This is a genomic window from Sphingomonas sp. R86520, from assembly GCF_042466285.1.
Lineage (GTDB): Bacteria > Pseudomonadota > Alphaproteobacteria > Sphingomonadales > Sphingomonadaceae > Sphingomonas.
Window position 1 is genome coordinate 2,330,103 of sequence record NZ_JAXHBZ010000001.1, and the last position, 57,028, is coordinate 2,387,130.

The 57,028-nt window shown below is 65.8% G+C and carries 53 protein-coding genes and 1 riboswitch (2 of these 54 only partly in view); of the genes, 13 read left to right on the plus strand and 40 right to left on the minus strand.

Features of this window, described 5'->3' with window-relative positions; all coding sequences use genetic code 11:
• The 15 genes from grxD to SJY41_RS10705 all read right to left on the minus strand — a co-directional run.
• Positions 1-155, minus strand: the 5' end (the start) of a protein-coding gene (gene grxD / locus SJY41_RS10635; protein WP_380781529.1) for a Grx4 family monothiol glutaredoxin. Its footprint begins 169 nt before the window's first position; only the first 155 of its 324 coding nucleotides appear in the window; it begins with the start codon at positions 153-155; its stop codon lies beyond the left edge, outside the window.
• 10 nt (positions 156-165) lie between these two features.
• Positions 166-396 carry a BolA/IbaG family iron-sulfur metabolism protein gene (locus SJY41_RS10640; RefSeq protein WP_380781531.1) on the minus strand — a complete coding sequence of 77 codons (231 nt, stop codon included), beginning with the start codon at positions 394-396 and terminating at the stop codon, positions 166-168.
• A gap of 1 nt (position 397) precedes the next feature.
• Entirely contained in the window at positions 398-721 is a 324-nt protein-coding gene (locus tag SJY41_RS10645) for a DUF1476 domain-containing protein (protein WP_380781533.1), read from the minus strand.
• 345 nt (positions 722-1,066) lie between these two features.
• On the minus strand, positions 1,067-2,065 hold the full coding sequence (locus SJY41_RS10650; protein ID WP_380781535.1) for an NADPH:quinone oxidoreductase family protein: 999 nt from the start codon (positions 2,063-2,065) through the stop codon (positions 1,067-1,069).
• Positions 2,028-2,657: a 3-isopropylmalate dehydratase small subunit gene (leuD, locus tag SJY41_RS10655; protein WP_380781537.1), complete on the minus strand. Its 630-nt coding sequence runs from the start codon at positions 2,655-2,657 to the stop codon at positions 2,028-2,030. The genes SJY41_RS10650 and leuD overlap by 38 nt, the downstream gene beginning before the upstream one ends.
• 112 nt (positions 2,658-2,769) lie before the next feature.
• The gene (leuC, locus tag SJY41_RS10660) at positions 2,770-4,209 is read right to left on the minus strand and encodes a 3-isopropylmalate dehydratase large subunit (protein ID WP_380784112.1); all 1,440 of its coding nucleotides are present in this window, start codon (positions 4,207-4,209) and stop codon (positions 2,770-2,772) included.
• Between the two features lie 89 nt (positions 4,210-4,298).
• The gene (locus SJY41_RS10665; protein WP_380781539.1) at positions 4,299-4,811 is read right to left on the minus strand and encodes a hypothetical protein; all 513 of its coding nucleotides are present in this window, start codon (positions 4,809-4,811) and stop codon (positions 4,299-4,301) included.
• 37 nt (positions 4,812-4,848) lie between these two features.
• Positions 4,849-5,250, minus strand: coding sequence for a hypothetical protein (locus SJY41_RS10670; protein WP_380781540.1), 402 nt, complete (start codon positions 5,248-5,250; stop codon positions 4,849-4,851).
• A 278-nt stretch (positions 5,251-5,528) separates the two neighbouring features.
• Entirely contained in the window at positions 5,529-6,413 is an 885-nt protein-coding gene (locus SJY41_RS10675) for an alpha/beta hydrolase (protein WP_380784113.1), read from the minus strand.
• Positions 6,413-7,096: a glutathione S-transferase family protein gene (locus SJY41_RS10680; protein ID WP_380781542.1), complete on the minus strand. Its 684-nt coding sequence runs from the start codon at positions 7,094-7,096 to the stop codon at positions 6,413-6,415. The genes SJY41_RS10675 and SJY41_RS10680 overlap by 1 nt, the downstream gene beginning before the upstream one ends.
• Positions 7,096-7,731, minus strand: a complete 636-nt coding sequence (locus tag SJY41_RS10685) for a 3-oxoacid CoA-transferase subunit B (RefSeq protein WP_380781544.1) — start codon at positions 7,729-7,731, stop codon at positions 7,096-7,098. The genes SJY41_RS10680 and SJY41_RS10685 overlap by 1 nt, the downstream gene beginning before the upstream one ends.
• Positions 7,731-8,042 carry a DUF5076 domain-containing protein gene (locus tag SJY41_RS10690; RefSeq protein ID WP_380781546.1) on the minus strand — a complete coding sequence of 104 codons (312 nt, stop codon included), beginning with the start codon at positions 8,040-8,042 and terminating at the stop codon, positions 7,731-7,733. Before SJY41_RS10690 ends, SJY41_RS10685 begins: the two co-directional genes overlap by 1 nt.
• Positions 8,042-8,863 (minus strand): HAD family acid phosphatase, encoded by an 822-nt coding sequence (locus SJY41_RS10695; RefSeq protein WP_380781547.1) that lies wholly within the window; start codon positions 8,861-8,863, stop codon positions 8,042-8,044. The genes SJY41_RS10690 and SJY41_RS10695 overlap by 1 nt, the downstream gene beginning before the upstream one ends.
• A 110-nt stretch (positions 8,864-8,973) precedes the next feature.
• Positions 8,974-9,684: a CoA transferase subunit A gene (locus SJY41_RS10700; protein ID WP_380781549.1), complete on the minus strand. Its 711-nt coding sequence runs from the start codon at positions 9,682-9,684 to the stop codon at positions 8,974-8,976.
• A 72-nt stretch (positions 9,685-9,756) separates the two neighbouring features.
• Positions 9,757-10,656, minus strand: coding sequence for an SMP-30/gluconolactonase/LRE family protein (locus SJY41_RS10705; protein WP_380781551.1), 900 nt, complete (start codon positions 10,654-10,656; stop codon positions 9,757-9,759).
• A gap of 113 nt (positions 10,657-10,769) precedes the next feature.
• On the opposite strand from SJY41_RS10705, the gene SJY41_RS10710 reads away from it, so the two are divergent.
• Entirely contained in the window at positions 10,770-12,413 is a 1,644-nt protein-coding gene (locus tag SJY41_RS10710; RefSeq protein WP_380781553.1) for a thiamine pyrophosphate-binding protein, read from the plus strand.
• Between the two features lie 292 nt (positions 12,414-12,705).
• On the opposite strand, the gene alaS is transcribed toward SJY41_RS10710, so the two are convergent.
• Positions 12,706-15,357, minus strand: a complete 2,652-nt coding sequence (alaS, locus tag SJY41_RS10715) for an alanine--tRNA ligase (protein WP_380781555.1) — start codon at positions 15,355-15,357, stop codon at positions 12,706-12,708.
• A gap of 358 nt (positions 15,358-15,715) precedes the next feature.
• Positions 15,716-16,996 carry a M24 family metallopeptidase gene (locus SJY41_RS10720; RefSeq protein ID WP_380781557.1) on the minus strand — a complete coding sequence of 427 codons (1,281 nt, stop codon included), beginning with the start codon at positions 16,994-16,996 and terminating at the stop codon, positions 15,716-15,718.
• Positions 16,997-17,067: 71 nt separating this feature from the next.
• On the opposite strand from SJY41_RS10720, the gene SJY41_RS10725 reads away from it, so the two are divergent.
• The gene (locus tag SJY41_RS10725; RefSeq protein WP_380781559.1) at positions 17,068-18,405 is read left to right on the plus strand and encodes a dicarboxylate/amino acid:cation symporter; all 1,338 of its coding nucleotides are present in this window, start codon (positions 17,068-17,070) and stop codon (positions 18,403-18,405) included.
• 178 nt (positions 18,406-18,583) lie between these two features.
• Here SJY41_RS10725 and SJY41_RS10730 read toward each other — a convergent pair whose 3' ends face one another.
• From SJY41_RS10730 to SJY41_RS10755, 6 genes are all read right to left on the minus strand, one after another.
• A complete protein-coding gene (locus SJY41_RS10730; RefSeq protein WP_380781561.1) occupies positions 18,584-19,207 on the minus strand; it encodes a glutathione S-transferase family protein in 624 nt (207 codons plus the stop codon).
• A 17-nt stretch (positions 19,208-19,224) separates the two neighbouring features.
• On the minus strand, positions 19,225-19,965 hold the full coding sequence (locus SJY41_RS10735; RefSeq protein ID WP_380781562.1) for a class I SAM-dependent methyltransferase: 741 nt from the start codon (positions 19,963-19,965) through the stop codon (positions 19,225-19,227).
• Positions 19,966-20,573: 608 nt separating this feature from the next.
• Complete coding sequence (recA, locus tag SJY41_RS10740; RefSeq protein WP_056047175.1) at positions 20,574-21,647, minus strand: recombinase RecA; 1,074 nt, start codon at positions 21,645-21,647, stop codon at positions 20,574-20,576.
• A 294-nt stretch (positions 21,648-21,941) separates the two neighbouring features.
• A complete protein-coding gene (locus tag SJY41_RS10745; protein WP_380781564.1) occupies positions 21,942-22,859 on the minus strand; it encodes a 4-(cytidine 5'-diphospho)-2-C-methyl-D-erythritol kinase in 918 nt (305 codons plus the stop codon).
• A 221-nt stretch (positions 22,860-23,080) separates the two neighbouring features.
• Entirely contained in the window at positions 23,081-24,358 is a 1,278-nt protein-coding gene (locus SJY41_RS10750; protein WP_380781566.1) for a tetratricopeptide repeat protein, read from the minus strand.
• Between the two features lie 136 nt (positions 24,359-24,494).
• A complete protein-coding gene (locus SJY41_RS10755; RefSeq protein ID WP_380781568.1) occupies positions 24,495-26,156 on the minus strand; it encodes an electron transfer flavoprotein-ubiquinone oxidoreductase in 1,662 nt (553 codons plus the stop codon).
• A 139-nt stretch (positions 26,157-26,295) separates the two neighbouring features.
• On the opposite strand from SJY41_RS10755, the gene SJY41_RS10760 reads away from it, so the two are divergent.
• From SJY41_RS10760 to SJY41_RS10775, 4 genes are all read left to right on the plus strand, one after another.
• Complete coding sequence (locus SJY41_RS10760; RefSeq protein WP_380781569.1) at positions 26,296-27,066, plus strand: uracil-DNA glycosylase; 771 nt, start codon at positions 26,296-26,298, stop codon at positions 27,064-27,066.
• Between the two features lie 32 nt (positions 27,067-27,098).
• Positions 27,099-28,949 (plus strand): lytic transglycosylase domain-containing protein, encoded by a 1,851-nt coding sequence (locus tag SJY41_RS10765; protein ID WP_380784114.1) that lies wholly within the window; start codon positions 27,099-27,101, stop codon positions 28,947-28,949.
• Positions 28,950-28,954: 5 nt separating this feature from the next.
• Positions 28,955-29,482: a molybdenum cofactor biosynthesis protein B gene (moaB, locus tag SJY41_RS10770; RefSeq protein ID WP_380781571.1), complete on the plus strand. Its 528-nt coding sequence runs from the start codon at positions 28,955-28,957 to the stop codon at positions 29,480-29,482.
• Positions 29,483-29,766: 284 nt separating this feature from the next.
• Positions 29,767-30,018, plus strand: a complete 252-nt coding sequence (locus SJY41_RS10775; RefSeq protein WP_380781573.1) for a hypothetical protein — start codon at positions 29,767-29,769, stop codon at positions 30,016-30,018.
• A gap of 48 nt (positions 30,019-30,066) precedes the next feature.
• Here the strand turns inward: SJY41_RS10775 and SJY41_RS10780 are convergent, their stop codons facing one another.
• Entirely contained in the window at positions 30,067-30,249 is a 183-nt protein-coding gene (locus SJY41_RS10780) for a hypothetical protein (protein WP_353463974.1), read from the minus strand.
• Between the two features lie 171 nt (positions 30,250-30,420).
• Between SJY41_RS10780 and SJY41_RS10785 the strand changes: the two genes are divergently transcribed.
• Both SJY41_RS10785 and SJY41_RS10790 read left to right on the plus strand, forming a co-directional pair.
• Positions 30,421-31,104 carry an outer membrane protein gene (locus SJY41_RS10785; RefSeq protein ID WP_380781575.1) on the plus strand — a complete coding sequence of 228 codons (684 nt, stop codon included), beginning with the start codon at positions 30,421-30,423 and terminating at the stop codon, positions 31,102-31,104.
• A gap of 43 nt (positions 31,105-31,147) precedes the next feature.
• On the plus strand, positions 31,148-32,218 hold the full coding sequence (locus SJY41_RS10790; RefSeq protein ID WP_380781577.1) for a PA0069 family radical SAM protein: 1,071 nt from the start codon (positions 31,148-31,150) through the stop codon (positions 32,216-32,218).
• A 154-nt stretch (positions 32,219-32,372) separates the two neighbouring features.
• Here SJY41_RS10790 and SJY41_RS10795 read toward each other — a convergent pair whose 3' ends face one another.
• Both SJY41_RS10795 and SJY41_RS10800 read right to left on the minus strand, forming a co-directional pair.
• Entirely contained in the window at positions 32,373-32,729 is a 357-nt protein-coding gene (locus tag SJY41_RS10795; protein ID WP_380781579.1) for a VOC family protein, read from the minus strand.
• A 171-nt stretch (positions 32,730-32,900) separates the two neighbouring features.
• Positions 32,901-34,436, minus strand: coding sequence for an aminoacyl--tRNA ligase-related protein (locus SJY41_RS10800; protein ID WP_380781580.1), 1,536 nt, complete (start codon positions 34,434-34,436; stop codon positions 32,901-32,903).
• 400 nt (positions 34,437-34,836) lie between these two features.
• Here SJY41_RS10800 and SJY41_RS10805 point away from each other — a divergent pair, with 400 nt between their 5' ends.
• Entirely contained in the window at positions 34,837-35,730 is an 894-nt protein-coding gene (locus SJY41_RS10805; protein ID WP_380781582.1) for a DMT family transporter, read from the plus strand.
• A 157-nt stretch (positions 35,731-35,887) separates the two neighbouring features.
• On the opposite strand, the gene SJY41_RS10810 is transcribed toward SJY41_RS10805, so the two are convergent.
• From SJY41_RS10810 to glmU, 10 genes are all read right to left on the minus strand, one after another.
• The gene (locus SJY41_RS10810; RefSeq protein WP_380781583.1) at positions 35,888-36,400 is read right to left on the minus strand and encodes a CcdC protein domain-containing protein; all 513 of its coding nucleotides are present in this window, start codon (positions 36,398-36,400) and stop codon (positions 35,888-35,890) included.
• A 232-nt stretch (positions 36,401-36,632) separates the two neighbouring features.
• Positions 36,633-38,207: an aminomethyl-transferring glycine dehydrogenase subunit GcvPB gene (gcvPB, locus tag SJY41_RS10815; protein ID WP_380781585.1), complete on the minus strand. Its 1,575-nt coding sequence runs from the start codon at positions 38,205-38,207 to the stop codon at positions 36,633-36,635.
• Entirely contained in the window at positions 38,204-39,562 is a 1,359-nt protein-coding gene (gene gcvPA, locus SJY41_RS10820; RefSeq protein WP_380781587.1) for an aminomethyl-transferring glycine dehydrogenase subunit GcvPA, read from the minus strand. The genes gcvPB and gcvPA overlap by 4 nt, the downstream gene beginning before the upstream one ends.
• 132 nt (positions 39,563-39,694) lie before the next feature.
• Positions 39,695-40,066: a glycine cleavage system protein GcvH gene (gcvH, locus tag SJY41_RS10825; RefSeq protein ID WP_380781589.1), complete on the minus strand. Its 372-nt coding sequence runs from the start codon at positions 40,064-40,066 to the stop codon at positions 39,695-39,697.
• A gap of 1 nt (position 40,067) precedes the next feature.
• Positions 40,068-41,300 carry a glycine cleavage system aminomethyltransferase GcvT gene (gene gcvT, locus SJY41_RS10830; RefSeq protein WP_380781591.1) on the minus strand — a complete coding sequence of 411 codons (1,233 nt, stop codon included), beginning with the start codon at positions 41,298-41,300 and terminating at the stop codon, positions 40,068-40,070.
• Positions 41,301-41,457: 157 nt separating this feature from the next.
• Positions 41,458-41,575, minus strand: a riboswitch (glycine riboswitch).
• Between the two features lie 114 nt (positions 41,576-41,689).
• Positions 41,690-43,096 (minus strand): efflux transporter outer membrane subunit, encoded by a 1,407-nt coding sequence (locus SJY41_RS10835; protein WP_380781593.1) that lies wholly within the window; start codon positions 43,094-43,096, stop codon positions 41,690-41,692.
• Entirely contained in the window at positions 43,083-44,285 is a 1,203-nt protein-coding gene (locus SJY41_RS10840; RefSeq protein WP_380781595.1) for an efflux RND transporter periplasmic adaptor subunit, read from the minus strand. Before SJY41_RS10840 ends, SJY41_RS10835 begins: the two co-directional genes overlap by 14 nt.
• Positions 44,278-47,484: an efflux RND transporter permease subunit gene (locus SJY41_RS10845; protein ID WP_380781597.1), complete on the minus strand. Its 3,207-nt coding sequence runs from the start codon at positions 47,482-47,484 to the stop codon at positions 44,278-44,280. The genes SJY41_RS10840 and SJY41_RS10845 overlap by 8 nt, the downstream gene beginning before the upstream one ends.
• Positions 47,485-47,737: 253 nt before the next feature.
• Positions 47,738-49,561 carry a glutamine--fructose-6-phosphate transaminase (isomerizing) gene (glmS, locus tag SJY41_RS10850; protein WP_380781599.1) on the minus strand — a complete coding sequence of 608 codons (1,824 nt, stop codon included), beginning with the start codon at positions 49,559-49,561 and terminating at the stop codon, positions 47,738-47,740.
• Between the two features lie 24 nt (positions 49,562-49,585).
• Positions 49,586-50,968: a bifunctional UDP-N-acetylglucosamine diphosphorylase/glucosamine-1-phosphate N-acetyltransferase GlmU gene (gene glmU / locus SJY41_RS10855; RefSeq protein ID WP_380781601.1), complete on the minus strand. Its 1,383-nt coding sequence runs from the start codon at positions 50,966-50,968 to the stop codon at positions 49,586-49,588.
• A 61-nt stretch (positions 50,969-51,029) separates the two neighbouring features.
• Here glmU and SJY41_RS10860 point away from each other — a divergent pair, with 61 nt between their 5' ends.
• Together SJY41_RS10860 and SJY41_RS10865 are read left to right on the plus strand one after the other, a co-directional pair.
• On the plus strand, positions 51,030-51,698 hold the full coding sequence (locus SJY41_RS10860; RefSeq protein WP_380781603.1) for an HAD-IA family hydrolase: 669 nt from the start codon (positions 51,030-51,032) through the stop codon (positions 51,696-51,698).
• Positions 51,695-52,054: a hypothetical protein gene (locus tag SJY41_RS10865; RefSeq protein ID WP_380781605.1), complete on the plus strand. Its 360-nt coding sequence runs from the start codon at positions 51,695-51,697 to the stop codon at positions 52,052-52,054. Before SJY41_RS10860 ends, SJY41_RS10865 begins: the two co-directional genes overlap by 4 nt.
• Here the strand turns inward: SJY41_RS10865 and SJY41_RS10870 are convergent.
• From SJY41_RS10870 to SJY41_RS10885, 4 genes are read right to left on the minus strand one after another with little or no spacing between them, the layout of a single operon-like run.
• On the minus strand, positions 52,051-53,040 hold the full coding sequence (locus tag SJY41_RS10870) for a nucleotidyltransferase family protein (RefSeq protein WP_380781607.1): 990 nt from the start codon (positions 53,038-53,040) through the stop codon (positions 52,051-52,053). The genes SJY41_RS10865 and SJY41_RS10870 overlap by 4 nt on opposite strands.
• Entirely contained in the window at positions 53,025-53,885 is an 861-nt protein-coding gene (locus SJY41_RS10875) for an HprK-related kinase A (protein WP_380781608.1), read from the minus strand. The genes SJY41_RS10870 and SJY41_RS10875 overlap by 16 nt, the downstream gene beginning before the upstream one ends.
• Complete coding sequence (locus tag SJY41_RS10880) at positions 53,882-54,157, minus strand: HPr-rel-A system PqqD family peptide chaperone (protein ID WP_380781610.1); 276 nt, start codon at positions 54,155-54,157, stop codon at positions 53,882-53,884. Before SJY41_RS10880 ends, SJY41_RS10875 begins: the two co-directional genes overlap by 4 nt.
• A 4-nt stretch (positions 54,158-54,161) precedes the next feature.
• Positions 54,162-54,578, minus strand: a complete 417-nt coding sequence (locus tag SJY41_RS10885) for a hypothetical protein (protein WP_380781612.1) — start codon at positions 54,576-54,578, stop codon at positions 54,162-54,164.
• A 115-nt stretch (positions 54,579-54,693) separates the two neighbouring features.
• On the opposite strand from SJY41_RS10885, the gene SJY41_RS10890 reads away from it, so the two are divergent.
• Both SJY41_RS10890 and SJY41_RS10895 read left to right on the plus strand, forming a co-directional pair.
• Complete coding sequence (locus tag SJY41_RS10890; protein WP_380781614.1) at positions 54,694-55,920, plus strand: ATP-binding protein; 1,227 nt, start codon at positions 54,694-54,696, stop codon at positions 55,918-55,920.
• Between the two features lie 45 nt (positions 55,921-55,965).
• Positions 55,966-57,028, plus strand: partial view of a substrate-binding domain-containing protein gene (locus SJY41_RS10895; protein WP_380781616.1) — the 5' portion only. Its footprint extends 8 nt past the window's final position; 1,063 of the gene's 1,071 nt are visible here — the first part of the coding sequence; it begins with the start codon at positions 55,966-55,968; its stop codon lies off the right edge, out of view.

Genomic DNA, 57,028 nt, shown 5'->3' on the forward strand with positions numbered 1-57,028 from the left:
TCGACGCTTTCGAACTCGACCTCGAGATGGTTGAGGATCGCGATGGCACGGCTGGAAAAGCCACATTGCGGGAACAGGGGGCTGCCCTTCATGAACAGCACTACGGGGCTGGCCTTTACGAGGGCGTCGATGCGGGCGTTGGAGTCGTCGGTCATGTATCGGTCCTCAGGAAATTGCGGTGGTAAGCTGTAATGCGTGCAAAACGCCGCCCATGCGGCCGCCGAGAGCGGCGTAGACCGCCTGATGCTGCTTCACTCGGCTCATCCCGGCGAAACTGCCGGCGGTGACTTTTGCCGCATAATGATCGCCGTCGCCGGCGAGATCGGTGATCTCGACCTGCGCATCCGGGATCGCGTCCTTGATCATGGTGGCGATATCGTCGGCAGCCATCGGCATATCAATGCGCCTCCAGCAGCTGGCGACGCGCCTCGATCATCTGCTGTGCGAGGGCACGGCGGACGGCCGCTTCGTCGTGATCGAGGCCCGCTGCCGTCAGGTCACCAACGAGCTTCCGCACGACGTCATCGTCGCCGCCGCCTTCCATGTCGGCATGGACGAGTGCGGTCGCATAGGCATCCGTCTCTTCAGGCGTGAGCGTCATCTCATGCGCAGCCCAACCACCGAGCAGGCGATTGCGGCGCGCCGTGATCCGGAAGGCCATCTCTTCCTCGCGCGCGAAATTCGCCTCGCTGGCGCGTTCGCGGTCGTCGAAAGTGGTCATTGCGCGGGTCCCCGTTAAATCTCGTCTTCAACCCCGAGATAGGTCGCACACTGCCCCCGCGCAACAATCGACAGAAACGTACAAAAACTGCTGGAACAATGTCCTTGTCGTAACGATATATAAGGCAGTCACATGACACAGCGCATGGACAGGAGAGTGACAATGAACATCCTATCGCCACCCCCGTCCATATCCGTGTCCTCGGCGCGGTCCGCACCCCCTGTGTTCCACGGTTTGATGTACGGTGTTATCGCGTCCGTGGCGATGTGGGGCGTGATTGCCGTGGTCGCGTCCAGGTTTATTTAAACGCGTGGTTTTCGGTTGAGAAATCGAGGTCGGTGACGGTCAACCGATCTCGACGACGAGTTTGCCGATCGCATTGCGTGCCGCCATCTTGGCGATCGCCTTGCCGCCGTCTTCGAAGGCAAAAACTTCCGTGACGCGCGGTGCGATCTTTCCTGCCTCCCAGAGCTCGAACAGTGTTTCGATATGCGCTTGGTTCGCCTTGGGATCACGCGCTGCGAACGCGCCCCAGAACACGCCGCACACGTCGCAGCTTTTAAGCAGTGTCAGGTTGAGCGATAGTCTTGGGATGCCGGCAGGGAAGCCGACGACGAGATAACGCCCTTCCCATGCAATCGATCGCAACGCCGGCTCCGCGTAATCGCCGCCGACCGGATCGTAGATGACATGTGCGCCATCGCGACCAACGGCAGCCTTGAACTGCTCGGCCAACGCTTTCGATTGATCCTTATCGAACGGGGCGCGGGCGTAGATCAGTGTTTCGTCGGCGCCAGCGGATTTCGCCGCGGCCGCCTTTTCTTCAGATGAAACCGCGGCGACGACCTTAGCGCCGAACGCCTTGCCGAGCTCGATCGCGGCCAGCCCTACCCCGCCGGCCGCGCCAAGCACGAGCAAGGTCTGTCCTGCCTTGATGTGACCACGGTCGAGCAGCGCGTGGATCGTCGTGCCGTAGGTGAGGATCAGCGAGGCGCCCTCGGCGAAACTGCGGCCTTCGGGTAGGCGGTAGAGCTTGGCGGGATCGGCGATGACCTTCTCGCACAACCCGCCGTGGCCTAGCATCGCGATAACGCGGTCGCCGATCTCCCAACCGGTGACGCCTTCGCCGATCGAATCGATCGTGCCGGCGATTTCGCCACCCGGTGCGAACGGGCGCTGCGGCTTGAACTGGTATTTGTCCTCGATGATCAGGACGTCGGGAAAGTTGATCGCGCAAGCCTTGACCGCGACGACGACCTGTCCGGGGCCGGCTACCAGATCGGGCAGCGCAACCATTTCCAGAGTTTCAGGTCCGCCGACTGCCTTCGACACCAATGCTCGCATACCCGCTCTCCACCGTCGTCCAGGGACGGTTCGATGCGACCGCCTCCTCGAATTTCGAAATCTGGGTATCCCTTGCCAGCGTCAGGCCGACTTCGTCCAGCCCTTCCATGAGACACTGGCGACGGAATGCGTCGAGTTCGAAGGTGAAGCGATCCTGGAACGGGGTGGTGACGGTCATCGTCTCGAGATCGACCGTCACGGTCTGGTCCTGCGCGACCTCCAGCAGGCGGTCGATCGCCTCCTGGGGCAGCACGACGGGGACGATGCCGTTCTTGAACGCATTGCCCGAGAAGATGTCGGAGAAGCTCGGCGCGATCACCGCGGCGATGCCCATGTCGGCGAGCGCCCAGGCGGCATGCTCGCGACTGGAGCCGCAGCCGAAATTATCGCCCGCAATCAGGATCGGCGAGCCGGCATAGCGCGGGTCGTCGAAGATGTTGCCGGGATCGGCACGCACCGTCTCGAACGCGCCGCGACCGAGCCCGGTGCGCGTGATCGTCTTCAGCCAATGCGCCGGAATGATGACGTCGGTGTCGATGTTCTTCGCACCCCAGGGATAGGCGCGGCCGGAAACGGTGGTGACCGGGTTCATCGCTGTTCCGTACGCTCCGCGCCCGTTCTCTCAGGAGTCGTGCGCGCCGATGCGACATAGGCAGCGACGCCGCTGAGCATGGCACCAGCCGCCAGCAGTACGAAAACCTTCTTCATGCTCTTGTCCCCATCAGATCTCTGACGTCACTCAGCTTACCGGTCACTGCCGCCGCCGCCGCCATCGCGGGTGATACCAGATGCGTGCGCGCACCGGGACCCTGTCTGCCGACGAAATTGCGGTTCGACGTGGAAGCGCAACGCTCCCCCGCAGGGACTTTGTCCGGGTTCATCGCGAGACACATCGAACACCCCGGTTCGCGCCACTCGAAGCCCGCGGCAATGAAGATTCGATCGAGCCCTTCGGCTTCGGCCTGCCGCTTGACGAGTCCGGATCCGGGCACCACGAGCGCGCGGACACCAGCCGCGACATGGCGACCATCGGCGATCGACGCGGCGGCGCGGAGATCCTCGATACGGCTGTTTGTGCAGCTGCCGATAAAGACATGCTGGATCGTGACGTCCTGCATCGCGGTGCCGGCGGTCAGGCCCATATAATCGAGGGACTTCTGCGCGGCGGCCTGCTTGGCGGGATCGGCAAAGCTCGACGGTTCGGGGACGACCCCGGTGATCGGAACGACGTCCTCGGGACTGGTGCCCCAGGTAAGGCCGGGGGCGATGTCGGCAGCGTCGAGCGTGACGGACTTGTCGTATTTCGCACCGGGATCGGTCACCAAGCTGCGCCACCAGGTAACAGCGCGGACCCAGTCCTCGCCGGTCGGGGCCATCGGCCGGCCCTTCAGATATGCGAAAGTGGTATCGTCGGGCGCAATCAGGCCCGCGCGGGCACCCGCCTCGATCGACATGTTGGCGATCGTCAGCCGACCCTCGATCGACATTGCGCGGATCACGCTGCCGGTGAACTCGATGACGTGGCCGGTGCCGCCCGCGGCACCGATCTTGCCGATGATCGCGAGGATGACGTCCTTGGGGGAGACGCCAAAGCCGAGTTCGCCGTCGACGCGGACTTCCATCGTCTTGGCCTGCGACAACAGCAGAGTCTGCGTGGCAAGGACGTGCTCGACCTCGCTGGTGCCGATCCCGAATGCGAGCGCACCGAGCGCACCGTGCGCCGACGTGTGGCTGTCGCCGCAGACGAGCGTGGTGCCGGGAAGCGTGAAACCTTGCTCGGGGCCGACGACGTGGACGATGCCCTGCTCGGCGGCGGTCGCGTCGATATAGTCGATGCCGAACTCGGACGTATTTCGGCGGAGCGCGTCGAGTTGCTGCGCGCTCTCAGGATCTGCAATCGGCAGGACGCGACCAGCGGCATCCTTGCGCGGCGTCGTCGGGAGGTTGTGATCGGGAACTGCGAGCGTCAGGTCAGGGCGGCGGACTTTTCGGCCGGCCACGCGGAGGCCCTCGAATGCCTGCGGGCTGGTGACTTCGTGGACGAGGTGACGATCGATATAGATCAGGCAGGTGCCATCGTCGCGGCGTTCGACGACATGGGCCGCCCAGATCTTTTCGTACAACGTTTGCGGATTGGACATGATGCGGGCGCGTTAACCGAAAGCTGCGTCGGAGCAAAGCCCCGACGCAACTATCTATCCGAAATGCGCTGTACTCGCACCTTTAGCGATGGTTACCGCGCAGTGATATACGGGTCCCAGTTGACATAATACGAGATCGGCCGAAGCACGCCGACGGTCACCCTGATCTGAATCTGATAGATCTGGTTGCCCGCGTTCATCGCCTGCCCGATCCAGTACGACCCGGCTGGCTGCTGGCCGATCGGTGGCTGCTGTTGCGGATAGCCGGCGCCGCCGAAGACCGAGCCTTGCGACACGGTGAAGCCGGTTATGATCACCTGATCGCCGTTGTCGGCGGCGATCGGCACCGAGTTGAAACCGATCAGCGACCCGACCGGCACGACGGTCGACAACTCCATGTGGCCTTCGTTGCTGCTGCCGTTGCTGAGTTGGTTATCGGCCATATACACGCCGGTGCCGATGTTGCGGCCCTGCTGCGAGGCGACATACGCGGTATCCACGGCGATAGTGATAAACGCCTGCGGCGCGATCACGGACTGGTACGCGACGACCAGCTTCGATTCCTGCATCATCATGACGAAACTCTCCAATGTGGTGCGGCTCACGTCGCCAATTTCGGGCGCGGACCGCGAAGGGCTGGTATTATTTTGCGGAGATGCTCGGGTTCAGCGTGATCGAGATTCCCGCCGAGCCGACCTGCTTCTGCACGTTGATCGTGATCGCGTAGCCAGCGCTACCGGTGGACTGCGCCTGACCGACGAACGATTCCGACGCCGCCGCCTCCGGCTGCCCTCCCGCGCCCCAGACGTTGCAGTTGCCGATATCGACAATGCTGACGACAGCGGCGCTGCTCGCATCGATGTTGTAGACGTTCCACTGGATCGTCGAACCATTCGTCACCTGGGTCGAAAGACCCGCCGAGCCCTCGCTCTGGCTGCCGTTGCCGACGCGATTGTCGACCATGTAGACGCCCGCGGTCGATCCGTTTTGAACGGCGTTGATGTCCACCCATATCTGGATGAATACGGTCGGTGTACCTGCCATGCTACCCTCCTGCGCATTGCCGCAATGGTCCGCTCTGGTGTTCCAGTATCTGCGGAAGCGTCAGGATTACGGCCCCCGTCGCCTGATGGTCCAATACATCAGTGCAACGCAAGAAGTTCAGTAAAGCCGCTCGGTTATGGTTCTACTGACCATTAGCAATAGTTTATGACTAACTTGTTTGATTTAGTTATCCGGGAATTACAGCGCTATAGTTCCCGGACTACTCCATACACATATCGATATTCATCGAAATGATCCGAACTGAACGTAGTCCGGACTCAATTCGACTTCGGCATCGCCCGGTCGAGGAATGCCACGCTGTCGGCCAGGACCGGCGCCTTGCCGCGGAACGGCTTCGACAGCGCCATCGCGACGTTTTCGTGGCTGAGGCCAGGATAGTCGATGTGCGCCACCGGTGCGCCGAGCGCGTTCAGCCGCGCAGTTAGGTTGATCGCGTTGTGCGGCTTTACCTGCGTGTCGGCGCCGGCAGTTATCAGCAGCATCGGCGGCGCGTCGGCACGCGAGAAGTGGATCGGCTGGGTCATCACCGGGTCCGCCGCGCCCTGCATCGCGTCGATCGCGCGCTTGGCGGTGAAGGGGAAGAAGTCGTACGGCCCGCACAGGCCGACCGCGGCCTTGATGATGTGCGGGTCGACGCCTTCGGCCTTCAGCCAGCGCTCGTCGAGCGTCAGCATCGCGACGGTGTAGGCGCCTGCGGAATGGCCGGCGACGGCGATCCGTTCAGGGTCGCCGCCGGACTGCGCGATGTGATCGCGGGTCCATTTCACCGCTTCGGCACCGTCCTGAAGGAACGCGGGGAAGCGAACGTCGGGGACCTTGCGGTAATCTGGCATGACGACGACATAGCCCGCCTTCGCATAGGCGCGCGCCGCGAACGCGTAGGCGCCGCGGGAGCCGTGGACCCAGCCGCCGCCGTACCAGAAGATCAGGACCGGCAGGCCGGTTTTCGCGCCGCCGGACGGGCGCCAGACGTCGAGTTTCTGGCCGTGTGTGCCGAACGGGACGCCCTCACGGATGCGTGCCGTGCCGCGTCCGCCACCCATGATGCCGTCGAGGATGCTTAGCGTACCCGGCCCTGCGGTGAACGCTGTGCCTGCGATCAGGATCACGATCAGCGCAACAATGATCGCAGCGCGGCGCATCAGCGGCGGAAGTCCGCGGTGATCGATCCGCACGCCGCAAGGTCGGCCTCGTGGCTCTCCTCGCGCCATTTTTCGGCGAGCGCGGTGGACTCCCAAGCGCGCATCGCCGGGTGCGCGATGATCGTCTCAACCCAAGCAAGACCTGCCGGACCGACGTCGATCCCGTAGGTCCGGACGCGAAACGCCACTGGGGCATAGAAGGCATCGATCGCGGTGAACTCGGCGCCGGCGAGCCACGGGCCACCGAACCGGTCGAGTCCTTCGCTCCAAAGTTCGGCGATGCGCGCGACGTCGCGGTCGAGCGCGTCGCTACCGGGGGCGGCGTCGACGCGGACGCCGACGTTCATCGTCCGTTCGTTGCGAAGCGCGGAGAACCCGCCATGCATCTCGGCCGTCGCGCAGATTGCCCACGCGCGCGCCACTTCGTCGACCGGCCATACGCCTTCATGCCGCTCGGCGAGGTAGAGCACGATGCCGAGCGAGTCCCAGACGGTTCGCGTGCCGTCGATCAGCACAGGCACCTGTCCGGTCGGAGAGAAGGCGCGGAACGCCTCGTAATTCTGGGGCGCGAGGAACGGTTCGATCCGGTCTTCGAACGCGATACCGAGCGCCTTCATCAGGACCCATGGCCGCAGCGACCAGCTCGAGTAATTGCGGTTTGCGGTGACGAGGGTGTAACCCATCAGGCGGTGTAGCGCGCCGTGGTCTTCGCGGCGATCTCGTCCGCAGTGACGCCCGGCGCCATTTCGACCAGCTTGAACGGGCTGTCGTGATCGGGGCGTTGGAACACCGCTAGGTCGGTCACGATCATGTCGACGACGTTCTTGCCAGTCAGCGGCAGCGTGCACGACGGGATGAACTTCGGTGTGCCGTCCTTGGCGGTGTGGTCCATCACGACGATGATCTGCTTAACGCCCGCGACGAGGTCCATCGCGCCGCCCATGCCCTTGATCATCTTGCCCGGGATCATCCAGTTGGCGATGTCGCCACCTTCGCTGACCTCCATCGCGCCCAGCACCGTAAGGTCGATATGGCCACCGCGGATCATCGCGAAGCTGTCCGAAGAGCTGAAATAGACCGACGAAGGGAGTTCGCTGATCGTCTGCTTGCCGGCGTTGATCAGGTCGGCGTCTTCCTCGCCCGCATAGGGGAACGGGCCGATTCCGAGCATGCCGTTCTCCGACTGGAGCGTGACAGTCATGCCTGCGGGGATGTTGTTCGCGACCAGCGTCGGAATGCCGATGCCGAGATTGACGTAGTATCCGTCCTTGAGTTCCTGCGCAGCCCGCGCCGCCATCTGATTACGGTCCCAGGGCATCAGTTGATCGTTCCTTCCTGGATTGTCGTGATCGTGGTGAACTGTTCGCGCAGTTCGGCGCCGACGCCGTCGACGATCGCCTGCAACGCGGCGTCCTCGTCGATACCCCACGTGCCCGCATAGGCGCGCGCGGCGTGGCGGATCGTGTCGGCGAGGAGATACCCGAACACGGTCGGGTCCTCAAGGATGCCCGCGTCGATCAGCACGTTGCTGCCGGCGCCGTTGGTGATCCAGATGCGCGCGACCTCGACCGATTCGCCGGTAAGTTGGGCGCCTTTGTCGAGCGCGATCGCGTTGGGGTGGTCGGCCATTAGCGTACGCCTCCAGTCGGAGCCCAGCGAACTGCTGGTGGGAATACGTCTTCACGGTTGCCCTTGAGCGCGGTGCCGTATACGGGGTTGGGCAGCACAAACCACCCAGCCCCCCATTTCGCCGCGATTGCAGCCGACTGAACCGTGGCGCGACGGGCGGCGGGGGTCTGGCCGGCGTTGAACAGGTCGCTGAAGTCGCCGAGTTGGTCGCCGCCCATCGCCACGACGCAATATTTCGCGGCGATCGTCGCGCGGCGGCCGTCCTTCTTCGTGCCCGTCGCGTCGTCGCCGGCGAGGAACAGCGTTTCGCCGTGGCGCGCGGGGCCGAGGCCGGCGGCTTCGATCGTGGCTTGCGTCTGTGCGGCGTTGGCGGCGGAGCGGTTGGTGTTGAAGATTACCGTGATGCCCATCGCGCGGAGTTGCGTGAGTGCGGCGAGGGCACCGGGAACGGGCGCGACCTGCGTGACGCCGGTGCGCTCCCAATCCTGCCAGCGGGGGTCGGACCAGGGTCGGCCGGAGGACGCGTCGTATTCGAAGCCAAGGTTAAGCAGCACGGTTTCGTCGACGTCGAACACCGCGGCTTTTGGCTTGGTGCCGCAGGTGGTCCAGGTGGGGACGGCTAGCGAGGCGCCTTGCGCGAGGACGACGGAGGTTGGCGTGCGTTGCGTGCGGACATAGCCGACGAGCGCGTTCCAGGCCTGGATACTGTCCGCAGCGGCCTCGCCTGAGGCGTAGAGATATTGCATACCGGCGGGGACGCCGTCGACGGTGACGGGGGCGGAGACAGTCGGCGTCGCTGCGATCGACGTCGGCGCAGACACGCTGACGCAACCTTGGAGCGCCAGTGCCCCTGCGAACGCAGGGGTCCAGGATACCAAGCCCCACGCCAACGACCCTGGGCTCCTGCGTTCGCAGGAGATTAGAGAATGGATCACGCGGAAACCCGCTCGCGGACGGTGCGAAATTCGATTTGCTTGTCGTACGGCGCACCGACGATCGTCCGCTTCACGTAGATGCCGGGCAGGTGGATCGTGTCGGGATCGAGGCTGCCGACGGGGACGATCTCCTCGACCTCGGCGACGCAGATCTTCCCTGCCGTCGCCATCGGCTGGTTGAAGTTGCGCGCGGTCTTGCGGAAGATGAGGTTGCCGCTCTCGTCCGCTTTCCAGCCCTTGATGATCGCGAGATCGGCGCGGATGCCGCGTTCGAGGATGTACTCCTGGCCGTCGAAGACCTTCGTTTCCTTGCCCTCGGCGACCTGCGTGCCGACGCCGGTCTTGGTGTAGAAGCCGGGGATCCCAGCGCCCCCTGCCCGGCAGCGTTCGGCGAGCGTGCCCTGCGGGCAGAACTCGACCTCGAGTTCGCCGCTCAGATACTGCCGCTCGAATTCCTTGTTCTCGCCGACATAGGACGAGATCATCTTCTTCACCTGGCGCGAACGGAGCAGCTTGCCGAGGCCCTGCCCGTCGATGCCGGCATTGTTGCTGGCGATCGTCAGGTCACGCACGCCCGACGCCTCGATCGCGTCGATCAGCCGCTCGGGAATCCCACACAGCCCGAACCCGCCCGCGCAGATCGTCATGCCGTCGAACAGCACGCCTTCGAGCGCCGCCGCCGCGTCGGTGTAAAGCTTGTTCGCCATGCATCCTCCTCAAATCCTGGTCACCGCATAAGGCGCCGCCAATCGCTCGGCAACGTCGCTGCGCACGACAGTTCAGTACGCGAGCATCAGGCCAGGGCGCTTCCACCGGGTTTTCACCAGCCGGCCGCTGCCCGAGCAGGTTATGTACGCATCCATCCTGTCCGCGCCGCCCCAGCAGATGTTGGTGGTGAAGACGTCGTCGGTCGCGACGAATTCGACCAGCTCTCCGGCGGGCGAGATCACGCTGATCCCGCATTCGCCGATCGTCGCGACGCAGATGTTGCCGCTTGCCTCGACGCCGAGCGAATCGAAGAACTTGTAGCCGGCAGGGCGGTAGAGTGGCGTGCCCGACGCGTTGGCGACCTTGCCCGGCGTGACGATGTCGAACGCCATCAGGCGGCAGGTGAACGTCTCCGCCGCATAAAGCCGCGTACCGTCGGGCGAGAGGCCAATGCCGTTGGGATTTTCGCTGGGGAAGATCACTTCCTCGAGATGGCTGCCATCGGTCTTCGCGTAAAAAATGCCGGTGATGTCGCGTTCCCGGTCGCGCGATTTGCCGTGATCGGTGAACCAGAAGCCGCCGTGCGAATCGAAGACGATGTCGTTGGGTCCTCGCAGCGCGCAGCCGAAATCGCCGTCCTTGTAGAGGATCTCGACCGCGCCGGTGGCGATGTCGATCCGCTCGATCCGGCCGCCGGAATAGTCTTCCGGCTGACCGTGCGGGGTGAGGAAGCCGTTCGCCTCGCGCCATGCGAAGCCGCCATTGTTGCAGCAATAGAGCTTGCCGTCGGGGCCGATTGCGAGGCCGTTGGGGCCGCCGCCGGGTTCGGCTACCGTCGTGCTCGTACCGTCCGGGGCGATGCGGGTGATGCGGCCGGCTTCGATCTCGACGAGGATGACGCTGCCGTCGGGCATCGCGACGGGACCTTCGGGAAAGCGCAAGCCACTGGCGACGGTGGTGAATTCGGTCATGATCCTCTCCGGGCGAGTCGGGTTGGTCCCGGCTTCTCGGTCAAGGTAGGCGAGATGCGGGCACGTGCACGGTGTTTCTCGACTTCCCGCGTGAGCGACGGCAGGATGCGGCCATGATCACACCACGCACCGGCGGCCGTATCCTGGTCGACCAACTCGTCGCACAGGGTTGCGACCGGATCTTCACCGTTCCGGGGGAGAGCTTCCTCGCGGTGCTCGACGCACTGCATGACACGCCGGCGATCGACCTGGTGGTATGTCGGCAGGAGGGCGGCGTCGGATTCATGGCGTGCGCGGACGGAACGCTGACGCATCGGCCGGGGGTGGCGTTCGTGACGCGCGGACCGGGGGCGACAAATGCTTCGATCGGTGTGCATGTCGCGATGCAGGACTCGCAGCCGATGATCCTGTTCGTGGGCGATATCGACCGCGGCACGCGCGACCGGGAGGCGTTTCAGGAGATCGATTTCCAGGCGATGTTCACGCCGATCGCCAAGTGGGCGGCGCGGATCGACGATGCGCGGCGTATCCCCGAATATGTCGCGCGAGCTTATGCGACGGCGATGTCGGGGCGGCCGGGCCCGGTGGTGCTGGCGTTGCCCGAGGACATGCTGCTGGATGTCGTCGAGGCGGTCGATCGACCGCGGATCGAGCGGGTAGCGCAGGCTTGCGACGCGGATACGATGGACTTGCTGGCCGATCTGCTGACGACCGCCGAGCGGCCGTTGGCGATCGTTGGCGGTGCGGGTTGGGACGTGGCTGCATCGGGGGCGTTCTCGACGTGGGCGGATCGTAACGGCATTCCGGTGGCGGCAGCGTTTCGGCGGCAGGATGCTATTCCAAACGACTGCCCGGTGTGGGCTGGCAACCTTGGGTACGGGCCCAACCCGAAGCTGGTCGAGCGGGTGAAGGCAGCAGATCTGCTGCTGGTCGTTGGGCCCCGGCTCGGGGAGGCCACCACCGATGGCTATGCGCTGATCACGCCTGAGCATCCAGGACAGCGGCTGATCCATGTACATCCCGATCCTGACGAGTTGCACCGAGCGTACCGCGCGGATGTCGCGGTGTGTGCGGGGATGGCGGAGTTTGCCGAGGCGTTGCTAGCGGTCGACTTGCCGCCGCGGACTGCCGGGTCTGAGGCGCATGCGGAGTGGCTAGACTGGTCGACGCCGGCGCCACGCGATCTGGTGATGGACCTGGGGCCGTGCGTGGCGGCGATGCGCGAGCGGCTGCCGACGGATGCAATCATCTGCAACGGCGCGGGGAATTACTCGGGCTGGTGGCATCGGTACTGGGCCTATGCCGGGCCGGGTACCCAATTGGCGCCGACTGCCGGGGCAATGGGGTACGGCGTGCCGGCGGCGGTGGCGGCGTCGTTGCGGCATCCGGAGCGGACGGTCGTGGCGCTCGCGGGGGACGGGTGTTTCCTGATGAACGGACAGGAACTGGCGACCGCGGTTGCGCATGGGGCGGACATGCTGGTGCTGGTGGTGGATAATGGCGGGTATGGGACGATCCGCATGCATCAGGAGCGGGAGTATCCGGGGCGGGTTTCGGGGACTGTGTTGCGGAACCCGGACTTTGCTGCGCTGGGGCGCGCTTATGGGTGTTGGGCGGAGACTGTTTCCCGGACGGGGGATTTTGCGGGGGCGCTGGAGCGGGCGATGTCTCGGTCTGGGGTCAGGTTGCTGCATGTGGTGACGGATATCGAGGCGATTACCGCTGGGACTACGCTGGCGAGGGTGCGTGGGGGCTGAGCCTCGTTTCCCGCTCGAACCACTTACGCAATATTAGCACCACCCCGGCGAAGGCCGGGGCCCAATTGGGGGACGGCTGTAACGAGGGACGAGCCTCCGTTATATCGGCCTTGCCAATTGGGCCCCGGCCTTCGCCGGGGTGGAGGTAGTTGTAGCCGGCGACTTCATTAGCGCAGCCACTGTTCCCCCGCGGAGGCGGGGGTCCAGGAGCCAGGGCAGCTAGCGGTACTTAGCTGGGCCCCCGCGTCCGCGGGGGAACACTGCTTGGGGTTAGCGTCTGACGGCGGCGAGTTCAGGCGCCCGCCGCTTCCAACTTTGCCCGCACTGCCGCGACTGCTTCCGCGGCCTTGTCGCCATCGGGACCACCGCCCTGCGCCATGTCGGAACGGCCGCCGCCGCCCTGCCCGCCTAGCGTAGCCACCGCGATCTTGAGCAGGTCGACCGCGTTGTGGCTGGCCACCAGATCCGCCGTCACGCCGACCGCGACCGAAGCGCGGCCGTCGTTGATCGCGACCAGCATGGCGATGCCGGAGCCGAGCCGCTGCTTGGCTTCGTCGACCGCCCCACGCAGGCCCTTCGCCTCGAAGTCGTTGAGCACCTGCCCGATGAACGCGACGCCGCCGACTTGCTCCGGGCCTGCTGCTTCGCCCGAATCACCGCCACCCAGCGCCAGTGCCTTCTTCGCGTCGGCGAGTTCGCGTTCGAGGCGGCGGCGATCTTCGAGCAGCGACGCAACGCGGGCCGGGACCTCGTCGGGGGTCGACTTCAGCACTGCTGCGGCTTCGCGGAGGCGATCGTCGCGGCTGGTCAGATACGCGCGCGCCGCTTCGCCGGTGAGCGCTTCGACACGGCGGATGCCGCTCGAGACCGCGCCTTCGCCGACGACCTTGAACAGGCCGATGTCGCCGAGTGCGTTGACGTGCGTGCCGCCGCACAGCTCGATCGAGTAGGTGCCTTCGTCGGTCGAGCCCATCGAGACGACGCGGACCTCGTCGCCGTATTTCTCGCCGAACAGCGCCATCGCGCCCATCGCGATCGCGTCGTCTGGGGTCATCAATAACGTCGTCACCGCGCCGTTGCGACGAATCTGCGCGTTAACGTCGGCCTCGATCTGCGCGATGTCGGCGGGAGTCATCGCGACCGGCTGCGAGAAGTCGAACCGCAGGCGGTCGGGCGCGACGAGGCTGCCCTTCTGCGCGACGTGCGTGCCGAGGCGTTCGCGCAAGGCTTCGTGCAGGAGGTGCGTCGCGGAGTGGTTGGCGCGGATCTGCGCGCGGCGGGCGACGTCGATCTGGAGCTTGACCGGGTCGCCGACCTTGATCTCGCCGGCGTCGACGATCGCGTGGTGGACGAACACGCGGCCGAGTTGCTTCGACGTCTCGGTGACGTTCGCGCGCAGGCCGGTGTCGTTGGAGATGTGACCGGCATCGCCGACCTGTCCGCCGCTCTCGCCATAGAAGGGCGTCTGATTGACGACGATCGCGACGGTATCGCCGGTGGTAGCGTGGTCGACGCGCGCGCCGTCCTTGACCAGTGCGACGACCTCGCCCTCGCCCGTATCGGATGCGTAGCCGAGGAACTCCGTGCCGCCGGTCTGCTCGACGATGTCGAACCAGATGTCGTCCGAAGCCTTGGCGCCCGAGCCTTTCCAGGCGGCGCGGGCGGCGCGCTTCTGCTCGGCCATCGCGGTGTCGAAGCCTTCGCGGTCGACCGCGATGTTGCGTTCGCGCAGTGCGTCCTCGGTGAGGTCGTACGGGAAGCCGTAGGTGTCGTAGAGCTTGAACGCGACGTCGCCCGCCAGCGTGCCGTCGGTCATCCCGGTGGTCGCCTCGTCGAGCAGCTTCAGCCCCTTGTCGAGCGTCTGGCGGAAGCGCGTCTCCTCCTGCTGGAGGGTCGCCTCGATCAGCGGACGCGCGCGCGACAGTTCGGGGTACGCCGCGCCCATCTCGGTGACGAGCGCGGGGACGAGGCGGTGCATCAGCGGCTGCTTGGCGCCGAGGATGTGCGCGTGACGCATCGCGCGGCGCATGATCCGGCGGAGGACGTAGCCGCGGCCCTCGCTCGCGGGCAGCACGCCGTCGGCGATCAGGAAGCCGGCGGTACGCAGGTGATCGGCGATCACGCGGTGACTGGCGGTGTTGGCGCCGTCGGTCGCAGTGTGCGTCAGTGCGCCCGAGGCAGCGATCAGCGCCTTGAAGGTGTCGGTGTCGTAATTGTCGGTGACGCCCTGCATGACCGCGGCGATGCGCTCGAGCCCCATGCCGGTGTCGATCGACGGCTTGGGGAGGCTGCCGACGATTTCGGCGTTCTCCTGCTCATATTGCATGAACACGAGGTTCCAGATCTCGACGAAGCGATCGCCGTCCTCGTCGGGGCTGCCGGGAGGGCCGCCGAAGATGTGGTCGCCGTGGTCGTAGAAGATTTCCGAGCATGGCCCGCACGGCCCGTTGTCGCCCATCGACCAGAAATTGTCCTTGGTCGGGATGCGGATGATGCGGTGATCGGGGAGGCCGGCGACCTTCTTCCAGAGATCGAACGCCTCGTCGTCGGTGTGATAGACCGTGGCGGTCAGCTTGTCGGGCGACAGGCCCCATTCGCGCGTGAGCAACGTCCAGGCGTGGACGATCGCCTGTTCCTTGAAATAATCGCCGAACGAGAAATTGCCGAGCATTTCGAAGAAGGTGTGGTGGCGCGCGGTGTAGCCGACATTGTCGAGATCATTGTGCTTGCCGCCGGCGCGGACGCATTTCTGCGACGAGGTGGCCGTGGTGTAGGGGCGCGATTCGAGGCCGGTGAAGACGTTCTTGAACGGCACCATACCGGCGTTGACGAACATCAGCGTCGGGTCGTTCTGCGGCACGAGCGGCGCAGATGGCACGATCTGGTGCCCCTGCGAACCGAAATAGTCGAGGAAGCCGCGGCGGATGTCGTTCGTCGATGTCATGCGCGGGGACTTAGGCGAGCGGCGCGCTTCGCTCAAGTGGAGGTGTGGGGGTGTGGGGGTGTGGTCGAGACATATCCTGTTGAACCGAGGCAGCATGTTTCCCCGCGAAGGCGGGGATCCAGACTGGGCTCCCGCCTTCGCGGGAGAACAAGGGAGTGCGCTACCTCACCCCACATCTACCACCCCGGCGAAGACTACCACCCCGGCGGAGGCTACCGCTTCGGCGAAGACTACCACCCCGGCGGAGGCCGGGGCCCAGTTGGGGGACGTTGCTAACGAAGGACTGCGCTCGATTATTGCCACCTTTCCAACTGGACCCCGGCCTTCGCCGGGGTGGTGGCATTAGCGGGAAGGTAGCTTACCCCAACGGCGCGTCGATCGATTTAGGCGGTTCGCTGAACCATTTCGGGCCTGCATCGGTCATGTGGAAGCAATCCTCGATCCGCACTCCGTATCTGCCGGGGATGTAGATGCCCGGCTCGTCGGAGAAGCACATTCCAGCCGCCAGCCTAGTCGTCTCGCCACGGACGAGGTTGACGGGTTCGTGGCCGTCCATGCCGATGCCGTGGCCGGTGCGGTGCGAGAGGCCGGGGAGCTTGTAGCCCGGGCCGTAACCGAGCGTTTCATAATAGCGACGGACCGCGCCGTCGACGCTGCCGGCGGGTGCGCCGATCTTCGCAGCGGCGAACGCGATCTGTTGCCCGCGGGCGACTTGGTCCCACGTCTTGCGCTGGTCGGCGGTCGCGGTGCCGTGGACCCATGTGCGCGAGATGTCGGACTGATAGCCCTGCACGGTGCAGCCGCAGTCCATCAGCACGACCTGGCCGCCAGCGACGCGGTGGATCTCGCGACTGCCGTGCGGATAGGCCGACGCCTCGCCGATCAGCGCGAGCGCGAATTCGGGCGCGCCGCCGAGTTTCTTGGTCGCGGCGTTCATCAGCGCGCCGATCTCGGGGCCGGCCATGCCTTTCTCGACCCGCGCGTAGGTCCAGCGATAGGCGGCGAGTGTGACCTCGGTCGCGGCCTGCATCAACGCGATCTCGGCGGGGGTCTTGATCATCCGGCAGGCCCGGACGACCGGGTCGGCGGACACGATCGTCGCATCGGGCAGCACGCGCGCGAGTCCGGCATAGGCGAAGTAGCGCACCTCCGCCTCCAGCCCGATCGGACGCGCGGCGAGCTTCCGGTCGCGCAGGAAGCCGGCGACGACGGCGAGCGGGTTCTCGTCCTCCTGCCACACGCGCACCTCGGCGGGGATGGCGAGCGTCTCGCGCACCGACGGCTCCTCGAAGAATGGCGTGACAATGCACGGTTCGCCGTCGACCGGAAGGATCGCCAGCGTCAGTCGCTCGCTCGTGTGCCAGCGGACGCCGGTGAAGTAGATCATCGACGATCCCGGCTCGATCAGCACCGCGCCGATGCCCGCCGCCTTCATCAGCGATTGCGCGCGGACCAGCCGCGTGGCGCGTTCGGCGGCGTCGATCGGCCTGGTCGTGGCCGTAATGTCGGCCAGCGCCGACAGATCGGGCTCGGCAGCGCGGAGGATCGCAGTGGTCGACAGCAACGGTGCCGCGATTGCCACGCTTAGCAGGTCGCGACGGGAGGGGCTGAAGGTGGGTTTATAAAATTCTGTCGACATCGTCGGACGATAGGGTCCTTGACCCGGGCGCCGCAATCCCCTTCCCTGTCGGCACTTCTCGGGAGCGATTAATGGCCAAGCGGCTAACCTACTACATCTTGTTCGGCCTTGTCGCGGGGATGGTCGTCGGCTGGATCCTGAACGCGTCGATCGACAACGGCACGCCTGAGTCCGCTGAACGCCTGAAGGACATCGCGGGCTATTTCTCGATCGTGACGACTCTGTTCCTGCGGTTGATCAAGATGATCATCGCACCGCTGGTGTTCTCGACGCTGGTGGTTGGTATCGCGCATATGGGCGATACCGGCGCGCTTGGACGGGTCGGGCTGAGGAGCCTTGGCTGGTTCATCTGCGCGAGCCTATTGTCGCTCACCCTGGGCCTGATCCTGGTCAACGTGTTGCAGCCTGGCGTCGGTCTGGCGCTCGCAATCCCGCCAGCAACCGCGTCGAGCGGCGTCGACCGCGCGGCATTCGATCTTGCCAAGTTCATCACGCACATCGTCCCGGATTCGATGATTGCGGCGATGGCGGGCAACGAGATCCTCCAGATCGTCGTGTTCTCGGTGTTCGTCGGCGTCGCGATCACCGCGGTCGGCAAGAAGGCCGCGCCGCTCGTGAAGGCGATCGAGGCGCTGGTCGCCGTGATGCTCCAGATCACCAATTACGTGATGCGGTTCGCGCCGTTCGCGGTCTTTGCGGCAGTGACCGCGACCTTGGCGGAGCGGGGGCCGACCATTCTCGGGCAGCTCGGTTATTTTATGCTGAGCTTCTATATCGGGCTCGCCTTGCTCTGGGCGGTACTGATCGGGATCGCGTTCCTGCTGATCGGGCCGCGGACGCGGTTGCTGGTGCGGTATATCCGCGATCCGTTGATCCTGGCGTTTTCGGCGGCGTCATCGGAGGCCGCGTATCCACGGACGCTGGAGGCGCTCGACCGGTTCGGCGTACCGCCGCGGATCGCGAGCTTCGTGCTGCCGCTGGGCTATTCGTTCAATCTCGACGGGTCGATGATGTACATGACGTTCGCGTCGCTGTTCATCGCGCAGGCCTACGGCATTCACATGCCGATCGGACAGCAGATCGCGATGCTGCTGGTGCTGATGGTGACGTCGAAGGGAATTGCGGGGGTGCCGCGCGCATCATTGGTGGTAATCGCCGGCACGCTGTCGATGTTCAAGATCCCGGAGGCGGGCATCCTGCTGATCCTCGCTGTCGACCATTTCCTCGACATGGGGCGCTCGGCGACCAACGTGATTGGCAATGCGGTCGCGGCGACCGTGGTGGCGAAGTGGGAGGGCGGGCTCGACGAGCGTGAGCCGGCGGACAGGGATCCGCCGGTTGCGCCGACGGGGCATGGGCCAAAGGTCACCGTGGATAGCTATGAGAAGATTACGCCGGGCCAGGCGTAACGGTGAGACTATACTGCGAGCTCGGTCGGAGGCAGGGATCCGCGCGATAGCGATGCCATGTATGCTGTGAAAAGCGCTGACAGAGCGTGCTATCGTGACTTTACCGCCTCTTGTTCTTCCGCGAAGGCGGGAGCCCGGTCTGGGTCCCCGCCTTCGCGGGAGACATGGTGGTGTCGGTTCAGGCGTAGGCGTAGGGCCCGCCCTTATTCAGGCCGGCCTGGTAGGCGGCGCGGGCGTGGACCTTGGCCAGCCAGGCTATCGTCGCCGGGCGGGACTCGTCGAGGCCGCCTCGACTGCGGGCGGCTTCGAGAGGGAAGCTCATCATGATGTCGGCGGCGGTCATCTCGTTGCCGGCGAACCAGGGGCGTTGTGCGAGTTCGGACTCGATATAGTCGAGATGCACGTCGATCATCGGCTGGATCTTCTTAGTCGCGGCCTTGCCCATGATCGGAATGCGGGCGAGGACCAGCTTCAGGAGCAGCGGCGGCATCATCGAGCCTTCTGCGTAGTGCAGCCAGAAACGGTAGCGCAGCGCGTCGGCACGGTTGGCCGGAGCGCCGAGTCTACCGTCCGCCTTGTCGACGAGATATTCGACGATCGCGCCGGTCTCGGCGACGACCTGGCCGTCATCCTCGATTACCGGCGACTTGCCGAGCGGATGGACCTTCTTGAGCTCAGGCGGGGCGAGCATGGTCTGCTTATTCCGCTCATAGCGCTTGATCTCGTAGGGAATGCCGAGTTCCTCGAGCATCCACAGGATGCGTTGCGACCGCGAGTTTTCGAGATGGTGGACGATGATCATGCTGGCTCCCCCTGTTTCTATTTGGTTGGTTTGCGTGCGGTCCAGATCCACGCTGCGGCGGGGAACTCCACCGTGTCGCCGCCCCGGTACCGTTCGCAGACCTCAGTGAGACGCGCGATGTGGCGCTCGCGTTCCTCGGGAGCAGCGTCGCGGATCGTGGACGCCGCGGGGCCTATGCGGCAAAAGTAATCGACGGCGTCGGCTACGGGGTCGGTCCCTTCCCCTGCTCGGTAGGCGAAATCGATGCGTTGCGGCGGGTCAGCTTGCCAGCCTGCCACCTTCAAAACCATGGCGACGTGCGTCGGATCGGCGAACGCGAATGGGCCAGGCTTTGTCGACTCGGGAGCGTTCGCGTCGCCGCTCGTTGCGGTGATGATGTCGACCGCCCAGCGGTTTGCGCCACGTTCGGCGAAACAGGAGAAGACCAGCGCGGCGCCCGGAGCGGCGGCTTTTGCGAGCGTGAAGAAGGCGGCGATGGGGTCGGCGAAGAACATGACGCCGTGGCGGGAGACGTAGAGGTCTATCGGCGCGTGGTTCGGGGCGGCGATAATGATGTCGGCCCGTTCGAAACTGGCGTTAGGCCGGGTTTCGCCTCGGTGACTGGCGATCTCGATCAGGGTGGGTGAGAGATCTATGCCGGTTACGTTCGCGGTTGGGAGGGCTTGCGCCGTGGCCAGCGTGGTTGCTCCGGCGCCGCAGCCAATGTCGATGATCCTGGCGGTCTTGGGAATCGCAGCGGCGAGGATCGCTGCGTTCAAATGGGGCGTCAGGTTGGTGAAGCTGCGGTCGGTCCGGCGCCATTCCGCGGCCCATACGTCGCCTGTCTTGCCGGTCCAGTCTGTGGCGGTGGTCATGGGTTGGCGTGCCTCATGGTCGGATCGAGGAGACGGCGGCGGGGAGTGAAGTACAGGAAGTATAGACGCTGGTTAACGTTTGGCGTTGGGGTATTTTAAGGCCCGTGCCGATCCTGTTAAGTGGTTTTGCAAGCGCGGCTTCTGCTTTTCCGTTTCCCCGCTAGGGCGGGTAACAGATTGGGCTCCCGCCTTCACGAGACCACACGGGGGGACCGTCAACGGGCACGAGTTATTGAGGCGAGAGAGCGTGGCCTGGCACGGCACGCTATCTGCCGGGTCCTGCCAACTGGGCCCCGGCCTTCGCCGGGGTGGCGTCAACCGTGGGTTGGCGAAGCATAATTTCACCAAGCAACTGCGTTATCGGCAACGTGCCTGCTCGACCACCATGCACCACGCACCACGCACCACGCACCACGCACCACGCACCACGCACCACGCACCGTGTGCCCTCACCCTCCCATTGCGAATGCAATGGGTCCCTCCCTCTCCCCTTAGGGAGAGGGTTAAAGTGGTTAGGCGTCGTCGCCTTCTTCGGGGCCGGCCATCATTTCCTCGGCGACCTTGTCGGTGCGCGCGCGGATCTGCTTTTCGAGGCGATCGGCGGTCTCGGGGTTGTCCTTGAGGAAGGTCTTCGAGTTCTCGCGACCCTGGCCCAGACGGACGCTGTCGTAGCTGAACCACGCACCGGACTTCTCGACCAAACCGGCTTTAACGCCGAGATCGAGAATCTCGCCAAGCTTCGACACGCCCTGCCCGTACATGATGTCGAACTCGACCTGCTTGAACGGCGGCGCGACCTTGTTCTTGACGACCTTCACGCGGGTCTGATTGCCAGTGACCTCTTCACCAGCCTTGATCGCGCCGATGCGGCGGATGTCGAGACGGACCGAGGCGTAGAACTTCAGCGCGTTGCCGCCCGTCGTCGTCTCCGGGTTGCCGTACATGACGCCGATCTTCATGCGGAGCTGGTTGATGAAGATCACCATGCAGCGCGAACGGCTGATCGAACCGGTCAGCTTGCGCAGCGACTGCGACATGAGACGCGCCTGGAGGCCGACATGGCTGTCGCCCATCTCGCCTTCGATTTCGGCACGCGGGACGAGCGCTGCGACCGAGTCGACCACGAGCACGTCGATCGCGTTCGAGCGGACCAGCGTATCGACGATCTCGAGCGCCTGCTCGCCGGTATCGGGCTGCGACACGATCAGCTCGTCGATGTTGACGCCGAGCTTCTTCGCATAGACCGGGTCGAGCGCGTGCTCGGCATCGACGAATGCCGCGGTGCCGCCGCCCTTCTGCGCTTCGGCGATCACGTGGAGCGCGAGCGTGGTCTTGCCCGAGCTTTCCGGACCGTAGATCTCGATCACGCGGCCGCGCGGCAGGCCGCCGACGCCGAGCGCGATGTCGAGACCGAGCGAGCCGGTCGAGATGACCTCGACCTGCATGGTTTCCTTGGAGCCTAGGCGCATCGCCGAGCCCTTGCCGAACGCGCGGTCGATCTGCGCGAGCGCAGCGTCGAGCGCCTTCTGGCGGTCGTTGGTTGCGGTTGCCATGCCGGTGTCGATCACTTTCAAATTAGCGGCCATCGAATATGCTCCCATCGGTAAAGCAAGCACGCGTGCCATTCAACGCGTCAAACACCGTGTATTCTCTTTGTTCTCATGGAACAAGAGTGGAACATCTGTTTTTGTGCGAAAATGACGGGTGTTTGCGGAGTTCGGGTCTGCCCCTCTCGCGTTGCGTCAGGCCGGGCGCCTTCCGGCATTTACCCCCCCCCTTGGCCAACAGCCGCGAATGCGGAGCGGTACCGCTTAGAAAAGCGAGAATGACCGGGGCAGGTTTTGGTCGATAGCCGTTCGGACTTATCTTGCGACCGGTCGTCAGGCCAAGGTCGTTGGGAGGATCCACCAGCCGCGAGCGTGCGCGGCGATGGCAGCGACGTCTCTGGCTTCCAGGGAGTCGAACAGGGCGAAGCAGGTGGCACCGGAGCCCGACATTCTCGACAACAGGACGCCTTCCGCCGCGTCGAGGAGCGTGCGGACTTCGGCGATGACGGGGGCCAGGGCTAGTGCGGGGGGTTCCAGGTCATTGCGGCTCGCTCTCGCGCGGTCGAGGAAATTGCCTTCGGCGATCGGACCTTGGTCCTGGCCGTCCCATGTCTGGAAGACGGCAGCCGTCGAGACTGCCACGCCCGGATTTACGAGCAGCAGCGGCGTGCCGGACAGGCCTTCGAGATTGGTCAGGATGTCGCCCTTGCCGATGCCGAGCGTAGTGCGGTTGGCGAGACAGGCGGGAACGTCGGCGCCGAGCCCTGCGGCGATGGCGTAAAGGCGGGGGTCGGTTGCGCTGATGCCGTGGAGGCGAGCAAGCGCCCGGAGGGTGGCAGCCGCGTCGGCTGAACCTCCGCCTATGCCCGAGGCGATGGGGAGGTGCTTTTCGAGGGTTATGGCGTGGTGGGCCTCGGGGGCGAACGCGGCGGTAAAGGCGTCGGTGGCAGCGGTTACGAGGTTGCCGTGCCAAGGGGCATTGCCAGAAGGCGCGTTCGGCGCGTCGTCACTGCCCGTTCCCGATTGAGCCCCGGCCTTCGCGGGAGTGGTGTGGACGGGTGGTAGGAGTGAGGCGGCGAAGGGGCCGGTTATGGTGAAGCTGTTGGTCTTCGCGGTTTCTACCGTGACGACGTCGCCGTCGGTGGCGAAGGCGAAGAGGGTTTCGAGTTCGTGGTAGCCGTCGGGGCGGCGATGGCGGACGTGGAGCGCGAGGTTGATCTTTGCGGGGGCGGCTTCTGTAATGGCGAACATTGCGGGTCTCTGGATTGGCGGCGGGTTGTGCTCGGTTTTGCTTTCGACTTAGCCAACAAATTGCTGTCCTCCCAGCGGAGGCTGGGGTCTCGTTGTAAGACGAGCGTCACGTGCCTCGTGGGAGACCCCAGCCTCCGCTGGGGTGACGGCTGAAAGAGGAAGTGACGGCGTGCCGTGTCGCCACGTCGGACGGCGGAGTGGCTTGGACAAAAGCGTTTCGGCTAGCGGCGTGCGTTAGCCGGCAGACCGCCTGCGATCTTGGCGGTTATGCGGGCGGTTTCGGCCGGTTCGGCGGTCAAGACCGCGGCGCGCCAGGCGTAACGGGCTTCGTAGCGGCGACCGATGCTCCAATAGGCGTCGCCGAGGTGATCCGCGATCTCGGCGTTGGTGGGTTCGGCCTGCGTGGCGCTTTCGAGCAACGGGAGTGCTCGACTGGTGTCGCCGGAAAGGTGGTAGGCCCAGCCCAGCGAATCGGTGATCGAGGCGTTGGTCGGGTCCAGGCGGCTGGCCCGCTCGAGCAGTTTGATCGAGGCGGGGATGTCGTCGCCGTGCTCGACCTGCGCAAACCCCAGATAGTTGAGCGCGAGCGGTTGAGCCGGGCCGCGGGCTACCGCTTTTTCGAGCGCGTCGCGGGCTTCGGGCCAGCGGCCCGCCTGGTCAAGCGCGCCGCCATATTGCAGCCATGCACCCCAGCTGCCACCCTTCTCGCCATCGGCGGCGATGATCTTGGCGTACCAGTTGGCCGCTTCGACGGGATTGCCCGTGGTCAGGAGAAGGTCGGCGTAGCGCTGCCAGTCGGCGGAGTCGGCATCCTTATGGTCGACGCGGTTCTTGGCAGCGGCAAGCGCTTCGCCTTCGCGGTCGGCGTTGGACAGGATGTCGACGCGTTCGGCCGCGGCAGCCGCGGCGAACGGGCTTTTCGGGGCTACCTGGTCGAGCACGGCGAGCGCGGACTCGACCATCTTGCTGCGGGCGAGCGCGTCGGCGAGGAGGATGCGCGCGCGGTCGTAGCCGGGGTCGGTGCGCAGGGCGGCCTGAGTCAGGGCGATCGAGAGCGGCGAGGGTTCGCCGGCGGCGAGGTCGCTCGCGAGGCGGGCCAGCAGGCGCGAGACGCCGATCGCGAGGGGTTGCCCGGGCGGCGCGGCGGCGATCAGCGCACGCGTCTCCGTGGCGAAGCGGTTGGCGACGGGGTCCTTCGCCGCGACGGCAAGCGGCGGTTCGGGGTCGCGACCTTCGGCATGGGCGACCCAGGCGTAGAGCGAGGGAGCGAGGACCACGAGGGGGCCGGTCGCAAGCGTGGCGATGGCGGCGCTTGCCGCCTTCGTGTCGCCGTTGCGAGCAGCGTCGGCCAGCGGGAGGAGTGCGGCATCGGCGGGCGCCACCCCGGCCTTGACCAGCACGGCGGCGGCGCGCGTCGCAAGCGGCATGTCGCCGGCCTGAAGCGCCTCGCGGTAGGCGCGGATCGCGACAACGGGGTCGTCAGGGGCCGCCGCCAGCACCTTGGCATAGCTCGCGGCGGCGAGGTCCGGCCGCCCGGCGGCGTCAGCGGCACGGGCCTTCAGATAGGCGGAGAGTTCACCCGTCCCGGCCGTGGCGGGAGTTGCCAGGACGAGACCGAGTGCGAAGAATACGGGCTTACATGTTGGGATAATTGGGGCCTCCGCCGCCCTCGGGTACGACCCAGTTAATGTTCTGGGTTGGGTCCTTGATGTCGCAGGTCTTGCAGTGGACGCAGTTCTGCGCGTTGATGACGAACTTGGGGTCGCCCTCTTCGACACCCACCACCTCATAAACGCCGGCCGGGCAATAGCGTTGCGCAGGCTCGTCGTACATTGGCAGATTATAGGCGATCGGCACGCTCGGATCCTTGAGCGTCAGGTGGACCGGCTGATCCTCCTCGTGGTTGGTGTTCGAGATGAACACCGATGAGAGGCGATCGAACGTCAGCACGCCGTCGGCCTTGGGATAGACGATCGGCTTGACGAGATCCTTGCGCCACAGGCTCTCGTGGTCGGGATGGTGGTGCATCGTGAAGGGCACCTTGATCCCCAGATGCTCCATCCACATCGTCACGCCGGCGAGGCCCGAGCCGACCAGGTCGCCGAACTTCTTGACCAGCGGCACGACGTTGCGGACGACCGACAGCTCCTTCTTCACCCACGACTTCTCGAACGCCTCGGGATAGGCGACGAGCTCGTCATGGCCCCGCTGCGAGACGATCGCCTCGACCGCCGCCTCGGCGGCCATCATGCCGGACTTCATCGCGGTATGCGTGCCCTTGATCCGCGGCACGTTGAGGAAACCGGCACTGTCGCCGATCAATGCCGCACCGGGCATCACGAGCTTGGGGATCGACTGGAGCCCGCCGTCGCTGATCGCACGCGCCCCGTAGCTGACGCGCTTGGCACCTTTCAGGAGTGCTGCGATCTCGGGATGCGTCTTCCAGCGCTGCATTTCGCTGAACGGCGAGAGGTGCGGGTTGGTGTAGTTCAGCCATGTGACGAAGCCGATCGAGACCTGGCCGTTCGCCTGGTGATAGATCCAGCCGCCGCCGTTCGAGCCTTCGGTTTCGGACAGCGGCCAGCCCTGCGTGTGAATGACGCGACCGGGGACGTGGAGTTCGGGATCGATGTCCCAGAGTTCCTTGACGCCGAGGCCGTAGACCTGGGGATCGCTGTCCTTGTCGAGCGCGAATGTGCCGATCAGTTCCTTGGTCAGGTGACCGCGGCAGCCTTCCGAGAAGAATGTGTATTTGGCATGGAGTTCGAGGCCGGGGGTGTAGTCGCCCTTGTGCGTGCCGTCGCGGGCGACGCCCATGTCGCCGGTCGCGACGCCCTTCACCGAGCCGTCGTTGTTGAACAGGATTTCGGCCGCTGCGAAGCCCGGGAAGATCTCGACGCCGAGCTCTTCCGCCTTGCCAGCGAGCCAGCGGCAGAGATTGCCGAGCGAGCCGGTATAGGTGCCCTTGTTGTGCATGAACGAAGGCGTGACGAAGTGCGGCATCTCGCTCTTCTTCGTCTTGGTCAGGATCCAGTGATGGTTCTCGGTCACCGGCACCTCGGCGAGCGGGCAGTCATCCTCGCGCCAGTTGGGCAGCAGCTCGTCGAGGCTCTTTGGATCGATGACCGCGCCGGACAGGATATGCGCGCCGACCTCGGAGCCCTTTTCGAGCACGCAGACGCTGATCTCGGCGTCTTTCTCCGCGGCCAGCTGTTTCAGGCGGATCGCTGCCGAGAGACCGGCCGGGCCAGCGCCGACGATCACCACGTCGTACGGCATCGATTCACGTGTCGTCATCATCGTCTCCCGGGGGATGTCCCCTATTGCCTCAGCTTCATGCCCCACCCTTCGTTCGGGCTCGGGCCGGCACCGTCTTGTCCAATATGGCGATTGCGCGAGTTGACCGCCACGTCAACCGTGCAGCATAGGTTACCCTGTGGGGGCGGATCAAACCATCGACTGGCGAAATACAGCGGCGAGTGCGCTCGACTGGTGGCACGAGGCTGGCGTCGACACGCTGGTAGACGACGTCCCGCGCGACTGGTTTGCGGCGCCTGAGCGCCTTGTCGTACCCCCTGCCGCCCCTGCTGCACCGATCGCAGCACCGTCCGCGATGCCGCCTTTGCTGGCCGATTTCCTTAGCTGGCGGAGCGGCGCTGAGGTTCCCGAGGCGGACTGGAGCGGGGTTTCTCTGGCCGCGATCGGACCGGCTGACGCTACGGTCATGGTGCTTGTCGATTGCCCGGACCGCGACGACGGCGATGCGGGGGCTTTGCTGAGCGGTGCGTCGGGACGGCTGCTCGACAAGATGCTCGCGGCGATCGGTCTGACGCGAGACGAAGTACACCTCGCAGCGGTCTGCGCGAAGCGGCCGACCGCGGGGCGCATCCATAGCGATGTCGAGGAGCGGCTGTCGGAAATTGCCAAGCATCACATCGGGTTGGTCGCCCCCAAGCGGTTGCTGTTGCTCGGCAATGCGGCGAGCCGTGCGATCCTCGGGACGGAATTGCAGACAGCGCGTGGGCGTTTACACGGGTTTAACCATAAGACCGCACAAACGGAGGCCGGTGACGCCTCGGATATGACGAGCGTGGTCGCGAGCTTTCACCCGCGGTTTCTGATCGAGAAGCCCGCGGCCAAGGCCGAGGCCTGGAAGGATTTGCAGATGCTGATGCGCGAACAGTCGTCGCAAGAGGGTGCACAATGATTCGGATCCGGTCGGTCTCGCTGGGGGCTATCGTGTTGGGCTTGAGCGCCCTCCCCTTCCCAGCTCTGGCTGCGACGGTCGACGGCGAGCCGGGTGGCGATGCGCGGCTCGGTTCGACCCAGCTGGTTGGCGCGCCGACACTGGAGCAGATCCCGGACCAGCTCGATGCGGGCCAGCGCGAGGCCTACAAGACCGTGTTCGCGGCGATCCGCGACGGCAAGTGGACCGACGCGCAGATCCAGCTCGACACGATGAAGCCCGGCCCGCTGCACGCGATCGCGCGTGCCGAGATGTATACGGCGAAGGGCTCGCCCAAGGTCGAGATGGGGCCGCTGGTCGCGCTGCTCAACGAAGCACCCGAACTGCCCGAGGCCGAGCAAATCTCACGGTTGGCTACGACGCGCGGTGCGGTCGACCTCCCTCCCCTGCCCGCGGCACAGCGGCTGATCTGGCAGGATGGCGCACCACGCCGAGTCCGCGCCAAGAGCCTGAAGGGCGACATGATCGCCGCCGATCTCGCGCTCAAGATGCAGCCTTACGTCAAGGCGGACATGGGCCGCGAGGCACAGTCGCTGTTGGACAGCACACCCGGCCTCACCCTTGAAGCGCTGACCGAGTGGCAGCAGAAGATCGCGTGGATCTATTTCCTTCAAGGCGACGACGTGAACGCGCGCGTGATGGCGGCGAAGGCACAGGACGGCGTCGGTGACTGGGCCGTGCAGGGTCGCTGGGTCGGCGCACTGTCGGCGTGGCGGCAGAATGACTGCGCGAATGCCGAAAGCGGGTTCGAAGGCGTCGCGGCACGCGCTGGCGACGTCGACCTGCGTGCCGCGGCTTTGTACTGGGCCTCGCGCGCGGACATGGTGTGTTCGCGACCCGACAAGATCGAGGGCCGGTTAAAGGCGGCGGCGCAGTTCGGCGAGAGCTTTTATGGCCAGCTTGCGCGTCAGCAGCTCGCGATGAAGGACAAGGGGACGTCCGTCGGTGGCCTGGTTGCCAGTGACTGGAAGGTCGTCGGCAAGCGTCCGAACGTGCGTGTTGCGGCGGCTCTGGTCGAAGTCGGCGAGACTGATCTGGCCGACATCGTGATCCGCCAGCAGGCCAAGATCGGCGACCCGCGCGAGTTCGGCAACCTGGTCCGCGTCGCCGATGCGCTCAGCCTGCCGGCGACCACCGTGTTCCTCGCGCACAACTGTCCGCAGGGAATCACCTCGACCGCCGAGGCGCGCTATCCGACGCCGAACTGGACGCCGGACAGCGGCTGGCACATCGACAAGGCGCTGGTCTACGCGCACACGCTCGAGGAATCGCGGTTCCGCAATACCGTGAAGAGCCCGGCCGGCGCCTACGGCCTCATGCAGATCATGCCCGCCGCCGCGACCGATTTCGCGCGCGAACGCGGCACCTCGATCGACATGAAGGCGCTGACAAAGCCGTCGACTAATATGGACATCGGCCAGCGTCATCTGGAGCGTCTGCGCGACATGGCCGGCGTCACCGGGGGCCTGCTGCCCAAGGTGATCGCGGCGTATAATGCTGGCCCTCGCCCGGTCGGCGACTGGAACGCGATCGTCCATGATAATGGCGACCCGCTGCTGTATATCGAGAGCATTCCGTATTGGGAAACGCGCGGGTACGTGACTACCGTCCTCCGCAACTACTGGATGTACGAGGCGCAGGGCGGCAAGAAGGCATCGGTTAGCCGCAACGCGCTCGCCCAGGGCATGTGGCCGCGCTTCCCAGGCCTGCCGGGCGCGACCGCGGTGCGAATGGCGGCCAAACCCTATACACAATACCGTGCCAGCACGGCGCCGTTACAGGCCACTGTTGCGGTCAATGCCAGCGTCGGGCCGCAGTCCACCACCATCACGCGCGCGGACTGAGGGTCATGCCGATCGATGAAAGCCGAACGTTCCTGCCGGTGCGGATTGCCGTGCTGACGGTGTCGGACACGCGTGGGTTGGCGGAGGATCGCTCGGGCGATACGCTGGTTGCCCGGCTGACCGAGGCGGGGCATGTGCTTGCCGACCGCCGGATCGAAAAGGACGACGTCGAGACGATCGTCTCGCGGCTCCACGCCTGGATCGGCGATCCCGACGTCGATTGCATCATCACGACGGGTGGCACTGGCGTGACCGGACGCGACGTGACCCCGGAGGCGATCGAGCAGGTCGCCGAGAAGATGATCCCCGGCTTCGGCGAACTCTTCCGCATGCTGAGCTATCAAACGATCGGCACCTCGACCGTCCAGTCTCGCGCTTGCGCCTGCGTTTCGCACGGTACCTACATCTTCGCGCTTCCCGGCTCGACGGGCGCGGTGAAGGACGGCTGGGACGGCATCCTTCGCGACCAGCTCGACAGCCGCCACCGGCCATGCAACTTCGTCGAACTCATGCCGCGGTTGCTCGAGCGATAAGCATTCGTGCTCCGAACCGCGTAATGGCGCCGGATTAGCGCCTCGAATGGGCTGTAAGCACCGAGGCGTCGTGCAGTTCTGCCTAACCTACCGCGTATCGCACCAATAGATGGTGAAAACCGCGACGCTCGATCACTACTGACGGCATCGCCCGGATCCAAGAAAAGCGCCGTATTCGAGCGTGATCGACGATGTGTAGTGCTGTATTATGCAACTGGCACGGTGGATGCATTGGTAAAGATACCGCCTGACCGGGCGCTTCAATGCCAGACAAGGACACCAACATGTCATCGATCATCCTGAAGAGCCTCGCCATCGCCGCCGTCGTTGCAACCGCCGCACCCGCGTTCGCTGCGCCTGGCAAGACATTGCTCCGGTACGATGCCAAGCAGCAGAAATACTGCGCGATCGAGCCTGCCATGACGGGCAGCCATATCCAGCGGACCACCTGCCTGACCGCAGCACAATGGTCCGCCAACGGTCTCGACATGCCGAAGACGTTGCCTGCAGACACGACGCTGCTTGCACAGAAGTGATGGGTGGTACGCGGTCCGCAGCCGATGCGGGCCGCGTTGCGCCGTCGATCAGCCCTTGGCGGCGTGGATCAGGTCGACGAGCTGCTTGTTGATCGATGCGCCATGCAGATGCAGGTGCACCGCGTCGTAACCCTCGCGCCGCAATCGCTGCCGCAAGTCGTTGACCGAGCTGCACGCGCCCGACCGCGCCAGTTCGAAGGCTCGTTCAACCGTGGTGATCTGCTCCGTCATCGGACCGCCCTAGGCGCTATCTCAGGGCGCGGCGAGCGCTGATTCTTATGTTCCGGAATCTGCTTGGAATTGGATGGAATTCGGCATCATTAACCCGGCGGAAGTTCCTTGTATTGCAGGGGATCGCGGTAGGATCTGCCGCAAGGAGTAGGTCCATCGGGGACTTTTCGTATGCGTAAAATGATGATGCTCGTGTCGTTGGTCGCGGCACCGGCCACGCCTGCGCTGGCACAGTCCTATGCCGGGCATGACGGTCTACCGCAGAATGGCGCGGCCGAAACCGTCAGTGGTCTGCGGATCGAGCCGCGCATCGGTTATGACCGCGTGGTCACCGAACTGAACGTCGAGAGCGCGACCGACACGGCGAGCGTCCGCGAGGGCAACAGCGGCGTCACCTATGGCGGCGAGGTCGGCTATGACGTGGCTGTCAACGTCGGCACCGTGCTCGGGATTTACGGTGGCATCGAGGGATCGAGCGTGAAGCAATGCTTTCCGGACGGGTTCGGCGCCGAGACATGCCTGAAGCCCGGCCGCAACCTGACCGCCGGCGTACGTGGCGGATACCTGCTCAACCCGACGACGCTTCTGTATATCAAGGGGGGCTATTCGAACGGGCAGATCCGGCTCGGCTATAACGATCCGAACTCCCCCGAGGACGATGTCCGCGGCGTGGACAATCTGAGCGGATTTCATGTCGGTGCGGGCGTTCAGGCCGGCTTCGGACGCAAATTCTATGGCAAGCTGGAATATGTCTACACCGATTATAACGGCTATGAGATCGTCGATGGCAGCGACAAGGCCAGCCTGGATTTCAGCCGCCACCAAGTGGTCGCGGGACTCGGCGTTCGCTTCTAATTTCGTTCTTGCTATGTTCTCGGGCGGTGCCTAGATTCATTCCATGAAACAGGTCCGTCCCGTTCGTGGTGCGACTCGCAACGACGAAAGCCGGCGGTTCAACATGCCGCAGACCGAGGCGGACGGCGACTGGCTCGACATGCGGGAAGGGATCGACGGGATTGCGCCGCGATTGCGGACGACCGTGACCGTCGAGACCCCGCGGACGATCATCAGTCGAAATGCCTCGCCGGACGTGCCGTTCGACCGGTCGATCAATCCGTATCGTGGCTGCGAGCATGGCTGTATCTATTGCTTCGCGCGGCCAAGCCATGCGTTTCACGACCTGTCGCCGGGGCTGGATTTCGAGAGCAAGCTGTTCGCCAAGCCGTCCGCGGCAACGCTGTTGCGGGCGGAACTGGGGAAGCCCGGCTATGCCGTGGCGCCGATGGCGCTGGGGACGAACACCGATCCGTACCAGCCGATCGAGAGCGACTGGCGGATCACGCGCGGCATCATCGAGGTGTTGAGCGAGACCAATCATCCGCTGACGATCACGACGAAATCCGACAGAGTGGTGCGCGACCTCGACCTGCTGGCGCCGATGGCGGCAAAGGGGCTGGCGACGGTGGCGATGTCGATCACGTCGCTCGATCCGAAAGTGGCATCGACCGTCGAACCACGGGCGCCGCATCCGGAGCGACGGCTGGCGGCAGTGCGCAAGCTCGCCGATGCGGGGGTACCGGTCTACGTGTCGATCGCGCCGGTCATCCCGGCAATCACCGACCACGAGATCGAGCATCTGATCGCACGGGCAGCGGAAGCTGGAGCGACACGCGCGTTCTTCATCCCGGTGCGGTTGCCGCACGAGGTTGCCCCCCTGTTCCGGAGTTGGCTCGACGCGCATTTTCCGGACCGTGCGGGGAAAGTGATGGCGACGATCGCGTCGTTGCGCGGCGGACGCGACAATGATCCGAACTTCTTTACGCGGATGAAAGGACAAGGGCCTTGGGCCGAGCTGCTGGGGACCCGGTTCCGGATCGCGTGCGGGAAACACGGGCTGAACCAGGAACGGATCACCTTGCGGAGCGACCTGTTTCGGGCGCCTAGGGGACCGCAGGGTGAGTTGTTCTGACGAACCTGCGGGTGATGATCGGTGCGCGGCGGTTGTCGATACCTGTTCGCTCACGACCGACGACAGGCATGACGGCGCCTCGTCTGACTGGTTCCGATCCTCATCGTAGGGACGACTTACTGCTGCTTGCCAGACCGATTATCGGCGCCGCTCATTACTCGGGATCGGGTTGCCATAATTCGATCGGATTACCCTCGGGATCGTGAATGCGCGCGAAGCGACCGAAGCCGGGCATGTCCCAGTCGGGATTGGTGACCACCGCGATCCCGGCCGCGCGGAGCGTCGCCAACAGACCGTCGATGTCGTCGACGCGAAGGTTGAGCATCCATGAGCGATCTGCGGGGAAATAGTCGGTGTCGGCCGCGAACGGCGCGAAGACGCTGGGCCCTGCCTGCGTTTCCCATGATCCATAGGGTACCGAGCCGACGCCGAGGTGCTCGGCATACCACGCCCGTATCGCCTCCGGATCCTTTGCCCGGAAGAAGACTCCACCGATCCCCGTCACGCCCATGCCAGCCCCCAGAGTCTTCGCCGAACTGGAGGGACGGTATCAGACGAGACGACACGACACATCCTGCCGTTTGGACCGTTTCCGTTGCTTCGCGCTGCAGCTTCCCGGTCAAGGACCACGCAGGGCGCGATCCCGAACCGGGATATTGGGTAGAGCGCAGATGGCGGGATGTCAGTAGGCGCGACCGATCAGCACGCGCTCTGCCGCTGGTTCGCCGGTGAAGATGCAGACGCCGTCGTCGCAGCCGGTCTGGCCGATCGGGGCGTTGCGAATGGTCAGCTTCAGCGCTTTCAGGCGTTCGACGACCTTGTCGAGTGCGGGGCCGGTGGGCTTGGACCAGCGGACGTCGACCCAGCCCGGGTTCTTGATGCCGTCTGCAAAATGCGCTTCCAGCGCGGCGAAGTCGTCGACCGGGACGATATTGGCCTTGAGGCGGTTCATCGACTCGACGTGCAGGGTAGCCTGGATGTCGTGCAAAACGCCCGAGACTTCGCCCACGAAATCGGTGCGCGCGACGGCGTTGCTGTTCAGCTTGCCATCCTCGCGGTAGAGCCGGTCGCGCCGGATGACGGTGACGTTCCCACCGGCCACGTCGCGGCCGCCGACCTCGATCACGATGGGTGCGCCCTTCTTGACCCAGCCCCAGCGCTTGGTCGCCGCCTTCGCAGGCTTGAGGTCGAGCAACGCGCGGACCGGTTCGCCGAGCGCGGACTGCTTGGCGAGTTCGGCCTGGAGCGACTTGCAATAGTCGACGATCGCCGCGTCCTCGGGGACGTCGCGCAGCATCGGCACGATCACGACCTGCCAAGGGGCGATCATCGGCGGCACGCGCAGGCCGTCGTCGTCACCGTGGACCATGATGACGCCGCCGATCATGCGGGTCGAGACGCCCCAGCTGGTGGTGTTGCACAGCTCGAACTCGCCACCCGCATTCTGGAAGCGGATGTTCTGCGCCGACGCGAAGTTGGTGCCGAGAAAATGCGAGGTGCCGGCTTGCAATGCCTTGCCGTCCTGCATCATCGCCTCGATCGAATAGGTCGCGACGGCGCCAGGGAAGCGCTCGTTCTCGGGCTTTTCACCGGCGATGACGTGGAGGCCGAGGCATTCCTCCGCGAAGTCGCGATAGACTTCGAGCATCTTGAGCGTCTCTTCGCGCGCTTCCTGCGGGGTGGAATGGGCGGTGTGGCCTTCCTGCCAGAGGAACTCGCTGGTGCGCAGGAACATGCGGGTGCGCATTTCCCAGCGGACGACGTTGGCCCATTGGTTGATCAGCACGGGCAGGTCGCGCCACGACTGGACCCAGCGCGCGAACGCGGCGCCGATGACCATTTCGGAGGTCGGGCGAACGACGAGCGGCTCCTCGAGCTTGGCGTCGGGATCGGGGACAAGGCGGCCGTACCCGTCGGCCTTGAGGCGGTGGTGCGTGACCACGGCCATTTCCTTGGCAAAGCCCTCGACGTGTTCCGCCTCCTTCTCGAAATAGGAGAGCGGGATGAAGAGCGGAAAATAGCAGTTCTCGTGACCGGTCGCCTTGATCCGGTCGTCGAGCAGGCGCTGGATACGCTCCCAGATGCCGTAGCCCCACGGGCGGATGACCATGCAGCCGCGGACGCCGGATTCCTCGGCGAGATCGGCCTCGGAGATGACGGCCTGGTACCAGGCGGAGAAATCCGCCTCGCGGGTGACGTTGAGTGCGCGCTTTATCATGGGGTGCGGATAGCGGGTGCGCGGTGGTTCGTCACGTGTGAGTTATGGCGCGTTATGTCGACGAGGCACCTTGGCCGAACCTTAATACCCCCTCCCCGCCTGCAGTCACCGCCCTGCACTTCACCAAGCTCCGCTCCGGCGGCCGGCGGACCGCGCCGGCCGTCAATCCTCACGACGCCGTCATCCCAGCGAACGCTGGGATCTCACCGCGGAATGTCCCGCCCGAGCCGCGGCAGATCCCAGCGTTCGCTCGGATGACGGGCTTTGCGGGCAGGTGACGCCGTTGGGATGGTAACGTGGGTAGGTGACGGACGGTATGGAATGGCTGACTGTAACGGAATGCGGGATGCGCGATGGGCGCGGAGGGTGACGGGATGGTAAGCGCCCGCTAGGAAGCCCCATGCCCACCGACCGCATCCTCCCCGCCATCGGCATGCGGTTGCTATCCGTTGTGATCTTCGCGTTGATGAACACCGCGATCAAGCTGGCCGAGCGGCATGGCGCGAGCGTATCGGAGATCTTGTTTTTCCGGCAGTTCGGCGCGTGCCTGCTGGTGTCGGCGGTGATCGTCGCAAAGCCGGGCCTGCCTTCGGTCAAGACCAAGCGCTTGCCGGCACATGTCGTCCGCGCGATCGTCGGGCTGTCGGCGATGGCGTTCACGTTTAACGGGATCGTCGCGTTGCCGCTCGCAGAGGCGACGACGATCGGGTTCACGGTGCCGGTGTTCGCGACGATCCTGGGCGCGCTAGTGCTGCGTGAGTCGACCGGCTGGCATCGCTGGGCAGCGGTCGCGACGGGGTTCGCCGGTGTGTTGATCGTCGCGCAGCCGGGCGGGGATCACTTTCCGTTATGGGGGGCGGGGTGTGCGTTGGCGGGGGCGTTCGGGACGGCGAGCGTCTCGATCCTGCTGCGGCAGATCGGCAAAACCGAGAGCGCGCTGACGACGGTGTTCTGGTTCTCGGCGCTGTCGTTGATCCCATTGTCGGTATTTTACGGACGGGCGGCGCAGTCGCATGATCTGGTTGCATGGGGCTGTCTGGCGAGCGTCGGGATATTCGGCGGGCTGGCGCAGATCGCGATGACGACGTCGTTGCGCCTTGGGCCGGTGTCGGTGGTGGTGCCGATGGATTACTCGAGCCTGTTGTGGGCGACGTTGCTGGGGTGGCTGGTGTTCGACACGCTGCCGGCCAAGGCGACCTGGTTTGGAGCGCCGATCATCGTGGCGAGCGGGTTATATATCGTCTGGCGCGAGCACGTCCGGCGCCGGGAAGAGACTGAGCAGGCGATCGCCTGATGGCGAACCCTGTCATCCTCCCCCGCCAGGGGGAGGTGTCGCCGAAGGTGACGAAGGGGGAGGACGCAACAACAGCGGTTTTCCTTTCCTCCCCCTCCGTCTGGCAAGGGGCCAGCCACCTTCCCCTCGCGGGGGAGGATCGTACGGTAGCGGCGGTTTAGCGGACGCGTGCGGTTTCGAGCATCCGCTTGGCGCGGAGGTACATTTCGATGCGTTGGGTGGTGAGCAGGCCTAGCGCGAGCGCGATCAGCATGTCGGTGATGGCAAAGGCGTCGAGGTGGAGGGCATGGCCGTCGCCGATCACGGCGCGCGCGCCGGTTCGGACTGCGACGATCGCAACGATGAACAGCACCGCTGCCGGGGACGACGTCGTGTTGAGTGCGTGGCTGTCGGGATCGGTTGCGATCCGCATGAGCTTGCCGCGTTGCCAGCCTAGTGCTGCGCCCATGATCAGGGCCAGCGCGCAGAACAGCCAGGCGAGGCCGTGCGGCGGGTACATCACGAACATGTAGAGCGTGACGGCGGCGTAGAGCGCGGGAAAAACCCATAGGCGTTCGAGCTTCAGCGGTTTCGCGATACTCATGCGGCGCCAGCGGACCGCGAAGACGATGCCGATGATGACGGCCGTGATCGCGTAGCTGATCCAGCCCTGTGCTTCTTGCGCCTGCATTGATCTAGCCCCCACGCTGTCACCTTCAATCAGTGTAGCATGGCAGCAATACAGTTTAGGTAAAGGGGGGACGGGTTTCTAAGCAGCCACCCCGGCGGAGGCCGGGGCCCAATTGGAAAGGTGGCAATAACGACATGCCGCCGTTCGTTAGCAGCGTCGTCCAATTGGACCGCGGCCTTCGCCGGGGCGGTATTATTTTTCAGGTGTAAGTGTCACACCACCCCTGCTTCCCTTACTCCGCTGCCTGCGCCAGCGGAGCGGGGTCCTTCCAGACCAGTACCGGTTTCCGTGCCGCAAGCGTCTCGTCGAGGCGTGCGCGGGGGGCGAAATGGGGAGCGGTCTTGAGGCTGGGGTCGCCGGCTTTGGCGCGTTCGGCGACCGAGCGGAGCGCGGCGATGAACTGGTCGAGTGCCGCCTTCGATTCGGTCTCGGTCGGCTCGACCAGCATCGCGCCGTGGACGACGAGCGGGAAATACATCGTCATCGGGTGGAAGCCCTCGTCGATCAGGCCCTTCGCGATGTCGATCGTCGAGAAGCCCGCGGCGAGGCCCGAGTCCGAGAACAGCGCCTCGTGCATGCACGGACCCGACGGGCCGAACGGTGCGTCGAGCGTGTCGTCGAGGCTGCGCAGGATGTAGTTCGCGTTGAGCACCGCGTCCTCGGACACCTGGCGCAGGCCGTCGGCGCCGTGGCTGAGGATGTACGTCAGTGCGCGCGTGAACATGCCCATCTGGCCGTGGAACGCGACCATACGGCCGAAGCTGCCGGCGTGATGCTCGTCGGCATTCTCTTCCTCGATCAGGACGAATTGGTCGCCCTGGTTCTCGACGAAGGGGAGCGGTGCGTAGGGGGTCAAAGCTTCCGAGAACACCACCGGACCCGAACCCGGACCGCCGCCGCCGTGCGGCGTCGAAAAGGTCTTGTGCAGGTTGATGTGCATCGCGTCGATGCCGAGATCGCCCGGCCGGACGCGGCCGACGATCGCGTTGAAGTTGGCGCCGTCGCAATAGACGAAGCCGCCCGCCGCGTGCACCGCGTCGGAGATCTCGCGCATGTCGCGCTCGAACAGGCCGCACGTGTTGGGATTGGTGATCATCACGCCGGCGACGTCGGGGCCGAGCCGGGCCTTCAGCGCGGCGGTGTCGACGCGGCCTTCGGCGGTGGCGGGGATATCCTCGACGCTATAGCCGGCGAACGCGGCGGTGGCGGGGTTGGTGCCGTGCGCGCTCTCGGGGACGAGGATGATCTTCCGCGCGCCTTCGCCCTTAGCTTCGAGTGCGGCGCGGATCGCGAGGATGCCGCAGAGCTCGCCGTGCGCGCCGGCCTTGGGGCTCATCGCGACCGAGGTCATGCCGGTGAGCGTGACGAGCCAGTGCGCGAGCTGGTGGATGACTTCCAATGCGCCCTGCACCGTGTCGACCGGCTGGAGCGGATGGACGTCGGAGAAGCCGGGCAGCCGCGCCATCTTCTCGTTGAGGCGCGGGTTGTGCTTCATCGTGCAACTGCCGAGCGGGAAGAAGCCGAGGTCGATGCCGTAGTTCTGGCGCGAGAGGCGGGTGTAGTGGCGGACGGTTTCCGGTTCGGAGAGACCGGGGAGGCCGATCGGCGCCTTGCGTGTCAGATCGCCGAGCATGTCGTGCGCGACGTCGCCTTCGCCGAAGTCGACGCCCGTCGTCTTCGCGTCGCCGATCTCGAAGATCAGCGCTTCCTCCAGCATCAGCGCCTTGTTGCCGGTGACCGATGCCGGGACGCTGGTCGTGTTCGCCTCAGGGGAGGTCGGGCGCCAGCCGCTCTGGTTGATGCTCATGCCAGTATCTCCTCGAGTGCGGACGCGAGCGTTTCAACGTCCTCCGCCGTGGTTGTCTCGGTCACCGCAACGACCAGTCCGTTAGCGAGGTCGTCATTGCCGGGATACAATCGACCCAGCGAGACGCCCGCTAGGATGCCGCGGTCGGCCAGCGTGCGGACGACCGGGCGGGCTTCGACGGGGAGCTTCAGCGTGAATTCGTTGAAGAACAGCGTGTTGAGCAACTCGACGCCCGGCACCTTCGCCAGTCGACGCGCGGCGTGGACCGCACCCGCATGGTTCAGCCCTGCAAGGCGTCGCAGACCGGCTTCGCCGAGCAGCGTCATGTGGATCGAGAAGGCCAGCGCGCACAGGCCCGAGTTGGTGCAGATGTTCGACGTCGCCTTTTCGCGGCGGATGTGCTGCTCGCGGGTCGACAGCGTGAGGACGAAACCACGGCGACCGTCCGCGTCTACGGTCTCGCCGCAGAGGCGGCCGGGCATCTGGCGGACGTATTTGTCCTTGCAGCCGAACAGGCCAACATAAGGTCCGCCGAACTGCAGGCCGACGCCGAGCGACTGGCCTTCGCCGACGACGATGTCCGCATCCATCTCACCGGGCGAGGTGATTGCGCCGAGCGCGACGGGCTCGGTGACGACCGCGATCAGCAGCGCCTTCTTCGCGTGACACGCATCCGCGAGCGGGCGCAGGTCGGCGATGCGGCCGAGGATGTCGGGATACTGGACGACGACGCACGAGGTGTCGTCGTCGATCTTTGCGATCAGCTGGTCGAGGTCCATGTCGGCGACCAGTTCGGGCGCGGTCGTGTCGAGCACGTCGCCGGTGAACTTGGCCATCGTGTTGGCGACCGAGACGTAATGCGGGTGGAGGCCCGACGAGATGATCGCCCTGCCCCGCTTGGTGATGCGACGCGCCATCACGATCGCTTCCCAGCACGCGGTCGAGCCGTCGTACATCGAGGCGTTGGCGACGTCGGTGCCGAGCAGCCGCGCGACCTGCGTCTGGAACTCGAACAGCATCTGCAGCGTGCCCTGCGCGATCTCGGGCTGGTACGGCGTGTAGGCGGTGAGGAACTCGCCGCGCTGGATCAGGTGATCGACCGACGCGGGGACGTGATGCTTGTACGCACCGCAGCCGAGGAAGAACGGCGCTTCGCCTGCCGTCAGGTTCTTCTTCGCGAGTGCCGACATGTGGCGTTCGACCGCCATTTCGGAGGCGTGCATCGGCAGGTCGCGGACCGGGCCGTCGAGGCGGGCAGCTTCGGGGACGTCGACGAACAGGTCGTCGATGGTCGCGGCGCCGATGACGGCGAGCATCGCCTCGCGGTCGGGCTGAGTCAGGGGAAGGTAGCGCATCGGCATCGACTCCCCCCTCCCGCATGCGGGAGGGGTCGGGGGTGGGCGCCCGGCCTATTGCGGGCGGAACGCTGGAGGTGAGCGCGTGCCCACCCCCTGCCCCCTCCCGCTAGCGGGAGGGGGTTCTAGAAATTACAGCCCTTCGACGAACGTCGCGTAGGCGGCTTCGTCCATCAGGCTGTCGAGTTCGCTCGGGTCGCTGAGCGTCAGCTTGAAGAACCAGCCAGCTGCTTCGGCGTCCGAGTTCACCAGGCTGGAGTCGTCCGCCAAGGCAGCGTTGCCCTCGGTGACGGTGCCCGAGACCGGGGAATAGACGTCCGAGGCGGCCTTTACCGACTCTACGACGGCGGCTTCGTCGCCCTTCGACAAGGTTTTGCCGGCTTCGGGGACTTCGACGAACACAACGTCGCCGAGCTGGCTCTGCGCGTATTCCGAAATGCCGACGGTGCCGACGTCACCATCGACGTCGACCCATTCATGATCCTGCGTGAAGTAACGGCTCATATCACTTGGCTCCTGCGCGGACGTAGCGGTGGGGAATGAAGGGCATCGCGGTGACGGTGGCGGTGTGGACCTTGCCGCGTTGCGCAATCTCGATGCGGGTGCCGGGGGCGGCGAGCGCGAGCGGCACATAGGCCATCGCGATCGGCTTCCCGAGGGTGGGTGCGAAACCGCCGCTGGTGAGGCGGCCGATCGTCGCGCCGGTATCGTCGATCACCTCGGCGCCTTCGCGGGCGGGCTGGCGGCCCTCGACGATCAGGCCGACGCGCTTGGTGGCGGGGCCGTGCTCGCGCTGGGTGAGGATGCGCTCGGCGCCGGGGAAATCGGCGGCCTCGCGGCGGCGCTTCGACAGCGCGAAGCCGAGGTCTGCCATGACCGGCGTGATCTCTGGATCGAGGTCGTGGCCGTAGAGCGGCAGGCCGGCTTCGAGACGCAGCGAGTCGCGTGCACCGAGACCGATGGGCTTGATCTCGGGGAGCGCGAGCAGCGCGTCCGCAAACGCGACGGCATGTTCGGCGGGGAGCGATATCTCGAGGCCGTCCTCGCCGGTGTAGCCCGAGCGGCTGATCCAGAGCGGCACCTCGTTCCAATGGAACGCGCCGGCGGTCATGAACACAAGGCCGTCGATACCGGGGACGATCCGCGCGACCGCCTCGACCGCTTTCGGACCCTGCACGGCGAGCAGCGCCTGGTCTTCGAGGATGTTGATGGTGACGTCGTCGGGCAGATACTCGATCAGGTAGCTGATGTCGTCGTACTTGGTCGCGCCGTTGACGACGACGTAGAAGCTGCCGCTTGCGGTCGGCGACGGGTGGAGCGGGTCGTACGCCTCGGGCTCGACGTCCTGCGTGGAAAAAGGCGACGGCTGGTCGTCGGGGAGGCGCGTGGCCATCAAATCGTCGAGGATACCGCCGTCCTGCGCGAGCAGCAGCGAATAGCGCATCTTGCCCTCGCCAAGCCCGGCGATGTCGCCCGGCAGGACGGTTTCGAGCGCGTGCGCGACGCCTTCGCCGGAGAAGACGAGCTGGCCCATGTGGCTGACGTCGAACAGCCCGGCCGAGTCGCGCGTCCAGGCATGTTCGGCCATGATGCCTTCATACTGGATCGGCATCTCGTAGCCGGCGAACTCGACCATCCGCGCGCCCTGCGCGCGGTGCCACGCGTCGAGCGGCAACGGCAGGATCTCGGGCTCGACGTAGTCGTCCGCCTGATCGATGATGCTGGCGTAATCGCTCATAAACGGTCTCCGTCGAAGGGGCGCGCGGCACCCTGTGGTGCAGCGATCCAAACCCCCTCTGTCACGGGACCTGAGAGCTTTCGCGCGAACAATGTCCAGCGCTTACCCCTTCGGTGGCCCTCGGCGCGGACGCCAGGACGCTTTCCAGAGTGTCGATCAGCCTCGCGCGGTCTCTGGTGCCTGAGAGATTCCGGGGTGGTTGCTCCTTCGGCGGTTCCCTGCCCAGTCAAAGGCCAGCCCTGAAAGGACCGGAAACGCTCTCCCGCGCGGTGCCATGCCGGTTGCCCGACATCGACGCCTCAAGCTGTGACGCGACGCACAATCATAGTCAATCGGACTTGGCGATCGCCAGCAGATTTCCGAGGCTTTGCGGTCTATATATCGACGGCTCAGTTCGTCGCCGCGCCGCCAATCGCGCGGACGGTGTCGACGGCGACCTGCAACCGGGCGCTTTGCACCTCGAGCAACAGCCGTTGCGCGTCGAGCGCGGCGGTCTGTGCGGTCACGACGTCGAGATAATCCGAGGCGCCATCGTGGTAGCGGATCAGCGCGAGGTCGCGCGTGCGTTCGGCGGCGCGGGTGGCGGCCTGCTGGTCCTGCTCCTGCGCAGCCAGGGCGCGAGCGCGCGCGAGGTCGTCCTCGACTTCGCGGAAGGCGGTCAGCACGGTCGAGCGATAGGACGCCGCCGCCTCGTCATATTGCGCGCGGCTGATGCGGACGCGCGCGCGCCGGGCGCCGCCATCGAAGATCGCGAGCGCGGCGGACAGTGGTCCCAGTGCCCAGAAGCTGTTCGAGGCGCTCAGGATGTTGCTGTTCCCCGCCTCGAACCCGCCCGTGCCGCCAAGCGTCAGCGACGGGTATTGCGCAGCCCGCGCGACACCGATCCGGGAATTGGCCGCCGCGATCCGGCGCTCGGCGGCGACGATGTCGGGACGGCGCTGCAGCAGCGTCGAGGGCAGGCCGACCGGGAACACCGGGGGCTTGCGCATGGTATCGGCGACAGGGATCGCGAAGGTCGACGGCGTCTCGCCGACCAGCACCCCGATCGCGTGTTCGAACCCGGCACGATCGCCCGCGATCGCCGACAGTTCGGCACGCGCGCTGGACAATTGCGCGGCCGAGCGGCTGACGTCGATCCCCGAGCCGATACCGCCGGTGTGACGGGTGTCGGTCAGGTCGGACGCACGCTGGAACGCCGCGACGGTCTGGCGCAGCAGCACGGTTCGCGCGTCGAGCCCGCGCATCTGGAAATAGGTGTCGGCCAGCGACGCCTGAAGGCCGAGCCGGACGCCGGCCACGTCCTGCGCGCTCGCCTCGGCCGAGGCAGTGTCGGCACGGACCGAATTACGCACGCGGCCGAACAGGTCGATCTCATAGGCGAGCGACGCGCCGACGGACAGGTTGTTGTAGGTTGCGCTGTTGCCCGGCGACAGCGGCCGGTCCGCGGAGACGCGTGACCGCCCGCCATTTGCGCCGATCGAGATCGTCGGCAATCGCGCTGCGCGTGTTTCGCCCAGCAGGCCGCGCGCCTGATCATAGCGAGCGACCGCGGCGGCAAGGTCGGGATTGGCGGCCTCTATCCGCGTTTCCAGTCCATCCAGCGTCGCGTCGCCGAACGCGGTCCACCAGGCGCCGGGCGCTTCGGCTTCGGTCGCTGCGGTTTGCCACGGCCCCTGCTCCTTATACGCCGGCGCGGTCGGGCTCGGTGGAATGCTGTACGGCGGTGCGAGCGAGCACCCGGCAAGACCCAGGCTGGCGGCATACCCCAACAGGCGGCGCATCTCAGCGCTCCGCATGCTTGGCGGCGGGCCGGGCCGCGACGGACGGCGCGGCAACCGACGCGGCGATACGAACCGCGTCGCCGGTCTGGAGCGAATCCGGCGGGCTGTCGATCACGCGGTCGTTGGCGGTGAGCCCCGCGCTGATCGCGACGCTGTCGCCGTCGTCGCGGCCGATCGTGATCGTCTTCAGCTGTGCCTTGCCGTTCGGTCCTACGACTGCGACCTGCGTGCCCTTCGCACCGATGATGAGCGCGCTCGACGGCAGGCGCACCTCGCTCGTAGCACCACTGGCGACCGGGAACTTCACCTGCGCATAGGCGCCGGCCTTCAGCGCGCGATCGGCGTTCGGTGCCTGGAGTTCGATCAGCACGGTGCCCGATTGCGGATCGACCGCATTCGCACTGCGGGTCAGCATCACGTCGAAGTCGCGACCGGGATATTCGGGCACGGTCAATACTGCGTGCATGCCCTGGCGGGTCTGCCCCGAATAGGCCTGCGGCACGCGCACATAGATCCGCATCCGGTTAACGTCGGCGATCGTGAACAGCGGCGTCGAGGCCGCCGTCCCCGCGGTCACCAGCGCGCCGACCTGCGTCGACCGGCTCGTCACCACGCCCGAGAACGGCGCGGTCAGCCGCGTGAACCCCTGCAGCGCCCCCAGCCGACGGACGTTCGCCGACGCCGCATTGGCGATCGCGGACTTGGCGGCGAGATCGCCCAGCTTCTCGTCGGTCTCCTGCTTCGACACGGCGTCCTTGGCGAGCAGGTCGCGCCAGCGCGTCGCGGTCGAGGCGGCCAGCGAACGGTTCGCCCGCGCGGTCTGCAGATCGGCCTGCGCGGCGGCAACCTGTTGGTCGACCTCCGGCGCGTCGAGGATCGCCAGCGTCTGGCCGGCGCGCACCGGGTCGCCGATATCGACGAACCATTTTCGGATGTACCCGGTGGTCCGCGCGTAGATCGCGGCGCTGTTATACGCCTGCACGTTGCCCGGCAGCGTCAGCGCATCGCTCGCGCCCTCCGCCTTGGGCTTGATCACCGTCACCGTCGGGGTCGACTGTGCCGTGGTCCAGGTCGCGAGCTGCGTGTCGGACCGGTGTCGCGTGAAGATGCCGATCGCGACCAGCACCAGCGCGATCACCGCCGCGACGATGCCGACCGTCTTCAGCGACCCGCGCTTGGGTTCAGAACTAGCGGACTCAGACATGCACTTGCTCCAAAGTCTCATCGCGCGCTGCGCGTTTCTCGGCATCCTTGCGGTGCACGAGGCTGAAGATGACGGGCACGAACATCAGCGTCGCGAACGTCGCCACGATCAGCCCCCCGATCACCGCACGGCCCAGCGGCGCGTTCTGCTCGCCGCCCTCGCCCATGCCGAGCGCCATCGGCAACATGCCGATGATCATCGCCAACGCGGTCATCAGGACCGGGCGGAAGCGAGTCATCCCTGCCTCCATCGCCGCCTTGTGCGAATTGCCCAGCTCGGCGAGTTTCTCTCGCGCGAAGCTGACCACCAGGATCGCGTTCGCGGTGGCCACGCCCATGCACATGATCGCACCCGTCAGCGCCGGCACCGACAGCGTCGTACCCGTCAGGAACAGCATCCAGATGATCCCCGCGATCGCGCCGGGCAGCGCGGTGATGATCACGAACGGATCGAGCCAGCTCTGGAAGTTCACGACGATCAACAGGTAGATCAGCACGATCGCGCCGATCAGCCCGAAGAACAGGCCTGAGAATGCGCCGTTCATGGTCGCATACTGGCCACGCAGCGTGACGGTCGTGCCCTTGGGCGCCTGTGCCTTCAGGTCCTTCAGCACGCTCTGGATGTCGCCCGCGACCGCGCCCAGATCGCGGCCGTTCGGGGTCGCGAAGATGTCGATGGCGGGCGCGATGTTGTAGTGGGTGACGACCGCGGCCGATGTCGCCCGCGTGATCGTGCCGATACCGCCCAGCACCTGCGACGCGCCGCCGACGGTCGATCCGGTGACCGGGATATTGGACAGGTCGCTCATCGATCCGACGCGGTATTCGGGGGTCTGTGCAACCACCGCATAGGAAACGCCATTTTTCGGATCGAGGTAGAAGACCGGCGCGGTCTGCGACGTGCCCGCCAGCGACGAGCCGAGGCCGTTGGTCACGTCGCGCTCGGTCAGGCCGAGACTGCCGATGCGGCTGCGGTCGATCCCGACGCGGAGTTCCGGATAGGTCTGCGACTGCTGGATCCGCGCGTCGGCGACGCCGGGCACACCGGTGATCCGCCGCAGGATCGTCCGCGCATAGGCATAGTTGGCGTCCGCGTTCTTGCCCGAGATCTGGATGTCGATCGGTGCCGGCGCGCCGAAGTTCAGGATCTGGCTGGTGATGTCGGCGGGCAGGAACGAGAAGGTCGTCCCCGGGAACGCACCCGGCAGCGTCTCGCGCATTCGGCGGACGTAATCGGCGGTCGGCGTGTGATCCTTCGACAGCTGAATCAGGATGTCCCCGTCCTGCGGGCCGATGGTGCCCGAGTTGTTGTAGACCGTGTTGATCGAGCTGACCGGCAGGCCGATATTGTCGACGACCGAGACGAGCTGGTCGGCGGGAATGATCTGGCGGATGCGTTTGGCGATCCGGTCGAACTCGGCGGAGGTGTTCTCGATCCGCGACCCGATCGGCGCGCGGACGTGCATCGTGATCTGGCCGGCGTCGATCGCGGGGAAGAAGTTGCGCCCGAGGAACGGCACCAGCAGGAACGACAGGAGCACGACGGCCAGAAAACCGATCAGGAACGGCTTGCCGCTCCCCAGCGCGCGCTCCAGCATCCGGCCGTAAGCCAAGCGGAACCGCTCGAACCGCGTCTCGAACCCGCGCTGGAACACGACCAGCGGGTTGCGCGACGTGGGGCTGCCCGCCGAATGCTGGGCGTGGTCGCTATGATCGCCGTGCGGCTTCAGCAGGTACATCGCCATTGTCGGCACGAGCGTGCGCGACAGGATGAACGACGCGATCATCGCGTACACCACCGCCAGCGCCAGCGGCACGAACAGGAAGCCCGCGACCCCCGGCAGGAAGAACATCGGCACGAACACGATGCAGATGCACAGCAGCGACACGAACGCCGGCGTCACAATCTGCGCGGCACCGTCGAGGATCGCGGGGCGCACCTTCTTGCCCTGCTCCAGATGCCAGTTGATGTTCTCGATCGTCACCGTCGCGTCATCGACCAGGATGCCGACCGCGAGGCTGAGGCCGCCCAGCGTCATCGTGTTGAGCGTTTGCCCGGTCGCCCACAGCGCGATGATCGCCGCCAGGATCGCCAGCGGGATCGAGATCGCGATGATCACGGTCGAGCGCCACGATCCGAGGAACAGCAGGATCATCAGCGAGGTCAGCGCCGCCGCGATCGCGCCTTCCTTGACCACGCCCTCGACCGCCGCCTTCACGAAGATCGACTGGTCGCCGATCGGCACGATCTTGAGGGTATCCGGTAAGGTCGACTGAATGTTTGGGAGCGCGTCCTTGATCCCCTGGACGATCGCCAGCGTCGAGGTGGTGCCGTTCTTCAACACCGTCATCAGCACCGACCGGTTGCCGTCGACATGGACGACGTTGGTCTGCGGCGCGGAGCCGTCGCGGACATGCGCCACGTCGCGCATGTAGATCGTAGCGCCGCCGACCACCTTGACCGGCAGGTTGTTGAGTTCCTCGATCGAGCCCGGCGCGTTGTTCAGCCGGACGTTGTATTGGAACCCGCCGATCTTGGCGAAGCCGGCCGGGTTGATCTGGTTCTGCGCGGCGATCGCGTTGCCTACGTCCTGCGCGGAAAGCCCCTTCGATTGCAGCGCCTGCGGGTCGAGATCGATCTGGATCTGGCGCGTTCGTCCGCCCGACGGATAGGGAATCGCCGCACCGGGCACGGTCACCAGACCCGGCCGGATCTGGTTCTGCGCGGTGTCGAACAGCTTGCCCTCCGACAGGCCAATGCCCGACAGCGCAAGCTGCAGGATCGGCACGGTCGAGGCGGAATAGTTCAGGATCAGCGGCGGGGTGACGCCCGGCGGCAGTTGCTTCAGCACGGTCTGCGACACGCTGGTGACCTGTGCGGTCGCGGTGCGGATATCGGCGCCGGGCTGGAAATAGATCTTCACGATGCCGATGCCTGGCATCGACTGGCTTTCGATATGGTCGATGTCGTTGACCGTCGTGGTCAGCACGCGCTCGTAGGGCGAGATGATGCGGCCGGCCATGTCGTCGGGCGACAGGCCCGAATACTGCCACGCGGCGGCGATCACCGGAACCTTGATGTCGGGGAAGATGTCGACGGGTGTGCGGACCGCAGCCAGCACGCCGACGATCGCGACCAGGATGGCCATGACGATGAAGGTGAGCGGGCGCGACAATGCGACCCTGACGATACCGATCACGGATGATCTCCAATCCGAACGCGGCACGACTGGTGGCGACTCCCGGAGCCGCCAGACCTGCCCTGCGCCTCCTTTGCCGCAGCGCAGCAGGGAATTGCAAGGGTCAATGTTACTTACGTTTTAACGCGGAGAGTCAAAACGTGCCAAAACCGCAGGCACGGACGTCCGCAGTCGCGTTTTTAACGCCGACGCGTGCAATGCGGCCGTAGACCATGACCTCGGCTTGCCAAGGTCATGGTCGAAGTTTGCCCGGTTATTCGACCGTTACGCTCTTTGCCAGATTGCGTGGCTGATCGACGTCCGTGCCCTTCAGCACCGCGACGTGATAGGCCAGCAACTGCACCGGTACCGCGTAGACGAGCGGTGCAATGAGCGGGTGAACCTTGGGCATGGTGATCGTCGCCATGCAGCCCTCGCCGGCCGACTGGATGCCGTCATAGTCCGAGATCAGCACGACCTTGCCGCCGCGCGCCATGACTTCCTGCATGTTGCTGACGGTCTTGTCGAACAGCGGACCCGATGGCGCGATGACGATGACAGGGACATGCTCGTCGATCAGCGCGATCGGGCCGTGCTTCATCTCGCCGGCGGCATAGCCCTCGGCGTGGATGTAGCTGATTTCCTTCAGCTTCAGCGCGCCTTCGAGCGCAAGCGGGTAGTCGGTGCCGCGGCCGAGATAGAGCACGTCGCGCGCACCGGCGATGTTATGCGCCATCGCCTCGATCGCCTCGTCATACGCGAGCGCGCCGTTGAGCGCAGCGGGAGCCTCCGACAGATGCCGGACGATCTCGCGTTCCTGATCGCGCGTGAGAAGCCCCTTCGCACGCGCGAGATTTGCGGCCAGCGCGGCCAGCACGGCAAGCTGGCAGGTGAACGCCTTGGTCGAGGCCACGCCGATCTCCGGGCCGGCGTGCGTGGGAAGCAACAGGTCGGCCTCGCGCGCCATCGAACTGGTCGGCACGTTGACGACGACCGCGATCTTCTGGCCTTCGGTCTTGGCATGGCGAAGCGCGGCCAACGTGTCCGCGGTTTCGCCCGACTGCGAGATGAAGAGGGCAAGGCCGCCGTCTTCCATCACCGGCGCACGGTAGCGGAATTCGGAGGCGACATCGAGGTCGACCGGCACGCGCGCGAACTGCTCGAACCAGTATTTGGCGACCATGCCGGCGTAGAAGCTCGTCCCGCACGCGACGATCGTGACGCGCTTGATGCCCGACAGGTCGAACTCGGGAATCGGTAGCGACACTTCGCCTTCCATCCGCTTCAGGTACGAACGAAGCGTCTGCGCGACGACGATCGGCTGCTCGTAGATCTCCTTCAACATGTAATGCTTGTGGTTGCCCTTCGAGATCAGGTCGCCGGTGACGCCCGAGATCGTGATCGCGCGCTCGACGGGCGCGTTGTCGCGGTCATAGACCTGTGCGCCGTCGCGGGTCAGCACCACCCAGTCGCCCTCGTCGAGATAGGCGATCCGCTGCGTCAGCGGCGCGAGCGCGAGTGCATCCGATCCGAGATACATCTCGCCTTCGCCGTGCCCGACGACCAGCGGCGAGCCGAGGCGCGCGCCGATCAGCAGATCGGGATGCTGGCGGAACAGGATCGCGAGTGCGAACGCGCCGTGGAGCCGCGGCAGGATCTCGCGAACGGCCGATACGGGATCGCTGCCGGCCTCGACCTTCTCGCTGATCAGGTGCGCGACGACTTCGGTGTCGGTCTCGCTGGTGAACACGCGACCGCGCGCGATCAGTTCGTCACGCAGCGGCTTGAAGTTCTCGATGATCCCGTTGTGGACCACCGCGACTTCGCCCGTAGCATGCGGGTGCGCGTTGTTGGTGGTCGGGCCGCCGTGCGTCGCCCAGCGGGTATGCGCGATGCCGGTCTTGCCCGGCAGCGGATGCGCGGCGAGTTCGTTCGCCAGATTGACGAGCTTGCCCGACGCCCGACGCCGCTCGATCGCGCCATCGTGATCGGTGGCGATGCCAGCCGAGTCATAGCCGCGATATTCAAGCCGCTTGAGGCCGTCGAGCAACCGGCCGGCAACGTCTTCGCTGCTCAGAATCCCTACGATGCCACACATCTACATCTTACTCCGTAGAATCATTTACTTGGCCGCCTTACGCGCCAACATCTTCTCGCGAAAGCGTGCCGCCCAGCCGGGCTTCGCGACCTGCGGCGGGCGGACCAGCGCGAGCGCGTCGGCCTCGACGTCCTGTGTCACGACCGAACCGGCCGCGACGATCGCGCCGGCACCGATGATTACCGGTGCGACGAGCGCGGAGTTCGAGCCGATGAAGGCGCCCTCGCCAATGACGGTACGGTATTTGAAATAGCCGTCGTAGTTGCAGGTGATCGTGCCCGCACCGATGTTCGCGCCTGCGCCGATGTCCGCGTCGCCGATATAGGTGAGGTGGCTGACCTTCGCCCCCTCGCCGATGACGGCCTTCTTGACCTCGACGAAATTGCCGACCTTGGCGTCCGCGCGCAAGTCCGCACCGGGGCGAAGACGCGCGAACGGACCGACATTGGCACCCTTGCCGACCGAGGCGCCCTCGATATGGCTGAAGGCGTGGATCGTCGCGCCGTCGTCGATATGCGCGCCGGGGCCGAAGACGACATTGGGTTCGATCACCACATCGCGGCCGAGGTGCGTGTCGTGCGCGAACCAGACGGTGTCGGGTGCGATCAGCGTGGCACCGTCAGCCATGGCCTGCGCGCGGCGCGTGGCCTGCCAGGCGCCCTCCACACCGGCGAGTTCGCCGCGGCTGTTGACGCCGGCGACCTCGTCGGCGCCGGTCTCGATCACGGCCGATGCGCGACCGTCGGCGGCGGCGAGCATGACGATGTCGGGCAGGTAATATTCGCCGGCCGCGTTGTCGTTGCCGACGCGGTCGAGCAGCGCGAACAGGTCCTTGGCATGGACCGCCATCAGGCCGGAGTTGCACAGCGTCTCGGCGCGTTCGGCCTCGCTCGCGTCCTTGAACTCGACCATCCGGTCGATCCGGCCCTCAGCATTCGCGATGACACGGCCGTACGCACCGGGGTCGGCGGGGCGGAAGCCGAGCACGACTGCGGCTGGCGTATCGTCGCCGTGCAACCTGTCGATCATCCGCTGCATCGTCGCGGCGGTGACCAGCGGCACGTCGCCGTAGAGAATCAGGACATCGCCCTCGAACCCGGCCAGCGCCTCGCGAGCCTGCGCGACGGCGTGGCCGGTGCCGAGCTGCTCGGCCTGGAGCGCGGTGGCGATACCGAGGGGGGCGACTGCAGCCTCGACCTGTTCGCGCCCTGCCCCGGTCACGACGACGGTTTTCGCGGGAAGCAGCGCCGCCGCGCTCGCGACGAGATGCAGCAGCATCGGCCGCCCCGCGATCGGGTGGAGCACCTTGTGGAGGTCGGACTTCATCCGCGTGCCCTTGCCGGCAGCGAGGATCACGACTGCGATCGGGTGGGTCGGAGTCGGCTGGTCGGGGGAATGCGTCGTCATGGAGTTTCGCTGCCACGAAAGCCTTGCCAATTCCATAGCGTCGCTGGCAGGCCCCTACGCAATGACGCATTTTTCATTCGATATCGTAGGCTTCGACCTCGACGGCACGCTACTCGACACCAGCGGCGACCTTGCCGCCGCGGTCAATCACGCGCTGGCCTCGGTCGATCGCCCGTTGCTCAGCGTCGAACAGGTCAAGCCGATGATCGGCGGTGGCGCGCGGCACATGCTGAAGCAGGGCCTGACCGCGACCGGCGGGTATGACGAGCCGATGCTCGATACGCTGCATGCCAAGCTGCTCGCCTATTACGAGGCGAACATCTGTGTGCTGACAAAGCCGTATCCGGGTGCGATCGAGGCGCTGGACGCGTTGGCGGCCAAGGGCGTGACGCTCGGCATCGTCACCAACAAGATCGAGCGGTTCGCGCGGATCGTGCTCGGCGAACTCGGGCTCACCGACCGGTTTGCGTGCATTCTCGGCGGCGATACGCTGGCGGAATCGAAACCCTCGCCGATGCCGATCCGCGAAATGGTGAAGCAGTGCGGCGGTGGCAGCGCGGCCTTCGTCGGCGATTCGATCTTCGACATCCAGGCGGCGCAAGCGGCGGGGCTCCCGGCGATCGCGTGCAGCTTCGGCTTCCTGATGCAGCCGGTCGCGGAACTTGGCGCCGAAGCGGTGATCGACGGGTACGACGAACTTGTGCCGACGCTGGAAAGGCTCGGCGCGTGAACCGGACAACGCTCACCCGCATCGCGCTGGTCGTGGCCGTGGTGTTCGCGGTGACGATGGCGCTGTTGCCGAAGCCGCCGCACATGCCGATCGACCAGTTCGGCGACAAGTTCGGGCACATGCTCGCGTTTGCGACGATGGCGCTGCTGGCGGCGCTGTCCTATCCGACCGCGCGGCTGTTCCGGATCGGCGAGCGTCTGTCGTTTCTCGGCGCGATGATCGAGGTGTTGCAGGCGATCCCGTCGCTGCACCGCGATTGTGACATCCACGACTGGATCGCCGATACGCTGGCGATCACGGTGGTGCTGTTGCTGGTGTGGTTCGCCCGGCGGGGACGTGGGGCGCGGTTGAACTAGCCTTTGCGCCACTTCGTCCAGAGGTGCTTGGCAAGCATCGCCGGCGGCATGCGCAGCCAGTGCGAGCGGACGTAGAAGGCGAGGCGCGTGACGGGACGAATTGGCCTGCCCCAACCGTCGCGGGCGGTGATGCGGCGAATGTAGAGACGGTCCAAGCCGCGTGCCGAGCCGTCGCCGAACAGGCTAGCGACGAGTCGTAGCGACCGCGCGACTTCGCGCGATAACCCGTGACGCTTTGCTTCCGCCTCAAGGCTCTCGACCCCGAACTCGTCAACGAGGCACCGGATATCCCACAGGTTGCGCAGGCCGCCGGCGAGATCGCCGTCCGCGAACAGATGGGCTGCGGCGTGGACGATCATGCCGTTCGGCGACAGCGTTCGCAGGCCATTCTCGAGCGGCACGCTGCTATCGATCAGCGCGTCGGCATCCGGCGTGATCCGCGCGGTCAGCGGGAGGATCGTGTGGTGGACGTCGATCATCCGGTCGCGCTCGCGGTGGATCAGCGGCGGCAGTTCATGCATCCAACGCCGGTAATAGGCGTCGTCATACGGATCGGGCTTCACCCATTCCCAGCCGGCCGCGAGCAATGCCGCCTCGACTGCATCGATCGACGCACGCGGCACGAGGATGTCGAGATCGCCGATCGATCGTCCCTGCCCTGCCGACAATCCCGCCGCGACGAACGCCGTGCCCTTCAGCAGCACGACCGGGCAGTCGATCGACGCGAGCGCCCGCCGTGCCATTTCCGCCTCCCAGAGCGCAGCACGACGCCCCTGCTCGGCGGCGTCGCGCGCGTCGGCCAGGATAGCCTTTACCGCCCCCGGCATCGGCAGGCCGTCGAACCGCATGGCAAGCGTACCGATCAACTGCTCGGCTCGCGCCATTGCCAGCAGGGCAGTCCAGCCGTCCGCATCCAGGCCGACGACGATTGCCGGATCGGCGAGCGCGCGGGCGAGAAGGCGGGCGTCGGTCACAGCGCGAGCCATAATGCCTCGACCTGTTCGATCGCGCTCGCGCTGTCGGGATAGTCGATCGCGATCGATGGAACGCCGGCGATCAACCTCGTCAACGCACCGAACCCTGCTTCGCCTAGTGCAACGTAGTTGGTCGAAGCCTGCGTCATTCGCAGAAACGCCTCGGCTGGCGGTACCGGCCGGGTGTCCGTCTCGAACCCGTAGCGCGGGAACACCAGCAAAGCCGGCTTGGCGGGTACGTCCATCGCCGCGATCGCGCGTGCGTCGGGAACCATGTGGCGGATGTCGCCCTTGGGCGTCGCGGGCATCAGCGGCCCCATCCGCGCCGCCGGCCACGCTGCTTCGGCCGCAGCGATCGCTTCGTTCTTCAGGCTGATCAATCGAGGGAAGGCGTGGACCAGGCCCGTCGCGGGATCGAGCAGCGCGAACTCGTCGCCCATGAACCGCCAGCCCTTCGCCGCAAGCAGCGTCGCGAGCGTGGACTTACCTGCCCCCGATATGCCGGTCATCAACAGCGCGCGACCGTTTCGCTCGACCGCCGACGCGTGGAGCAACAGATACCGCCGTGCGCCCAGCGCCATCTGCAGGTTCATCGCCATCTCGGCTGCAAGCAGGCCCTGGCGGAGCGGCAACGGTGCGGCCTCGGGCAGCATGTAATCGCCGCCGATCTCCACCGACGGACGGATCAACCGCCGCCACGGCCGCCGCGCGAACAGGCGGACGGTGAAATCCGCTACGCCGTCTGCAGGCTTCGGATAATCGCGGTACAGCGTTTCGAGCTGCGCGATCGGTGCGCGCCAGTCCGAGCCGATGCGGAACCCGAACGGACCGATCCGCACGAAGAAAGAATGCCTCACGAGCGCTCGACCAAACCGGCCTCGATCAACTCGTCGAGCCGCGCCGCCAAGGCCGCACTATCGGCATCCTCGAGGTCGTAGTCGCTTGACAGCCGACCGAGCAGGGCATCGAGCGACATCGCGCCCTCGGCCAGCACCGCGAGGATCTGCGGTGCAGGTTCGGTCAGCAGATGCGTAATGCCGGACGCGCGGTGATAGACTGCCGTGAATTCGTCGAGCGGCGCGGCCAGCAGGCCATGCTCGGGCGGACCTCGGTAGACGACGTCCCGCACGGCCTCAGCCGCGCGGCATCTGCAACGATGCGAAGCAGGTGAAGCCGCCCTGGCCGCGCTGCAACCGGCGGATATAGTTCACATAGGCGCGGCTGCGTTCCGAATCGGTGCCCGGCAACGAACTGCCGCTGGCCATCGATCGCTTGACCTCTTCGCCCTTGAACGGGCGGGTCGCCGGCGGGAACGCCCCTTTCGTCCGCGCTGGCACGACCTTGCCCTCGGCGTCGATATAGCTGCCGGCGCGGCCTGGATCGGGAACCGGGATCTCGCAGTTCATCACCGAACCGACGGTCTGCGCGAGCGCCGGCCGGATCGACACCACTGCGCCTGCGGTCACCGCGCCGAGCGCAAGCACCCGGCGGCGCGTGGGCACGCCGGTCTCGGAGACCGGGTTCTGATCGGATCGGGTATCGTCGCTCATGGTGCCCCTGCTAGATCACAGCCCTTTCACAATCCTGAAGCGCTGACAATATAGCCGCGCCGATCGTACCGAACTAGGACGGACGCGCGCCGCGTACACGCGCCTGGAGATGATGATGCTTTCGGGATTTGGTTTGCGGACGTTCTGGGCGATCGTCGTGGTCGTCGGCGGCGCGATCGCGGTGTTTGCAATCACCGGCGACGTGCAGGGTGCGATCGTCGCGCTGGTCGGCGGGATCGCCGCCGCCTTGGTCGCGGCCGGGACCGGCGAGGAAGCGCCCGCCGACGATGCCTCCGCCACATCGAGCATTTCGATCCTCGACGACGTGCTCGACGCGGTCGTTGCGCCGGTACTGCTCGTACAGAACGGGCGGGTGACGCTCGCCAATGCGGCTGCACGGACCCTGCTCGGCGCGCATATTCTCGGCGAGGATGCGCGCGTCGCGATCCGCCATCCTGCCGCGGCGGAGCGCCTCGGTACGCCGGGGCCGATCGATGGCGAGCGGCCGATCGAACTGGTCGGACTCGGCACCCGCGACCAGCGATGGGAGATGCGGCTGAGCGAGGCCTCGGACGGCCAGCGGATCGTCCACCTGGTCGACCAGACCGGCAACTACGCCGCCGAGCGGATGCGGATCGATTTCGTCGCCAATGCCAGCCACGAACTGCGCACGCCTTTGGCCTCGATCCTTGGCTTCATCGAGACGCTGCGCGACGAGGCGGGCGAGGATGCAGAGGTGCGCGCGCGCTTCCTGAAGGTGATGGACGACGAGGCGCGGCGGATGCAGCGGCTGGTCGAGGATCTGATCTCGTTGTCGCGCATCGAGGCGGAGAAATTCCGCCTCCCGGACCAGGCAGTCGATTTCGCGCAGCTGGTCGAGGACACGCGCGAGGAACTGGCCGATGCGGCGGGCGATCGCGGGCATGATCTGGTCGCGACGATCGATCCGAATCTTTCCCCGGTGTCGGGCGACCGCGTCCAGCTGTCGCAGATGCTCCACAACCTGATCGGCAACGCGATGAAATACGGGCGCGCAGGGACGCCGGTGACGATCGACCTGAAGCGCGACGATGCCGGGATGATCCGTCTTTCGATCCGCGACGAGGGTGACGGGATCGCCGCGGTCCACATTCCGCGGCTGACCGAGCGTTTCTATCGTGCTGATGCGGGCCGCAGCCGATCGCTGGGCGGTACGGGCCTCGGGCTCGCGATCGTCAAGCACATCGTCGAGCGGCATCGCGGGCGGCTCGATATCGCCAGCCAGGTGGGGGTCGGCACCACCGTGTCGGTCATCCTGCCGCCGAGCGGCGTGGCGCCAAAAGGCGGTGTCATAAAAGGGTAACGCAACTGTCACACAGGATCGCCTTAGCCGCTCTATGGGCGGTGCATGACAGGAATTCTGGTGCAGCGGTTCGTTCTTCTGGGAGTGTTGGGAGCGGTGACGGGCGCGTTGGCCGCGTGCGTCGATCAGGCGAACGGCGGCGGTGCGGGCTCGCGTGACCAGATCACCGCGGTTGGCTCGTCGACCGTCTATCCGTTCACGACGATGATCGCCGAACAGCTCGTCGCGAACGATCCCGGTGCGAAGGCGCCGGTGATCGAGTCGACCGGCACCGGGGCTGGCATGAAGCTGTTCTGTGCGGGCATCGGCGCGGCGCATCCCGATATCGAGGATGCATCGCGGCGGATGAAGGCGAGCGAATACGCGACGTGCGCGAAGAACGGCGTGCACGACGTGATCGAGATCCAGGTCGGGATCGACGGCATCGCCTTTGCCGAGGCCAAGAACGGCCCGAAGATGCAGCTGACGCCGACCGATCTTTACAAGGCGCTGGCCGCCAATCCGGGTGGCAAGGTGAATACGGCGCGGGTGTGGCGCGACGTGAACCCCGCGCTGCCGGCAGTGCCGATCCAGGTTTATGGCCCGCCGGCGACCAGCGGCACGCGCGATGCACTGGCCGAGCTGATCCTGACCAAGGGGTGCGAGGCGAGCGATCCGACCGCCAAGGCGCTCGCGAAGTCCGATCCTGACGCTCACAAGGCGCTGTGCACGCGGGTGCGCGAGGACGGCCTGTATGTCGATGCGGGCGAGAACGATAATTTGATCGTCCAGAAGCTTCAGTCGAACCCCAATGCGATCGGCGTGTTCGGGTACAGCTATCTCGAAGAGAACAAGGACGACGTGAACGGGGTATCGATCTCGGGCGTGGCGCCGACCTATGCAACGATCGCGGACAATGCGTATCCGGGGTCCCGGCCGCTGTATATCTACGTGAAGAAGGCGCATCTTACCGCGATTCCGGGGCTGCGGAATTTGCTGAAGCTGTATGCCGCGAACTGGGGGGTGACGGGGCCGTTGGTAAAGCGGGGTCTGATCGCGGCGCCGGCGGCGGTTCAGGCGCGGTCGGCAGCGATTATCGCGAACGAGACGGTGCTGGATCCGGCGGTGT

Coding starts and splice junctions, on each gene's coding strand:
- gcvPA (WP_380781587.1), bottom strand. CDS start 39,562: ATGCGCTACCTTCCCCTGACTCAGCCCGACCGCGAGGCGATGCTCGCC.
- glmU (WP_380781601.1), bottom strand. CDS start 50,968: ATGACGACGCATTCCCCCGACCAGCCGACTCCGACCCACCCGATCGCA.
- SJY41_RS10700 (WP_380781549.1), bottom strand. CDS start 9,684: ATGGCGAACAAGCTTTACACCGACGCGGCGGCGGCGCTCGAAGGCGTG.
- SJY41_RS10755 (WP_380781568.1), bottom strand. CDS start 26,156: ATGACGACACGTGAATCGATGCCGTACGACGTGGTGATCGTCGGCGCT.
- SJY41_RS10730 (WP_380781561.1), bottom strand. CDS start 19,207: ATGATCATCGTCCACCATCTCGAAAACTCGCGGTCGCAACGCATCCTG.
- SJY41_RS10720 (WP_380781557.1), bottom strand. CDS start 16,996: ATGTCGACAGAATTTTATAAACCCACCTTCAGCCCCTCCCGTCGCGAC.
- gcvPB (WP_380781585.1), bottom strand. CDS start 38,207: ATGAGCATCAACCAGAGCGGCTGGCGCCCGACCTCCCCTGAGGCGAAC.
- SJY41_RS10790 (WP_380781577.1), top strand. CDS start 31,148: ATGAAACAGGTCCGTCCCGTTCGTGGTGCGACTCGCAACGACGAAAGC.
- glmS (WP_380781599.1), bottom strand. CDS start 49,561: ATGTGTGGCATCGTAGGGATTCTGAGCAGCGAAGACGTTGCCGGCCGG.
- SJY41_RS10650 (WP_380781535.1), bottom strand. CDS start 2,065: ATGCGAGCATTGGTGTCGAAGGCAGTCGGCGGACCTGAAACTCTGGAA.
- SJY41_RS10775 (WP_380781573.1), top strand. CDS start 29,767: ATGTCATCGATCATCCTGAAGAGCCTCGCCATCGCCGCCGTCGTTGCA.
- SJY41_RS10710 (WP_380781553.1), top strand. CDS start 10,770: ATGATCACACCACGCACCGGCGGCCGTATCCTGGTCGACCAACTCGTC.
- SJY41_RS10885 (WP_380781612.1), bottom strand. CDS start 54,578: ATGAGCGACGATACCCGATCCGATCAGAACCCGGTCTCCGAGACCGGC.
- SJY41_RS10685 (WP_380781544.1), bottom strand. CDS start 7,731: ATGCCCTGGGACCGTAATCAGATGGCGGCGCGGGCTGCGCAGGAACTC.
- SJY41_RS10705 (WP_380781551.1), bottom strand. CDS start 10,656: ATGACCGAATTCACCACCGTCGCCAGTGGCTTGCGCTTTCCCGAAGGT.
- gcvH (WP_380781589.1), bottom strand. CDS start 40,066: ATGAGCCGTTACTTCACGCAGGATCATGAATGGGTCGACGTCGATGGT.
- SJY41_RS10690 (WP_380781546.1), bottom strand. CDS start 8,042: ATGGCCGACCACCCCAACGCGATCGCGCTCGACAAAGGCGCCCAACTT.
- leuD (WP_380781537.1), bottom strand. CDS start 2,657: ATGAACCCGGTCACCACCGTTTCCGGCCGCGCCTATCCCTGGGGTGCG.
- SJY41_RS10870 (WP_380781607.1), bottom strand. CDS start 53,040: ATGGCTCGCGCTGTGACCGACGCCCGCCTTCTCGCCCGCGCGCTCGCC.
- SJY41_RS10840 (WP_380781595.1), bottom strand. CDS start 44,285: ATGTCTGAGTCCGCTAGTTCTGAACCCAAGCGCGGGTCGCTGAAGACG.
- SJY41_RS10675 (WP_380784113.1), bottom strand. CDS start 6,413: ATGCGCCGCGCTGCGATCATTGTTGCGCTGATCGTGATCCTGATCGCA.
- recA (WP_056047175.1), bottom strand. CDS start 21,647: ATGGCCGCTAATTTGAAAGTGATCGACACCGGCATGGCAACCGCAACC.
- moaB (WP_380781571.1), top strand. CDS start 28,955: ATGCCGATCGATGAAAGCCGAACGTTCCTGCCGGTGCGGATTGCCGTG.
- SJY41_RS10795 (WP_380781579.1), bottom strand. CDS start 32,729: ATGGGCGTGACGGGGATCGGTGGAGTCTTCTTCCGGGCAAAGGATCCG.
- SJY41_RS10805 (WP_380781582.1), top strand. CDS start 34,837: ATGCCCACCGACCGCATCCTCCCCGCCATCGGCATGCGGTTGCTATCC.
- SJY41_RS10785 (WP_380781575.1), top strand. CDS start 30,421: ATGCGTAAAATGATGATGCTCGTGTCGTTGGTCGCGGCACCGGCCACG.
- SJY41_RS10670 (WP_380781540.1), bottom strand. CDS start 5,250: ATGGCAGGTACACCGACCGTATTCATCCAGATATGGGTGGACATCAAC.
- SJY41_RS10810 (WP_380781583.1), bottom strand. CDS start 36,400: ATGCAGGCGCAAGAAGCACAGGGCTGGATCAGCTACGCGATCACGGCC.
- SJY41_RS10890 (WP_380781614.1), top strand. CDS start 54,694: ATGCTTTCGGGATTTGGTTTGCGGACGTTCTGGGCGATCGTCGTGGTC.
- SJY41_RS10640 (WP_380781531.1), bottom strand. CDS start 396: ATGCCGATGGCTGCCGACGATATCGCCACCATGATCAAGGACGCGATC.
- SJY41_RS10835 (WP_380781593.1), bottom strand. CDS start 43,096: ATGCGGAGCGCTGAGATGCGCCGCCTGTTGGGGTATGCCGCCAGCCTG.
- SJY41_RS10860 (WP_380781603.1), top strand. CDS start 51,030: ATGACGCATTTTTCATTCGATATCGTAGGCTTCGACCTCGACGGCACG.
- alaS (WP_380781555.1), bottom strand. CDS start 15,357: ATGACATCGACGAACGACATCCGCCGCGGCTTCCTCGACTATTTCGGT.
- SJY41_RS10800 (WP_380781580.1), bottom strand. CDS start 34,436: ATGATAAAGCGCGCACTCAACGTCACCCGCGAGGCGGATTTCTCCGCC.
- SJY41_RS10745 (WP_380781564.1), bottom strand. CDS start 22,859: ATGTTCGCCATTACAGAAGCCGCCCCCGCAAAGATCAACCTCGCGCTC.
- SJY41_RS10645 (WP_380781533.1), bottom strand. CDS start 721: ATGACCACTTTCGACGACCGCGAACGCGCCAGCGAGGCGAATTTCGCG.
- SJY41_RS10680 (WP_380781542.1), bottom strand. CDS start 7,096: ATGGGTTACACCCTCGTCACCGCAAACCGCAATTACTCGAGCTGGTCG.
- gcvT (WP_380781591.1), bottom strand. CDS start 41,300: ATGAGCGATTACGCCAGCATCATCGATCAGGCGGACGACTACGTCGAG.
- SJY41_RS10780 (WP_353463974.1), bottom strand. CDS start 30,249: ATGACGGAGCAGATCACCACGGTTGAACGAGCCTTCGAACTGGCGCGG.
- SJY41_RS10725 (WP_380781559.1), top strand. CDS start 17,068: ATGGCCAAGCGGCTAACCTACTACATCTTGTTCGGCCTTGTCGCGGGG.